The sequence below is a fragment of the Mesorhizobium sp. B3-1-9 genome, from assembly GCF_006439595.1.
Classification (GTDB): domain Bacteria; phylum Pseudomonadota; class Alphaproteobacteria; order Rhizobiales; family Rhizobiaceae; genus Mesorhizobium.
In genome coordinates, this window is record NZ_VFTJ01000011.1 from 110,730 (window position 1) to 153,070 (window position 42,341).

Below are 42,341 nucleotides of genomic sequence, written 5' to 3' on the forward strand. Positions count from 1 at the left end.
GTCCTTGAAGGAGAACGACATGGCGTTCCGTCCATTGCATGACCGTATCCTGGTCCGCCGCATCGAAGCCGACGAAAAAACGGCGGGTGGCATCATCATCCCCGATACCGCCAAAGAAAAGCCGAGCGAAGGCGAAGTCATCGCCGTCGGCTCTGGCGTTCGTGACGACGGCGGCAAGCTGGTCGAACTCGACGTGAAGGTCGGCGACCGAATCCTGTTCGGAAAATGGTCCGGCACCGAGATCAAGCTGAACGGTGAGGACCTGCTCATCATGAAGGAGAGCGACGTGATGGGCGTGATCGAGCAGACTGCCACAATGAAGAAGGCCGCCTGAGGGCTATTTCAAACAGTCAACCAGTCAATGAAAGCTGCCTAAAGAGGAGTTATCCAATGGCTGCCAAAGAGGTGAAATTCCATACCGAAGCCCGCGAGAAGATGTTGCGGGGCGTCGACATTCTCGCCAACGCCGTGAAAGTGACGCTGGGACCAAAGGGCCGCAACGTCGTCATCGATAAATCGTTCGGCGCGCCGCGCATCACCAAGGACGGCGTCACCGTCGCCAAGGAGATCGAGCTCGAGGACAAGTTCGAGAATATGGGCGCGCAGATGGTGCGCGAAGTGGCATCGAAGACCAACGACATCGCCGGCGACGGCACGACCACGGCAACGGTTCTTGCGCAAGCGATCGTCAAGGAGGGGGCCAAAGCCGTGGCCTCGGGCATGAATCCCATGGACCTGAAGCGCGGCATCGACAAGGCCGTCGACGCAGTGGTCGCGGAGCTGAAGGCCAACGCCCGTAAGGTGACGAAGAACGACGAAATCGCGCAGGTCGGCACCATATCGGCCAATGGCGATGCCGAGATCGGCCGCTTCCTGGCTGAGGCCATGGAGAAGGTCGGCAATGAAGGCGTCATCACGGTCGAGGAAGCCAAGACCGCCGAGACCGAGCTCGAAGTCGTCGAAGGCATGCAGTTCGACCGCGGCTATCTCAGCCCCTACTTCATCAACAACCAGGACAAGATGCGCGTCGAGCTCGAGGAGCCCTACGTGCTCATTCATGAGAAGAAGCTCTCCAACCTGCAGGCCATGCTCCCGGTGCTTGAAGCGGTGGTGCAGTCAGGCAAGCCGCTGCTGATCATCGCCGAGGACGTCGAGGGCGAAGCGCTGGCCACGCTGGTCGTCAACAAGCTGCGCGGCGGTCTGAAGGTCGCGGCCGTCAAGGCTCCGGGCTTCGGCGACCGTCGCAAGGCCATGCTCGAGGACATCGCCATCCTCACCGGCGGCACCGCGATTTCGGAAGACCTCGGCATCAAGCTGGAGAATGTTACGATCCAGATGCTGGGCCGCGCCAAGAAGGTAGCGATCGAGAAGGAAAACACCACGATCGTCGACGGCGTCGGCCGCAAGGAAGAGATCCAGGGCCGCATCGCCCAGATCAAGGCGCAGATCGAGGAGACCACCTCGGACTACGACCGCGAGAAGCTGCAGGAGCGGTTGGCTAAGCTCGCCGGCGGCGTCGCGGTGATCCGCGTCGGCGGCTCGACCGAGGTCGAGGTCAAGGAACGCAAGGACCGTGTCGACGACGCGCTTCATGCGACCCGCGCGGCTGTCGAGGAAGGCGTGCTGCCCGGCGGCGGCGTCGCACTGCTCAGGGCTGCAAAGGCGCTCGATAACGTCCCTGTCGACAATGCCGACCAGAAGACCGGGGTCGAAATCGTTCGCCGCGCGATCGAAACCCCGGTGCGCCAGATCGCCGAGAACGCGGGAGCCGAGGGGTCGATCATCGTCGGCAAGCTGCGCGAGAAGGCGGAGTTCGGCTGGGGCTGGAATGCCCAGACCAACGAGTTCGGCGATCTCTATACGCAGGGCGTTATCGACCCGGCGAAGGTCGTGCGCACCGCACTGCAGGACGCCGCCTCGGTCGCGGGCCTGCTCGTCACCACGGAAGCCATGGTGGCCGAAAAGCCTAAGAAGGAAGCACCGGTCCCGGCGATGCCGGGCGGCGGCGGAATGGATTTCTGAGCGCCGGCGATGCTCGCTCCCCACGTGGGGAGCGAGCATCGCCAGATCGATTGGGGAGAATATCATGAATGTGATGACCGGCGAGGGAACCGTTCCGGCCCCGGCATGCTCGCCGAGCGAATTCCTTGCCTACGAAGAGGAATGCCGAACGGCGCTCAAGCCGCTGCTGACGGGCTTGCTGGACATGGCCGAATCTGCGGGCTGGAACCGGCGCACGGTGACGTCGACGCTGATCCTGTCGGCGCACGTGGCGCGGCATCGGGAGTGTCTGCGGAGAGCCGAACCTGATGCTCGGATCTCGCGTCTTGGCAGAATCCGGGCAGGGCGTCGAGTTGTCCTTGCGGACAGGCCCGTTGCTCGGCACGCCGCAGTCGCAACGCTATCGATAGAGGCTCAAGTCATGACAAACACGCGCTTTGAACAACCTGTCACAATCCTGGTCGGAATGGGTTTTCCGGTGACAATCGAGAACGCGATGGAAGCATGTTCCCTGCTTCAGGACTGGCCCGCCCCCGGCCGTAACGGGGCTCATGCGGTCGCGCTCAACGCCTGCAAAGCCGGCATTGCCGGTGAGGTCGATCCGGAGATCGTGCGGGCAACCCTGGTCGCCTTCGCACGTCGCAATGACATACTGGTGCCGAACACGCTGGTAGCGAAAACGATCTCACGGACCGCATCCACGGATCGGACCGCGTAGTCCACCAGCCGTCACGCAAAATCGCGCCTCGGGGGGCGCCGGCGAGCGCCACCGTCTTGCCGCCCCGCGAGGAAGAGAACCCCGCAATCCAATTTAAAGCGTCGACCAGTGGCGACGGCCTCGATTGGGCCACTCAAGTAGGTTCTCGACGGCTGCCTGGACTTTGTTGACCTCTTAGCAGACGCCATGCTGCCGGTCTTAACCGAGACCGGCGGCGAGAACCAAGGACGCCGTGGGTGCGCATCACTCATGCAAATCGAAGGCGACGAACCGGCCGAGCAAAACCGCCTCGAATATGATGAGTTCGGTGAGTTCGCAATCCTTCGAGGCCAAGTTCACGGGCTGCCGCGATAGTTGCTTTAATGGAAACCGTTTCGTCCAGAGGCGCGCTTAGGAGCGCTGCATGGACAAGCTCTTTAGCGGTGCTCGCCGGCCTATGAGCGATTTAACGTCCACCAGCCCAACTCCACTGTACCCCGAATGCTCAATCGTTGTGGCAAGGCTCGCGGGAAATCAACCAAAATCTGTGTGAAAAAGAGATGAGGGGCCAGTCTACCCGGCTGGCCCTCTAAGTCCGCAGCCTTTTCCAAGGAGGGGGACTCCCAGGCTGGCGGGCTGGTGGAGAGGATAGCGGCATTAGGCGGACGGTTATTGATTTATGATAAAATTGGTTGCGAGGAGACGTAACCACTGACCCTGACATCTGCTGATTGTGACGATTTGACAAGAGTGCGCCGGATCGAGATTGGCAATAGCTAAAACAGAAAATTCACATCTTGCAAAGGAACAGGGCCTGCACCGGCTAACACCGGCGCTATGCAGCTTGGGCACAGACGGTCCGGTTCATCCAGAAAGGTACCACTCTGCTGGCGATCCCCATCTTGGCGCAACGTCGTCGCTGGCCGTTACGAGAAGGTGGACGGCGAGGGCACCATCTAGCCGCCCTCGCCTATTGGAAGAGCAGTGATCGGGATCCGCGCAGCTCACCTCACGTTGCTCAGTTGGAATTCTTCGGTAAGCATTCGCTGGTTGGGATCGATCGGACCCAGGTTCTTCACGACCCTGAATCGACCGCTCTGTGCCTGTGCGATGTACATGTTCATCCGCACATGATGCTGGCCGGGAACCATCTCCGCCGGGCCCCCAGGTCCCTCACTGATCCGAGCGTGATCGAGCGCCCGGATAACCGCGTCGCGTTCGACGGTGGCGGCCTCATGAACGGCGGCCTCCCACATCTTGATCGCCCGGTAGTGACCAGTGCACCCGCTGCCCGCAGTCAAGGTAGCGCCACCGGGGAACCGCGCGCTGTAGCGCCGCAACAGTGCGCGACCGAACGGTTCGTCGAGTTCCTGGTAATAGTCGAGGCAGCTGTAGAGGCCCTCGATCTGGTCGGGCGGCACCAGGTTGAAGAAGTTCTCATCGAAGTAGGTACAGACGATCCGGCCGCCGCGTTTGCCGAAGCCGGCCTTGTGCAGTTCTTCGAGGAACGGTGTCAGCCCCGGCGGGACGATGGTGTTGAAAACCACGTCGGTGCCGCTCGCCATGATCTGCTGCACCGTCCGCCGGAAATCGACAGTGTCCAGCGGAAAATACTCCTCGCCGACGATCTCGCCGCCATTGGCGCGCACCACCTGGCTCGCGGCCTTGTTCAGCAAATGAGGCCAGATGTAATCGGCCGATGGCAGGTAGAATTTCCTGGCTCCCGTGGACTCCATGAGCCATGGGATCAGCGGCTCGACCTGCTGCGCGGGCACCGGGCCCGTGCAGAAGATCAAGGGATCGTTCTCCTGTCCCTCATACTGCTCGGTATAGATGTAAAGCGTCCTGCCCCGGGTGACCGCCTCGCTTTTGATGGCCAAGCGGGTCGAGCTGTATATGCCGCCGACGACCACATCGATCTTGTCGACGTCGATCAGCTTTGCGGTCCTTGCCTTGGCGGCGCCGTCGTTCGTCTCGCCATCCTCAATGACGAGCTCCACCGGCCGGCCGAGGAGGCCGCCCTTGGCGTTGATGTCGTCGACGAGCATGGTGGTGAGGTTCGCATTGGCGACGCCCATGAAAGACAACGGGCCGGTGAGTTCGGCGATAAGGCCGATCTTGATGGGTTTCGGATTCATGTCATTTCTCCGATTCTGGGTGTTGCGAGTTTTGGGGAATTCGGCTTCCGAGGTGTTTGCCGGGCGCGCCGCCGCCAGCCAGCAGGCGGCGCGCAGCGTGGACGTCAGGCCTCGTAGTGACCGAGCAGCAATGCCGCCTGCGGCTTGCCCACATGGCCGGCTTCCTGCAGGATCGCAGGCACCTCCGGATCCGACACGAAATTCTTCCAACCCTCGGCGTCCCAGTCGAAGATCGCCCAGACGCGGTCAGGTTCGCTCGGGTCGCGGAACACGGTTGCGCCGTTCGAGCCGTGCAGCCGGCGCTTGTCGGCGCCCTTGGTCGAAAAGATCCGGATGAAGTGGTCGACGTCCGCCACCTTGGTCGTTGCGAGAAGCATCTGATTTCCTCCTGTCGGTCGCGGCCACCATTGGTCCATCGACAGGATCACGATGCGCGCGCCGAAGCGGGCGCACATGGGGTGGATTCCCTATGCCCGCATTTCGCCCGGTCGGACAAGGCCGTGCTCGACCGCATAGAGCGCGGCACCGGCGCGGGTGGTCACGCCGACCTTGGAGTAGACGCTCTGGATGTGGTGGTCGGCGGTCTTGGGCGAGATATCGAGCTTGCGAGCCGTCTCCTTCGCCGTAAGGCCGGCGGCGATCAGGCGCAGCACCTCGATTTCGCGCCGCGTCATGCCGGCTAGCGCCTGCGGTAAGGCCCGGCGCGACCGCTGCCCGGCGAAGGACAACACCGCCTCGGCGGCGTCGGGGCAGATACAGCCGTCACGAACAGCTGCACGCAACTGCGTCGCCGCCGCCTCGCTGGACAGCGCCTTGCGGTGCGGACGTTCCTCCCGCGACGTCTGAAAGGCCTCGGCGGCGGCCAGGATCCTGGCCGCCGGAGACAGATCGGAGCCGCTGACCTTGCGGTGATATCCCGAACCGTCCAGGCGCTCGTGATGGCGCAGCACGAGCGCGCCCATCGCATCGCCGCCGTGGCCGAAGGAAGCCAACGCCCGCTCACCGTAATAAGCGTGCAGTTGCGCCGCGTCGCGCTCACGCACCGACAAAGGGCCGTTGCGCATCCAGGTCGCCACCGGCACCACCAGTTCGCCGATGTCATGGATGCAGCCCGACCAGCGCAGGGCGCGGACATCGGCAGTGGGCAACCCGATCCGCTGGCCCGCACCCGCGGCCAGTTCCGACACCATTCGCGAATGGCCCTGCGTAAAGGGCATGCGCATGTCGATCATGTCGGCGATGGCGAGGAACGCCTCGTCACAAGCCGCCTCATCCAGCGTCACCGGCGGATCGGGCTCCAGCGCCAAAATCGTCTCGCGATCGACTGTCGCACCGATATCCTTCATCAGCGCGGTCGCGTTGGCCGAGACGAGCCGGCCTAGACCCGCTTCGTATGGGCCATCGCCGCGACTGGCAACGGTTTCGGCCATCGCGTCGATACCGACAGCATCGCTGAGCGCAATCACATCCTGCGCCAATGTGATCAGGCGGACGGCCGGCAGAACATCCTCGCCGCTCAGCCCGCGCGGCAGGCCCTTGCCGTCCCAGCGTTCGTAGATCTGGCCAAGGTTGCGCCGGATGTCCTCGGACAGGCCAAGCCGCTCGCCGATACGCTGGGCGACCTCGCAATGCGCAGTCAGCACCGGGCGGGCCACGGCCAGCGCCTGCGCCATCGCAGCCTCGATCGCCCTGGCCTGCGCATCAGGCTCGAGATAGTAGTAGAACCGCTTGAAGGCCTGCACGAAGACCCTGCCCAATTCTGCACGGTTGCCCATGTCGAGAGCGACAAGATCCTGGCGCAGTGCGATTTCGTCACCGAAGGTGGCCGCCAGAAGGTCCGTATCCGCATTGCAGCCGACATAGCGCAGCATCGACTGGTGGTAGGCATTGCGCCGGTCCTGCTCGGAAACACCCGCAAGGTCCGCGATCCGCATTGCAAGCACGCAAGATTTCAGCGCGAAGTCGCGGGAATGGCCTGTCGCGAGGTCCGACGCATAAGCGAGGACCATCATGAAGTCCGCTCGGCGTATCGAGACTTCTGTCATCGCACACCCCAACCAGCACATATGCTATCCCGGCGCGCGCCGAATACCTAGGGCAAAAGTCGGAGGCCGGATGTGTATGCTATAAACATCCCGGCGACTCGACGGTAGCTGGTCGCGAATGCCTTGGGCGCCTCACCATTCGCGATGACGAGCGCTACTCCGCGGTATGGTGGCCAGCGCCCTCACAGGTTATGCCGGGCGGCGCTTCAGCATTGGCTTCTGCTCGTGCAGATCAGCGGTGCCGGGTGCATTGGAAGATCAATCATTCGACCTGTTGGTGAGTACAAGTTTTGGCCGTTCAAGCCTCATTGGGCGTAAGCCATCGACAGGCGAGCATCCTATCGACGGCTCGGCTCAAGACGCTCGCCGGTCGTTGGCCACAGGAAAGCTCGGTCTAAGCCTCCTCCTTCTTTGCTTTCGCAAAACCGCGGTCCGTTGCGATGAACCGTTCAAGCATCGGCGTGATCAAGCGCGATGGATCGGCAGACGGCCGCCCGGTCTCGCGCCCAAGGATCTCTGCGTATTTCACCAAATCGCGATGCAGGGGAGCCGGCAGTTCCACCGTAATCTTCACTGGCTTGTCGTCGGCGATCGTTGCGAGTTTCAACTTGGCCATGTCAACCTCCGTATGGTTCAAGGGCAAGGTCGCGGGTGACGAGGACGCGAACGGGAAACCCCGGCCGGATCGTGAGCGTCGGGGCGATAGCGAGTTGCCGCTGAACGACCTGCTGGCCTACCTGGCTGACGCTATCGGAAGCGCCGCTTCGCAGAGCCCGCACAATATCGCTGTCTTGATCAGAAGAACCGGCCTGCGCGCCAACGCTCAGAATGGTCGACAACGCCGCGGCCTTGAACAACTCGCCCCAGTGATAATCGACGTCGTCCTCTATGCCGGCATAGCCCTGTGCGTCCGCGCCAGGCTGCCGCTCCAGCACCATGGAGCGTCCGTCGGGAAAGATCAGCCTGTTCCAGACAAGCAGCACGCGGCGCTGCCCGGAACCAATTCCGCTATCGTACTGCCCAACAATACGAGTGCCTTGCGGGACAAGCAGCGAGCGGCCGGTGGGGCTGTCATAGACATTTTCGGTCACCTGAGCGCTGATCTGCCCGGGAAGGTCCGACCGGATACCCGTAATGAGCGCGGCCGGGATCACGGCACCGGCTTGAAGCACATAGGGTGACGCGGGAGGCGTGATGTGATCCGGGGCCACTGTACGCCGGTCAGCGGCGGCAGACAGGAAGGAAAGCTGGCGATCCTGCGCATTTGGCTGAGCATACTGACTGGCAAGATCGCTAACAGGAGGGACGGACGCTTCGGCGGTCTTGGGATCTCCTTGCGCTGTCTGGAAGAAGACGCGCGAGGTTCTGGCCGCTTCCTCTTCGGCTCGTCGGCGCTGCTCGGCTTCGTCAACCGCAGGGCTCGCGATTGAGGGGGGCACGACGGCCTGCCCCTTCTTCTGGGCATCGAGGATCGGCCTGCCGAGATCGCCAGGCAGCGGCGGCCCAAGGATCGGGCCGGCATAGTCGCGCGGCAGGCTTGCCAGTCCGTCCGCGGGCGGCCGATTGGAGGTAGGGTAGAGCTCCTCGCCCTGCTTGAATGTGTCGGCGTCCTGCAGAGCGTAAATCAGCGCGCCGCCGACACCGAGCGAGGCGACGAAGCCGATGCCTGCGAGCATCTTGCGCGACAGACGCGTCACACGCGGCGGGTCGGCGCGAAGCCGCATGGGTCCGACGTCCTTATCGTCCTCATTCATGGCTGCAGCGCTCCCCTGTGCATTGCGTTCGGCACCTTCGACGCGGCGCTGACGCTTGGCCTCCGCCACAATCCATGGTCTGTTCCTCCATCAATGCGCACGATCCTTACCGTCTGCTGCCGCTTGCCAGCGCCAAGACGCAGTTCGGCCGCACCAAAAAGGCGGTCGACGATCAGGACGTTTCGATAGACGCGGCTGTTGGTGATTTCAGCCTCGCCGTCCGGACCGATGACGAAAATCGGCGGCATCTCGCCTTGCACGATGCCGCGCGGAAACTCGATATAGACCCTGCGCCCATCATCGTAGGCGCTCACCGGCTTCCAGGGCGGGCTGTCCCCGGTGAGGCCGTAGCGATAGTTGCGCACTGTAACGTCCGGTATGACCGGCGTTGTGGCGATCGTCTGCGGGAGGTCCGCTTTCAGAGCCGGATAGGACCACGCAACGGCAGGCATGTAGGGCTTCGCGCCTGAGCGTAGCTCAAGCATATAGCTGCGCCGGTCCGTGGCGATGATAAGGTTCGTAGTGATGTCCGCCCGCGAGGGTTTCACCAGGACGTGGACGCGTCGGGCAATGCCGGACCCGCTTTCGGTGTCGCCGATGATCCAGCGTGCGGTATCACCGGCGGCGATCGGACCGTTTCCGGTCAGGCTCTCGCCCGGCTCGAGCGCGATGTCCGTTATCTGGCCAGGTGAGGCGTAGACCTGGTAGAGCGCTCCCTCGCTCCACGGGTAGATCTGAATCGCGTTGTAATAGCCCTCACGGCGCGGTTCCACGCGCGCCGCGGCGTTTGCGTTTTCGATTCGGGCGGTCGGCGTTTGCCCGACGGCGCCGCCCCGCGCGGGTGCCCAGCCTGGTGGCACGCGAAGAGGCTTCGGCCTTTGGTCGGTCGCGGCGGCCGGAGCCAGCGGCAAGGGTGGAACATAGGTATCGTAGCTGATCGTCGGCGGCTTTTTCGCAGGCGTGGCGCAACCCGCAAGCAGCGTCGTCCCCGACACCAGCATGGCCGACAGCAGATATCTTGGGAAAGTCGTGCCGGCAACAAGACGCGATGTCGGGCTCATTGGCTCATCTCCCGCGACCAGTTGATGGCGTTGACGTAAATACCGAGCGGATTGGCGCGAAGCCGTTCGGCGTCGCTTGGCATCTGAGTCACGATCGTCAGGATCGCGGTCCAGCGCTCGGTGCCTGAAAGCTGACCGTTTTCGTAGTGGTGCTCGATCCAGGCGACACGAAAGGAGCCCGGCGAGGCTCTGATGACCGAAGAAATGTCCACCGCGACCTGCTGCTTGCCGACCTTGGAGAAAGGATCCGCAGCGCGCGCATAGTCGTTGAGCGCCGCAGCACCCAGGTCGGTGGTCCAATCATAGGCGCGCAGCCAGTCCTGGCGCAGGATGATCGGGTCAGCGGGGATGGAGCGTACCTGCTCGATAAAGCGGGCGAGATGCCACGCGATCTGCGGATCGGTCGGCTTATAGTCGGCGGTTGCCGGCTCGATCGCTTGAGCCTGGCCGAGCTTATCGACCTGCACGACCCAGGGCACGACCGTGCCGCGGCCCGACTGCCAGACCAGTGAGGTGGCTAGCCCCGCCGACAGGATGAGCGACCCGAACGCCATGGCGCGCCAGTTGCGAGCCTGCACGCGTGCGGAGCCGATGCGTTCATCCCAGATCTGCTCAGCCTTTTGATAGGGAGTTTCCGGTCGAGGGCTCTTGCCGTAGTGGACGGCGGGGCGCCTAAAGGTGCTCATGGTTCATTCGCCTTCAGAAAGAGAAATCGAGGCTCCGCCGCCATGGCTGTCACCGGCGCGCACCGCGTGGGCGGCGGTCTGGGCGCCGTGGGCGAGGCGCTGGGAGCGATGCAAGCGTCTGGCCCATTCGGGCTGTCCTTGAGTGCTGGATGGCTTGCCCACGCCGGACGCGGTTGGCGCAGCGGCGCCGCCAATCGTTCCCATGGTCGACGAGCCGCCGGTGATTTCAGCGGCCGAACCGACGCCAGAGGCAAAGTTCGACTTAAGAGCTTGATCGGTGTTTGCAGCGGCGCGCTTGAGTGGAGAGATTGCCGCTGAAGCGCCAGCGCGCGCAATGCCGCCCAAGCCGGAGGCGATGCCTGTCACGCCAGACTGGCCGGCGGCGCCAAGCATATAGGCGGCCGAACCGCCGCCAGCGAGTGAGGTCCCGCCACGCACGGTTGAGGCCGCCCCCGCGAATGCGGCTGTTCCGCCTCGCGTCGCGAGGCTGGCTGCTCCGTAGCCTGCAACGGCGATGCCACCCGCGGCCAGGCCAGTCCCGACGGCCGCACCGGCGCCAAGCTGCGGTCCACCCGCGACGAGGCCGTTGGCGATGCCGGGACCGAAGATACCGAGACCAAGCAGCGACAGCGCTGCCAGCACGATCGCCATGGCCTGGTCGATGGTGGGGTTCTCGCCGCCGAAGCCTTGGGTGAATTCGCCGAAGAGCGTGGATCCGATGCCGATGACCACGGCAAGCACCAGAACCTTTATGCCGGACGAGATGACGTTGCCGAGCACGCGTTCGGCCATGAAGGCCGTCTTGCCGAAGAGGCCGAAGGGGATCAGCACGAAGCCGGCCAGCGTTGCCAGCTTGAACTCGATCAGCGTCACAAAGAGCTGCACCGCCAGGATGAAGAAGGCGAGCAGGACGAGCGCCCAGGCAAAGAGCAGGCAAGCGATCTGGATGAAGTTTTCAAAGAAGGAGACGTAGCCCATCAGACCGGAGATCGCCTCAAGCAATGGTCGTCCGGCGTCGAGGCCGGTTTGCGCCACCTTGCCCGGGTGCAGCAGATCCTGTGCCGAGAAGCCGGTTCCACTCGCCTTGAGACCAAGACCGGAGAAACTCTCGAAGATGATTTGGGCGAGGCTGTTCCAATTCGAAATCAGGTCGGCGAAGACACCGACAAAGAGCGTCTTCTTGACGAGCCGCGCGAGGATGTCGTCGTCGGCGCCCCAGCTCCAGAAGAGCGCGGCAAGCGTTACGTCAATAACGATTAGCGTGGTGGCGACGAAGGCGACCTCGCCGCCGAGCAGGCCGAAGCCGCTGTCGATATAACGGGTGAAGGTGGCCAGGAATTGGTCGATGACGCCGGTATTGCCCATGTCTACCGGGCCTCGTGCTGGCCAGCATCCGGCGACCGCGAAGTGGCCGGCTCGACGATCGAATTCCCCGACGGCTTTTCCAGACCGAGGAAGCGATCACGCTGTTCGGCCCACAGCCGCGCACATCCATCATCACGCAGGGCAGCCTCGCCGAGCGCCTGGCAGCGGCGCAGGCCATCGCGATGCGAATTCGGGACCGAGGCCGCCGGTGTGTGCTGACCCTCCCCCACCGGTTTGTGTTCCTTCCGGCTCATCTCGAGCGCCGTCGCCGTCATGGCGACGGCGACCAAGACGACGGCCACGACGCGAGCGAGGGTTTTGCCGTCCATGGCGATCGACCTCAGCGGTTGAACATCTGGACCGAGCCGGCCTGGTAGCCGGAGCCAGGCGCCAGAAAGCGGCGGCGTTGCTCACGCCCCTGATCGACCGCGGCAGCACGCTCGGCCTCGGTCAGCGCCTGGGCGCGACCATTGGCGGCTACCAGGGCGGTCAAGTCCGCAAGCTGCTGGCCCTGAAGCGCAAGCAACTGATTGCTGGCTTGCGTCGCCTGCAGCGCACCGGTCGCCGACTGGCTGGCGCCGACCAGCGCCGACATCTGCGCGCGGCCGGTGTCGATGTTTCCGACGACGCCCGCCTGGACGCGCATTGCGTCCTGGAGAGCTCCCACTGTGTTTTGCCAGCGCGAGCGCGCGTCCGTGACGAGTTGCTGGTCGGAAGCAGAGAGCGAGACGCTGCTGTATTGCTGCTGAAATGCCTTGTCGACCTGCTGGACGTCGAAGGCGATGTTCTGTGCTTCGCCGAGAAGCTGTTGCGTGCGCTGCACCGACTGTTGCAGTTGCTGCAGCGAGGACAAAGGCAGGCTCGCCAGGTTGCGCGCCTGGTTGATCAGCATCTGGGCCTGGTTCTGAAGCGAGGTGATCTGGTTCGTGATCTGCTGCAGCGAGCGCGCAGCCGTCAGGACATTCTGGGAGTAGTTCGATGGATCAAACACGATCAAGGCATGCGCTGGCAAAGTCATCATCGGCGAGATCGCGATCGGCGCGGCGAGCGTCGCCGCGACCAGAAGAAGGACGCGCCGGCGGCTTTGACGAACAGTCATGGTTTGGAATCCTTTTCAGGTTCGGGAACGGAGAGGTTGGGAATGAGGTCGGCGGCCCACCCGACGTCGCGGGCACGCAGCCACGCCGACAGGAAGCCGTCGCGGCCATGCTCGGCGATGATGCTGCCGATCAGGGCCTGATCGCTCTTCGAGGACGCGGCGCAAAGCGCGAGCCCGACCTCGGACAGGCCGAGCTCGAAGAGACGATTGCCGCGACGGGACTGGCAGTAATAATCGCGCTTGGGTGTGGCCCGGGCCAGAATCTCGATCTGGCGGTCGTTCAGGCCGAAGCGGCGATAAATGGCGGTAATTTGCGGCTCAATCGCGCGTTCATTGGGCAACAGCAGCCTGGTTGGACAGCTTTCGATGATCGCCGGCGCGATAGCCGAATTGTCGATGTCGGAGAGTGACTGGGTGGCGAAGACGACGCTGGCATTCTTCTTGCGGAGCGTCTTCAGCCACTCGCGCAACTGCCCGGCGAACGCGTCATCATCGAGGGCAAGCCAGCCCTCGTCGATGATGAGCAGTGTCGGACGACCGTCGAGCCGGTCGCCGATGCGATGAAACAGATAGGACAGGACGGCCGGCGCGGCCTGCGTGCCCACCAGACCTTCGATTTCGAACGCCTGCACGGATGCCTGGCCAAGGTGTTCGGCCTCTGCGTCGAGCAGCCGGCCGTTCGGGCCACCAACACAGTAGGGACGAAGCGCCTGTTTCAGGTCATTGGCTTGCAGAAGCACGCTGAGCCCGGTGATGGTGCGCTCCTCGACCGGAGCCGAGGCGAGCGAGGTCAGCGCCGCCCAGATATGCTCCTTTGCGTCCGGCGTGATCTGGATATCCTCGCGCGTCAGGATCGCGACGATCCAGTCAGCCGCCCAGGCGCGCTCGTACGTGTCATGAATGCGGGCGAGCGGCTGCAGCGAAACGGAAGCGTCCATGCCTTCGGTGAGATGACCCCCGAGATCGTGCCAGTCGCCGCCCATGGCGAGCGTCGCCGCGCGGATCGAGCCGCCGAAGTCGAAGGCGAAGACCTGAGCGTTGCGGTAGCGGCAGAATTGCAGCGCCATCAACGCCAGCAGCACCGACTTGCCGGCGCCGGTCGGGCCGACGACCAGCGTGTGACCGACGTCGCCGACATGAAGAACCAACCGGAACGGGGTCGAGCCTTCGGTCTTGCCGTAAAGCAAGGGAGGACTGACCAGATGCTCATCCCGTTCCGGCCCCGCCCACACGGCAGAGAGGGGGATCATGTGGGCGAGATTGAGCGTCGAGATAGGCGGCTGACGGACGTTGGCATAAGCATGCCCGGGTAACGAGCCGAGCCAGGCGTCGACGGCGTTGACGGTCTCGACGATCGCCGTGAAGTCGCGGCCCTGGATGATTTTCTCGACGAGCCGTAGTTTCTCGTCCGCGACGCGCGAATCGGAATCCCATATGGCGACGGTCGCGGTGACATAGGCCATGCCTGCCATGTCGGCGCCGAGCTCCTGCAACGCCGTGTCGGCGTCGGCCGCCTTGTTGGCGGCGTCGGTGTCGAGGAGTGCTGATGCCTCGTTGGTCATCACCTCCTTCAGGATCGAGGCGATGCTCTTGCGCTTGGCGAACCATTGCCGCCGTATCCTGGTCAAAAGGCGGACAGCGTCGACCTTGTCGAGCAGGATCGCGCGGGTCGACCAGCGGTACGGGAAGGCCAACTTATTGAGGTCATCAAGCAGGCCAGGTGTCGTGGCGGTCGGGAAGCCGACAATGGTGAGCACGCGAAGATGCTTGTCGCCGAGCCGCGGTTCGAGCCCACCGGCGAGCGGCTCGTCGGCTAGCAGCGCATCGAGATAGATTGGGGTCTCGGGGACGCGCACCGGATGGCGCTTGGTCGAAATGGTCGAATGCAGGTAGGTCAGCGTTTGGCCGTCATCGAGCCAGTGGCATTCAGGCATGAACCCGTCGACCAGGGACAGCACGCGCTCAGTCCGGTCGACGAAAGCGCGGACGATTTCGCCCGGATCCGCGCCGGCCTGGTCGCGACCCTCATAAAGCCAGCTCTCGGCGCGCTTGGCGTCTTCGGGCGGCGGCAGGAACAGGAATGTGAGAAAGTAGCTCGATACGAAGTGAACCCCTTCCTCGTCGAAGTCGGCTTTGCGCTCGGCATCGAGCAAGCCGGAGGCCGCATTGGGAAACTGGCTCTCGGGATAAGAAGCCGCTTCGTGCCGCTGCGCTTCGACGAAGATGCTCCAGCCCGAGCCGAGACGACGAAAGGCATTGTTGATGCGCGATGCCACCGCGACAAGTTCCGCCGCTACGGCGGAGTCGAGATCGGGTCCGCGAAACCTCGCGGTGCGCTGAAAGCTGCCATCCTTGTTGAGCACGACCCCGGGGGCGACGAGTGCCGCCCAAGGCAGAAAGTCGGCAAGGCGAGCAGCAGTCCGGCGGTATTCGGCAAGGCTCATCATAGCGGCGCCCTCAAACCGACAGATGCCCGGGCAGCCGCATGTGCCGGCGCCCGACTTCGAAAAAAAGCGGATCGCGCCTGGCAGCCCATGCCGCCGTAAAATGTCCGATTGCCCATATCAGAAGACCGGCCAGCCAGAGCCGCAGCCCAAGACCGACAGCGCCCGCCAGCGTGCCATTCAGGATCGCGATTGCGCGCGGCGCGCCCCCGAGCAGGATCTGCTCGGTCAGCGCCCGGTGCACGGGCACGGTCCACCCCGGCACTGTGTCGAGCTGTTCGAAAGTGGTTGTCATCAGATCAACGCTCCGCCGCCGAACGAGAAGAACGAAAGGAAAAAGCTTGACGCCGCGAACGCGATCGAAAGGCCGAAAACGATCTGGATCAGCCGCCTGAAGCCACCCGAACTGTCGCCGAAGGCCAGCGTCAGGCCGGTGACGATGATGATGATGACGGCGACGATCTTGGACACCGGTCCTTCGACCGACTGCAGGATCTTCTCGAGCGGCTGTTCCCACGGCATCGAGGAGCCCGACGCAAAGGCGCCCGGCGCGACCATGAGGTTGAGGGCAATGGCGGCACTGGCCGCCGCCAGGCTGGCGTGGCAGCGCGAAGAAAGGCGGATCATGAAATTTCTCCTGTGTTGATCGGTGTGGCTTCAGCAATGCGATAATCGCCATCGGGGCCCAGGCCCTCGACCCTGACCAGTTCGACAAGCCGTCGCGCGGCGCCGCGTCCGGCGAGCACGGCGACAAGGCCGATCGTGTCGGCGATCAGCGCACGCGGGACAGTGACGACGGCCTCCTGAATCAGCTGCTCAAGTCGGCGCAGAGCGCCAATACCGGAGCCGGCATGAAGGGTGCCGATGCCACCGGGATGCCCGGTGCCCCATGCCTTCAAGAGGTCCAGCGCTTCGGCGCCGCGCACCTCGCCAATGGGAATGCGATCGGGCCGCAGGCGCAGCGAGGAACGAACCAGGTCGGAAAGCGTGGCGACGCCATCCTTGGTGCGCATCGCGACGAGGTTGGGGGCCGCGCACTGCAGTTCGCGGGTGTCCTCGATGATGACGACCCGGTCCGTCCCTTTCGCCACTTCGGCGAGCAGCGCGTTGGTGAGGGTCGTCTTGCCCGTCGACGTGCCGCCGGCAACGAGGATGTTTGCGCGGCCAGCAACCGCGGCGCGCAACATAGCGGCGTGGGCAGAAGTCATGATGCCCGCCGCGACATAGTCATCGAGCGTGAACACGGCGACCGCGGGCTTGCGGATCGCGAAAGCCGGCGCGGCGACCACGGGCGGCAGCAGGCCTTCGAAACGCTCACCGGTTTGCGGCAACTCGGCCGAGACGCGCGGGGAACGGGAATGGACCTCGGCGCCGACATGATGGGCGACCAGGCGCACAATCCGCTCGCCAGCGGCAGGCGCGAGCATTTCCCCCGTATCGGCCAAACCTTCCGAAAGCCGATCCACCCAGATCCGGCCGTCCGGGTTCAGCATGACCTCGACGATCGCGGGATCGTCTAGGAACCGGGCGATGGCGGGTCCGAGCGCGGTGCGCAGCATACGCGAGCTGCGCGCGCGTCCTTCGGTATCGTTGTGCGAGATAGCCATCCTGTCCCCGTTGGATCGGGAACTCGTCAAGCAGTTCCCGGTCGGGGATGAGCAAGAGAGGCCTGGAGCGGCCCGGTTCAACAGCTTTCGACTGCCGTCGTAGCGCAGCGAGCAAAAACCGGCGAACGGCGGCGCCGAGGTCAGGAATCTTTATGGCGGCGTATCGAGGCGTTCCAAGATCGGCAGAATATAAACTTTCGCAATACTATGTACATGTTTATTGACACATGACTCCCGCCGGGTTTATGAGAGGGCATCGATGACCTGGCCGAACGGGCGATCGTTCCTTTCAGGGCGCGGAGGATTGTCATGCGGTTCGGATTGGAGGGCTCGGTTTCGCGGCGCCAAACAGGCTTTTCCAAATATGCTCGAGGCGCCCCGACCGTCGCAACGCCGCGCCCCTTGACGGCAAAGGGCGGCGAAGCTTCATGAGCATGCTCGACATCTGGCTTGGGATCCTGCAAGGGCTGCGCATAACGGCAGCGGTCACAGCTTATGGCTTGGTCTTCGCAGTGCCCTTCGCGCTTATTTTCGGGGTCGCGCAGTTTCTGACCACCGGCTTGACGCGCTTTCTGGTCACGGCAGTAATCGAATTCTGGCGCAGTTCGGCGGTCGTCGTCCTGCTCTTCGTCTTTTACTACGTTCTGCCGGTCATGGGGGTCACTCTATCGGCAATGTCCGTCAGTGCATTGGTGCTCGGCCTCAATAGCGGCGGCTACGCCAGCCAAGCGGTGCGGGCCGGGCTCCAATCTCTTCCTGCCGGCCAACGCGAGGCTGGCATGGCGCTCGGCCTCTCGCGCCCGGCGATCCTGCTTCTGATCGAGCTGCCCCAGGCGTTGGTCGCCATGAGCCCCACATTCGTCAACAACCTCATTCAGCTCGTCAAGGCGACTTCCCTTGTCTCGTTGGTCACGTTGACGGACATGACCTTCCGCGCCAAGGAAATCTCGCAGACCGAGTACGACCCGGTCGCGATCTATTCGGCGCTGCTGCTAGCCTTCTTCGTCGTCTGTTATCCGATCGCGCTCGCCGGCCGCTGGCTCGAGGCACGGGTCAGTCCCGAAAGAGGAACGTCTCGTGGGATTTAACTTCGGCTTCGCGCTCGCCACCATCCCGACCATTATCGGTGCGATCGGGGCCACCCTGCTCGCCACGGTCTTGAGTTGCCTCGGTGCGTCGGCGCTTGGCTTCACTTTCGAAATGATCCGCCGCGGCGGGGGTGCGCCTGGCCTCGCCGTGCGCTTCCTGATCGACTTCATCCGCTCGACGCCGGTTCTGGCCTGGCTCTATTTCCTGTATTTCGTCATGCCCTTCTACGGGATCCGGCTTGGCGCCATGACGGTGGGCATATTGGGGCTCAGCCTATACTACAGCGGTTATCTGGCCGAGGTGTTCAAGGCGGGCATCGACGCTATTCCGAGGGGCCAGCAGGAAGCAGCCAGAGCCTTGTCGCTCACGCGCCGCGACACGGTCATCTTCGTCATCGCACCCCAAATGCTGCGCAACATCGCCGCGCCCCTGGGCAATTATCTGGTTTCGATCCTTAAGGCGACGCCTTATCTCGCGATCCTGGCGGTGCCGGAAATGCTCGGGCGCGCCTTCGATATCGCTTCCGAAACCTATCGCTACGCTGAGCCGCTGACCGTCGCCGGCGTTCTGTTTCTCGCCCTGGCGCTGATCGTTTCTTATGGAGTGAAGCGCATCGAGAAGTTCCTGCTTGCGAGCGGGCGTCGCTGATGCTCGACCGGCGCGCGCTTCCGACCTCGAGGCATGAATCCCTCCCCCTCGTGCGGATCGACGGCCTCAACAAGTGGTTCGGTGCGCTGCACGTTTTGAAAAACATAGATCTGACCTTACGGCCGGGTGCACGCGTCGTCGTTTGCGGACCGTCCGGGTCCGGCAAGTCGACATTGATTCGCTGCATCAACGGTCTTGAGCGTTTCCAAAAGGGGACGATAGAGTTTGAAGGGAGAAGTCTGGGAAAAAGCGATCGCGATGCCGCGACGGCGCGCCGGCTAACCGGCATGGTGTTCCAAAGCTTCAACCTCTTCCCTCACCTCACCGTGCTTGCGAACTGCACGCTGGCGCTGCGCCGGGTCCTCTTGAAATCGGCGCAGGAGGCCGAAGAGATCGCCATGCGGCATCTGACGGCGGTGCACATTCCCGAAAAGGCGCGGGCCTATCCGGCCCAGCTGTCGGGGGGCCAACAACAGCGGGCGGCGATCGCGCGCGCGCTCTGCCTCGATCCCCGCATCATGCTGTTCGATGAACCCACCTCGGCGCTCGACCCGGAAATGATCAAGGAAGTGCTCGACGTCATGATCGCGCTCGCGAAAACCGGCGTGACCATGGTTTGCGTGACGCATGAAATGGGCTTTGCACGCGAAGTCGCCGATGAGATCATTTTCATGGACGAAGGCAGCATCGTCGAGCATGCCTCTTCCAACGACTTTTTCTCTAGAGCCGCTCACCCGCGCACGCGGCTGTTCCTGGATACTATCCTGAGCCATTGAGAACAGATTGCGTATGCACCGGCGTGCCGGCAATGGACGTGCACGAACGCCAACAGGGCGATCGGCAGGTGCGGAATCCCCGAGCAGGTTACCAGTCCGGCGCGAACGCGTAGCCGGCCGAGCGGACGGTCCGGATCACATCGCTTCCCACGCATGCCCGAAGCCTTTTGCGCAACCTGGCAATATGAACGTCAACACCCCGTATATCGGTTGCGGCGGCGTGTTCAGGCCATGCGGTCGCGACCAGTTCCTCCCGGCTGAAGACCTTGCCAGGTTGCGCCAGAAGGCTGCGCAAAAGCTTGAACTCGATCGGCGGCATAGCGATCTCTTTTTGCTTGAAGAATGTCCGGTGGGTCTGTCGCTCCAGCCGGAAATCGCCCTGCACCAGATCGCCTGTCTTGGTTTCGCGCGCGAGCTTCGCAACACCTGCTTTGCCATGCAGCCAGGCCAGAAGCTGCTCGGGCGCAAAGGGCCGCGAAAATATCTCGTCGACGCCCGCCTTGATAAGGTCCAGGTGCAGTTTGCCGGAACGAGGCGCGACCAAACCTGCAAGAGGCGTTGCCCGTGTCGCTTCGGACGACTTCAGCGACAGGCATTGCTTGGCGATTGCGCGGTCGCCCGGCTGACAGTCCAGGATAACGGCAAGCGGCGTTTCGGCCTTGATGACGCGCGCAATCTCCTTGTCTGCCGTGATCAGGCGAGTTTCGAAGCCGGCTACTGAAAGGATATGCCCGAAAACCAGAAAGAAATCCGGGTCCTTCGAAGAGATCAGGACCAGCGGCGTCATGAGTCCATCAACCGAATGCGGTGCATCATAGGGCTGACTACCGCGCAAATGGGCGCGATGACAATATCCCCTGGCGGGCGACCCTCAGTTGCCGGTAGCAATCAGCCTAGATTTTATCCGCAAGTATGACGCCGGTGATGCCATAAGCGCGGCGCGTCTGCTCGATGGCCTCAGGCGTGACATCGATCAGCAGCGCGATGATATCGCCATCCGGATGCTCGAGCACGTTGCCGAGTTCGAAAAGCGTCCAGCCAAGCGCACGCAGGCGTTTCGGCCAGAATGTTTCGCACACCACGCTGATCTGTCGAATCCCGAGGCTTTGCGCTGTTTCAAGAAGGCCGCACAGCACGACGCCGGCGACTGGAGAAGAAGCTCCCTGAGTGCGAAGCGAAGGAATGATGAAGAAGCGGGTCCATTCGAAAATATCTGCCGCTCTCGGAGGCGTCCCGCCGGCCAGAACCGGGAAGACCTCGCTCATCAGATGCGGCTGCAGCGTCGGAACAAGACGGGAGCCGCCGACGATCTTGCCGTTGGTATCGAGCGCCAGAATATAAAGCGCATGCTCGTTGTCGAAGGCGTCGATCTCAATGTTGATGGGCCGGGCGACGGCGCGCCATCGTCTATGCTTGACGTAAATTTCGTACCGGATACGAAAATAGCGCTCCAGCACTTTTCTATACTGCTTCCTGTTTTCCCAGGTGACCAGATGAATACGGACCATGACGCCTCCAAAAGTGGAGGTCGTAGGAAAACACGCTTCGTGCCCGTATGACGGTATTCAGGTATTGCTAAATCTGGATTTCCTGTCGTCGCAGAGCTTTGACGATGGCATGCGAGACATTGGCTGCATCGAGCTTGCCTCGAATGTTGCGCTGATGGCTTTCGACTGTGTTCCTTGTGACGCCGAGGATGCAGGCGATGTCTTCGTTCGATTTGCCTTCGGCGCTCCACTCCAGGAGTTCGCGCTCACGCGGCGTCAAGGGCACGGCCGCAACGCCCTGGCCGGATTCTTCCAGCCCTGAGAGGCGTCGAAACGTATGTACGCAAAGCGTCTCGATGAATGGCACGACGCTCGGGGCTATTTCAATTCGATCGCCCGCTGCCGTGACGACGCCTGGGCCCGCCAACGGCACGTGGACGGGAACGCAGAGACCTTGGCCCATTCCGAAGTCCGCCGCTTCATCCATCACCAGCTTTGCGCGCGCAAAAAGCTTTGCGGGCGGAAGTTCGTGCCACAGGAATGGCTTCGACGAATGCCGGCACTGCGCGACGCAGGGATCATGCGAAAAGTAATCCTCTGCCATGTAGCGAAGGTACCATTCGGGCGGCCAACCATCGACCAGGATCTCTCGCCTCCAGTCGGTGTCGTGCGGCACGGGCAGGCCGGTGATCAGAAAATAACGCAGGCCATAACGCTCGATGGCAGAGCGGAACTCTTGGAGGATACCATCCACCGAGGACGCGGCATCGATCCTTGAGATCGCTGCAAACAACCCGACAAGACTATCCATCTCCATCGGCAGACCTCGACAAGCGTCAAGCCCCCTCCCAGCCAAGAACTTACGGTCACAAATGCGATATATTCAATGGGACTTGCGCCGAATGTACACTTCAGGAGTCAATTAGCGGTCGCAAAGATAAAGAACCTGAAAGCCGGATCAATATTACGTGAACAGACCGCGCTTCATTCTGCTGACTTTGGCGTCGTTTGCTTTTTCCCCCGGACTGCTCGCCGATTCGATGGAACGGCCGTGATTAACTCTTGCGGCTCGACATCCAAGGCCTTCGCCAGAATCTCGACTGTATCCAGCGTGGCGTTGCGCCGACCGGCCTCGACGCTGCTGATATAGGCTCGCGTGCGGCCCGAAACGAAAGACAACTGCTCCTGAGAAAGTTTTCTTTCTCTCCGAAGCCGCTGCACGTTCAGACCAAAAACGCCGCGAAGTTTCATCAAACAACGGATGCTACGACGCGCATTATGGTGCGACACACTATAGTGCACATTCCGCATTGACAGCGGTGCTGTTGGCTGTTTGAAACAACCAGCGAATTCATCGTTTCCTGACACAGGAATAGCCATGCCGAGCCGGCCGTTTCGCGACCTCGCGCACAACAGTTCCGTGCATTCCTCAGGCGAGATCAGCCGACCCGGAACGGAAGAAAGCCGGGTCCTGGAATTCGTCTGCATCCGCTGCGGTGCCCCCTACCCCGCCGATATCACCATCGACTCCAAGGGGTGCGCGCGGTGTCAGGAGACCGCACCCGCAAATCTTCGGCCGGTCTATACGGATCCTCCCCCTCATCCCTTGGAGGGCGCCACCCCCTCGCGCTCGCTATGGCGTTTTGCGCATATGCTGCCTTGCACAGGCGCGGATGCAGTGAGCCTTGGCGAGGGTTTGACACCGCTGCTTGCGGCGCCGCGCATTGGGGCGGTTCTCGGCGTGCCCAACCTCGCAATCAAGGACGAAGGCCGAAACCCGACCTGGTCGCATAAGGACCGCTTCTCGACCGTCGCGGTCAGCGTGGCGCGCGCACGTGGCGCGAAGTTCGTCGCGACCGCCTCCTCTGGCAACGCCGGCGCTTCGCTGGCGGCCTACGCTTCCAAAGCCGGGCTGAAGTGCGTTGTCACCACGTTCGCCGGGTCGGCCGGCGCGATGCTGGCGCAGATCCGAAAATATGGCGCGACGGTGCTGCCCCTGGTCAACAAAATGGACCGATGGTCCCTGCTGGAACAGGCGGCTGCCCGCTATGACTGGTTCATCGCCTCGCCCTATCACGGTCCGGTGGTGGGCAGCCATCCACTCGGCATCGAGGGCTACAAGACGATCGCCTACGAGATCGTCGAGCAATCGGATGGCAGGGCGCCGGACTGGTGCGTCCTGCCGGTCTGCTATGGCGATGCGTTGTCCGGCGTGTGGGCGGGCTTTTGCGAGTTGTACGCGCAAGGGACGATCACGCAGCTGCCCCGTCTCGTCGCCGCGGAGGTGCATGGGTCGTTGGCGGACGCGCTTGCCAGCGGCGCCGATGCCTTGAGTGAACGCAAGATGCTCTTCGACAGCCTTGCCGTATCGATCGGCACGCCGCGCAGCACCTTTCAGGCTCTGAAGGCTCTGCGCGAATCCGGCGGGCACGCCGTCCCCGTCGACAATCACGGCCTGATCGCGATGCAGGAACGCCTTGCGCGGGATGAAGGGATCTTTGCCGAACTGGCGTCGGTCACGCCGCTCATCGCAATATCGACGTTGAAGGCTCAAGGTATCATCGCAGCCACAGACCGCGTCGTGACCGTTGTGACCGCCAGCGGTCTCAAGGACCTCGATCGGTCCACCGGATCGAACGAACACGATCAGATCTTCCAGACGACGGACGACGCCTGGCACTGGCTGGACAAAGGCGGGCTGGATCTCGTCTCATAGATTCTCAACCGCACCAATAGCCGATGGCACCTCACTTGCTGTCTGCGTTTTCAGCACATCGTCGAGACTACGGCGCAGCCAAAGAAAGCGCGTCCATTGCGCCTCTGCGGCCGGTGCGATTGTCGTCAGCGTCCTCGGCTCGGACAAGTCCTTGCAGGGCCAGCCAGGCAGGGTCGAAAGCCAGTCGTCATTGTAGACAGTCTCGGCATGGCGATGGCCTTCGTCAGGCATGATGACCGCTACTTGCGCGTACGGCAGGGTCGTTGCAACCCATTGCGCCACCAACGCGGCGGCGCCGCTGGTCGGCCCCATGAATATACCGTGCTCGCGCAGCAAACGGTGCGCGCTCAGATACGCCGGATAGGCGCCAACCCAATGGATCTCGTCGACAAGCTCATGCCTGACGTTTTTCGGCAGAACGCTGTTGCCCAAGCCCCGCAGCATGCGTTTGCCGACGGGCTGCCCGAACAGAATGCTGCGATGGGTGTCGACGGCAAACACCGTCAGATGGGGAAAGACCGTTCGCAGAAAGGACGCGGTGCCGCATAGCGAACCGCCAGTGCCGACGCAGCCGACCAGGCAGTCAACCCTGCCCACCGCCCGGATGAACAGTTCAGCCAGCCGCGCGTAGGCGAGCCAATTTCCCGGACCGTCGTATTGGCGGGTCCAGAAGCCGTCCGGCTCCTTGGCCAGGATTTCCTGCAGGCGCTCAAGCCGGCCAGGCTGATTGCCGTCACCGCGCGGATCGTCAAGTGCAATGACCGTGGCGCCGATGCGCTCCAGCCGGGCTTTGTATTTGGCATCGATAAGCGTTGAAGCGGTGACGAGGGTAAGGCGATAGTCACGCGCCGCCGCGAGCAGCGCCACCGCCATGCCGAAGGTGCCGGACGTCGTCTCGACAATGTGGGACCCCGCCTTCAGTTCGCCATTCGACGCTGCCCTATCCAGGATGTAGCGGGCCGGCATCAGCTTCATCAATGGAAAAGCCGCCGCCACCAAATTTGGCGCCAGGCGAGCAAGGCGTGGGGTCTCAAGATCCCTGAAATAGTCAACTGCGAGGGTCACCATGTCCAGCCCTCCGCATTGACCAGATGGACCTCGACTTCCTTGAAGCCGGCGCGCCTTATCTGTTGCGCGACCAAAGCTGCCCGTCGCTTCAGATTCAATGCGAAAAGATCGAAAATCAGACCAAACAACGAGCCGCTATGGGCGACTTGCACCCCGCACGCTCCAGCCCGCCTGGCGATTTCGGCGATCTCGTCGAAACCCTCTTTCGGCAAGTGCCGTTGACTGATCAAGGCGCTGGCCGAGGCGGCACGTCCAAGAAGATTCGGATCCTGAAGGTAGACCGCCCGCGCCACCAGCGCCCGAAGCACGCCGAATTCCTGGATTTCGGCGCTGTCGTAACGCGCCGGCGGCAGCTGCAATGTGTCGACCGGGACGCCGCCACTCGCCTTGAACCCGACCAGTAGCAGCGGCGGCAGCGAGCCGCCGAAATTCTCGATCACCGTGCCCTCGCGTTGCGCGAACAGGACCGCATGCTCATCGAATGCGATCGCGTCGCTGGCGCGCTCGGCGGCAACGGCGAGACGCCCGATGCTCGAGGGGCGTAACTGGACCTTGTGGGCCGCGGCTACGGCGCGAATGGAAGCGACGACGTCCGCGGTCGATGAGCCGTAGCCGTGCCCCACGGGAATCGAGCTTTGAAGTGTCAGCACGCCACCGCCGGTTACCTTCAAGAAATCGAGCGTGAGCCGCGCGGCTGACGACGCCTTGACCTTATGATCAGGGTGGACAATGACCGCATCGCCGTCTGTTCTGGCAAAGGTGGCCTCGGACCTCAAACCGGCGACCGGCAGCGTGACGAGCCCGCGATGAAGGCGCCCGCCATCATCCTTGAAGACGCCCTGGATGAGTTCGCCGTGATGCGCTATCGCCGCTCCCGTCCCGATCGAAGACCGCAGCGTTTCACGGCTCATAAAATCGCCGGCGCCAGCCATTTTCAGTTCTCCCCCACGCTCTCTCGCAGCGGAGGAGGATGGCGCCGACGGCTGACACCCGCCCTCAAGGAATTCCGGTATTGACGACTTCCTGTCGAACGAGCCAGCCGGAGACGATGTGGGATCGATCGTCAGGCGGCGGAGCCGAGGTGCCTCAGCGGCCGGCCAACCGAAACCGCTTGCGCCGCGGCCATAATACCTTGCGCGTCGATCCCGTAATGCCGGTAGAGATCCGCGATCGTGCCGGTCTGGCCGAAATGCTCGACGCCCAAAGCGCGCGTACGGTGGCCATGGACCGACCCCAGCCAAGCGAGCGTCGCGGGGTGCCCGTCCAAGACCGTAACGATGGCGCAGGAAGCAGGAAGGCCGGCCAGAAGGCGCTCGACATGACTTGAGGCGCGCGGATGGCCGTATTGGCGCGCCCGGGCCGCGGCTGACCAGCCGGCGTTCAGCCGATCAGCCGAGGTCACGGCCAGAAGCCCGACATCGCGCCGATCGCCGGCCATCAAGCCCAGCGCCTGTACCGCTTCCGGCGCGACTGCCCCGGAGTAAGCTATCACCAGGTCGGCGTTCGGGCCGGGCGGGCGCAGCCAGTAGGCGCCATCGACGATGTCGCGCGCCAGCTTGCTTTCCATCGGGCGTGTCGGCTGCTCGATCGAGCGCGTCGAGAGCCTCAGGTAGACCGAACCCCCGGTTTGATCACGCAGCCAGGTATGGTCGTCAGGCTCGGCTTCGCCGGTACGCTGCATATACTCGAATGCCCAACGCAGGATGATTGCCAGTTCATCGACATAGGCCGGCTCGAACGTCGCGAGACCGTCCTGCGCCATGCCGATCAGCGGCGTGGCGACCGACTGATGCGCTCCGCCTTCGGGAGCCAGCGTCACGCCGGAGGGCGTCGCGGCCAGGATAAAGCGGGCGTCCTGGTAACAGGCATAATTGAGCGCATCGAGGCCCCGCTCGATGAAGGGGTCATAGAGGGTTCCGACCGGAAGCAGTCGCTCGCCGTGAAGCGAGTGCGACAGGCCGAGCGCCGAAAGCATCGTGAAAAGGTTCATCTCGGAGATGCCCAGCTCGATATGCTGCCCCGACGGCGCAAACGTCCAGTTGAAGGTGGAGGGGATGCGCTCCTCGCGGAAAATGTCCGCCTGATCGCCGCGCGCGAACAGACCCCGCTTGTTTACCCAGGCGCCGAGATTGGTCGAGACGGTGACGTCGGGGGATGTCGTGACGACACGGCTTGCAAAATCGCTGTCCGACTTTGCGATCTCGTGCATCAAAAGCCCGAAACCTTGTTGTGTCGACATGGACGGCTGAGCGCCGAAGCTGATGCGCGCTGGCACCGGAATAGCTGTGGCATTGTGACGACGCGGGGCTGCCTGCGCGAAAGGCGACGACGCGAGGAAGGATCGTATCGCAGCCTCGTCGTAGGCGAGGCCCTCGAACATGTCCCATTCGCGGCCCTCGCCCACTCCCATACCTTGGCGCAGGGCTTCGACTTGCGCCGGTGTCATCAATCCGGCGTGGTTGTCTTTGTGGCCGGCGAGCGGCAGGCCGAAGCCCTTGATCGTATAGGCGATGAAGCAGGTCGGGCGATCATGCCCGCGCGCTTCTTCGAAGGCATCGATGATGGTCTCAAGATCGTGGCCGCCGAGGTTTGCCATCAATACGGCAAGCTCATCGTCGCTGCGCTTCTCGATCAGGCGGCTGACCGGTCCCTGATCGCCCAGATCGTCCAGCAGGCGCCTGCGCCATGCAGCGCCGCCCTGGAAGGTCAGCGCGGAATAGAGCTGATTGGGACATGCGTCGATCCAGGCCCGCAGCTTTTCGCCGCCCTCCTCCTCGAAGGCGGCCTGTTGCAATGTCCCGTGTTTAAGGATCACCACATCCCAGCCGAAGTTGCGAAAGATGGTTTCGAAACGCTGCCACAGGCCTTCGCGCACCACCGCGTCCAGGCTCTGCCTGTTGTAGTCGACGATCCACCAGGTGTTGCGCAGGCCGTGCTTCCAGCCCTCGAGAAGCGCCTCGAAGATATTGCCTTCATCCATTTCGGCGTCGCCGAGCAGAGCGACCATCCGGCCTTCCGGCTGATCGGTCTTCCACCCTTTTGCGCTGACATAATCTTGGACCAGGGAGGAGAACAGGCTCTGCGCGACTCCCAGTCCAACCGACCCGGTCGAGAAATCGACATCGTCGATATCCTTGGTTCGGGACGGATAGGACTGCGCGCCGCGATAGCCACGAAAATTCTGCAGCTGCTCGAGCGTCTGCTTGCCGAACAAATACTGGATGGCATGGAAAACCGGGCTGGCATGCGGCTTGACGGCGACGCGGTCCTGCGGCCTCAGGATCTTGAAGTAGAGCGCCGTCATCAAGGTCGAGGCGGACGCCGAAGACGCCTGGTGGCCGCCGACCTTGAGGCCGTCCGTCGACTCGCGAAGATGGTTGGCGTGATGGATCATCCAGACGGCCAGCCAGAGGACCTTGCGCTCAAGCTCGGAAAGGATCGTCATCGTCGGCTCCTGTGAAATCGCGCCTCAACGATACCTGCGTCGATCTTCCGAATGTGGCTATTCTTGTACAAAGCGATCGATGATATTGGCTGATCCAGCCAATTACGGCCCACGGATGAGGGAAACATGCCAAATCCGGCGCTTGACGCAATCGACCTGAAGATCATCGCCGCGCTGCAGAAGAACGCCAAGGCGACTTCGAACGACCTCGCCGAAGCCGTCGGACTTTCGCCCTCCCCTTGCGCGCGGCGCGTCAGGCTCCTGGAGAACGCCGGCGTCATCAAGGGCTACACCGTGGTCGTCGACCAGAAGAAGCTCGGCCTGCCGATCAGCGCTTTCGCATCGATCAAGCTTGAAAGGCAACGCGAGGACGATCTGGACCGGTTCTCGCAAGCCGTGCTTCGCTGGCCGGAGGTGGTCGACTGTTATCTGATGACCGGCCAGCGCGACTACCTGATGCGCATCGTGGTGCGCGACCTCGAGGCCTATGAACGGTTCATCAAGGACAAGCTGACGCGGCTGGACAATATCGCTTCGATCGAAAGCAGTTTCGCCCTGGGCCAGGTCAAGCGCTCGGAAGTGCTGCCAATCTGATCGAGCGAGTATTCCGCGACGGCCATCGCGGCAGCAGCCGGTCTGCGTGGCCTTGCGCTGATCGAGGGCGGATGCGCCTCAAGATCGGCGGTCCCTGGCCGCATCCTCGATCAATCTCGCCAGCAACTGGCGGAATCGTTGGTCAGACTTATCGCCAATGCTTCCTATATCTTCCGCCACCATACCGGGCGCAGAAACCGACGCCTCCCCACTTATCGAAACGCTGACCTTGAAGGCCCTTGCGTGGTTTTTCTCCACTGCTCCACTCCCGTAGATTCGGAATTCAACAGACGGCGCAATGGCGCTATCCTCGGGGCGTGGGATGGGTTCTATATCGATGGTCACCTCTCCCGCCACGTCTGCCTTGGCCGCTTCCAACGACGCAACGACGACCTCCGTTAGCCAAGCTCTGGCTTGGGCGCCAAAGTCCACCTTTGGAGTATGCCCATCCGCGCTCTCGTCCTGCCGACGGTGAGCTTTCTTGCCCCGCTCAAGGGCCTCTTTGAACTTGGACATTTCTGGCCGCCTCCGACCTGTCATCGCATGAGATACGGCAGATCGGCCGCAGCTCTCCAATTTAAAGAACGCACACGATCCTCGGATGTTGCGCCTAGACGAAATTGGTGCTTTGGGCACGCATACCTGATGGCGCTCGTCAGGCTAGCTTACTGAGTGCAAGGCTGGACCCGGGTTCTGATGGCCTTTCGCAAGCGCACGTCGGCATCGAAGTGGGCGGAGGTCTTAAATGTGATTTGGGCCCCGTGGTTACTCGCCTTCGCTTCCAAGAAGGATGAACTAAGCGCCGCAAGTTAAGCGGCTTCTCACTACGCTGCCTTTCGAACAGCAGCCCTGAATGGATGGTCGATGGTGAAGGCGTCCGGCCGGATTCCCCGCTCGATCTGCGTCCATGTGACAGGATGGGCAATAGGAAAGCCGGGCCGCGCTCGTGGCGAGAACGTACCGACTGCAGTATTGCCGCGCCCGTTGCGAAGATAGTCGAGGAAGATGCGACCCCGTCGGGCTGCTGGATCGGCTGACAAGAGGTAACGGTCCGGCTTAGCATCGATGAGGCACTGGGCGAGCGATTTGGCCAGTTGCCGCGCCGTGTCGTGGGTCACACCCGAAGCCAGCGAAGCCGTCAGGTGAATGCCTTTGCCCCCGGTGACCTTCGGCCAGCTCCGCAACCCAGCCGCTTCCATGATGTCACGTAGCGACAGCGACGCCTCGATCACAGCATTCCATGGCACGCCTTCGCCAGGATCGAGGTCGAGCACGAGCTGGTCAGCATGCTCGATATCGTCAACCGTAGCGTTCCAAGGATGTAGCTCGACGGCATCCATTTCGACCAACCCAAGCAGCCCGTCGAGACCATCTACCCAGACCCGGACACCTTCGCCGCCTTCGCGTTTTTGCACCCGCAGCTGGTGCACCGACGCTGGTATGGGAGGCAGCGGTCCCTTGTGATAGAATGTGGCACCGAAGGCATGACGGACCAGCTTTAGCGGTCGTCGGCCCAGATGAACCAGCGCTCGGTCGGCCACTCGCCGCCAGTAGCCCGCAATCTCTTCCTTGGAAGGTGCAACAGCATCGGGTAACAGCTGGAGAATGTTCTCGCGAGGAACGCCATGTTGGCTCTCCAACCTGCGCTTGGAGGGCGACGGCGGCTTCGCCGGGATCACATGGAGATCCTCGCGCAACCCCTTGAACACCGCCTCGCGCAAGATGCCCCGGTCGGTCACGCCATTGAATTGCACCTCAGCTAGCATCTCCGGCCGCACCCAAGTTGCCTTGGGCTTTTTGATCGGTTCCGAAAGAGGCGATTTGCTGATGATTAGCGGATCAAGCCGCTCACGAACCCGCCGGGCTGCCTCCAGCGTATAGCCGCTCTGCGCCTTTCCCGCGTAAAGCAGCCGATCGCCCTCCCATCTGCCGATATACAAAGAAGCAATGCGGCGCGGCTGGGCTCCGAGCTTTTCAACGAATGCTACAATCGGGAACGTGTCGCTCTTTACGCACTTCACTTTGAGCCAGCTCGCTTGGACACCGGATCGGTAAGGAGAGTAAGCCTGCTTTGAGACGTTGCCCTCCAAGCCCATACGGCAGGCATGGTCGAACACGTCATTACCGCCAATTTCCAGATGTTCGGCATAGGTCAGCGTTGGAGCCGTTTCCTGCAAGAGTCTATGCAGAGCAGCTTTCCGCTCAATTAGCGGCTGCTGTCGAAGGTCTCGGCCGTTAAGGTGCAAAAGATCGAACGCAAAGAACATGAGCTTCGGCGAGTCCGGATTCCCCAGCTCTCGCTCGAGAGCTTGGAAATCCGGTAAGCCAGTCTTACCAAGGACGACTACTTCGCCATCGAGGATTGCGGATTTGACCGATAGATTCGCCGCCGCTTGGACGATACGCTTATATCGGTGTGACCAGTCATAGCCGCGGCGCGTGAAAGCACGTGCCGCGCCACCTTGGACGATAAGCTCAGTCCGGTAGCCATCGTATTTGATTTCGTGCAGCCAGTCCGTGTCGGCAGGAGCGTTCTCGACCAGCGTCGGTGACTGAAATTCGATGAAGGCGAGGTGACCGATCGATTTACGCATGCACTCGAACTCCTGAACCGGGATTCAAACCGGGCGGAGCAATCGGTTCCGAAGAGTTTAGCAAAATTGAATATGATCGCGGCCGCCGGCGCGGTCGGCTGCTTGCCTCTGAAGCTTTTAGAAACCTTGTAGCAATGATCGTGCGCTGAGCCTTATTCGCTCAAAGGTCAATCCAGCGGTGAGCCGCCAAAGAGGGCTCGAGTAGGAAGACCGAACGGTGAAAAGCGCGCCTGACCGAGAGTCTGCTGATCTGCATCGTCTGCGGGGTTGGGGCCCGGAAAATTGAAGACTCCAAATATTCGGCCCGGTCACCTCGCCTCCCATTGTTTGAGGGGCGGCAATATTTTGTACATATTTTGTATATCTATATTGACGCATTGGCTGCCCTCAACGTAGCGTTGAACGGCTGGGGCCGAACCCCTGCGCGCAACTCAATCTCATGGGAGGACTGCACGATGAAATTTCGAGCCCGATCGGCCGCCATTGGCCTGGCCTGCATCGTCTATGCCGCGATTGTTGGATCCGTGCTGCCGGCCACGGCGGAAACGACAAAGGAACGCATCTTGAGAGAGGGCAGGATTGTGATCGGTATCCACAACCGTTCGCCATGGGGCTACAAGAAGGAAGGAACCGGCGAGTTGCTCGGCTGGCATCCGGACCTGCTCAGAGCAGCGTTCGCCGATCTCGGCGTCAAGCAGATCGACTTCGAGGTCACCGAGTTCGGTGCGTTGATCCCTGGCTTGATGGCCGGGCGTTTCGATGCCGTGGCGTCCGGCTTGTCGATAACGCCGCCGCGATGCCAGCAGGTCGCCTTCGGCGCTCCCGATCTGAGGCAGGACGACGCGGCGATCGTACTCGCCGGCAACCCCAAGGCGATCCATAGCTATGCGGATCTTGCCAAGAAATCCGACACCATCATGGGCGGCGGCCGCGGCAGCAATGTCATCCAGAACGCCATCGCCGAGGGCGTCCCTCAGGATCGGATCCTGCAGTTTCCCGATGTCGAGACCAACATCGCGGCACTGCGCGCCGGCCGTATCGACGCCGCGGTATTTTCTTCCCCGACGGCAATCGGGCTGCTGGCCGGCAAAAAGAGCCCCGATCTGGAGCGCGCCAACCCATTCACGACCGACGAGAAGTCGATCAGCTACGTCGCGATCGCGTTCAGGAAGGATGATGGTGACCTGCGCGACCTTTACAACCAAGGGCTGGCCAAGGTGATGTCGAACGGCACGATTGCCACCATCATGGCGAAGTACGGATTTGGCCCTACCGAAAACGTGCCGCCAGGCTTGACGACCTCGCAATTATGCGGAGCCGCCAACTGACCGGGTCAGCAACGGGAAGCCCGGCCGATGCCCTCCTCGAACTAGTCAATCAACAGGACCTGGTGGCGCCGCGCGAGCTCGGGCGGCGCCTCCGCCCGCAGGCCGCCACATCACTATCGCTCAGGATCGCTGGATGGCGCGATGTCTTCGGGGATTTCTTGCCGCAAGCTCTGCCCCTTGGCCAGGCGCCTGCCAAGCGCGGAAAGGAAAGCTTCATAGCGCTCGCTTGCCTTGGCGCGCGCTGCCTGGGCCATCGGCTCAGGCAAGGCCGGAGTGGTGGCAAGCCAGAAGCGGACGAATACCGCATGGGTTTCAACTGAGATGCCGACGTCGCGCTCCAACCGCGCGATCCGGCGATCGATCCGGTCGAGACGTTTGGAGATCGCCGCCTCGCGTTGCGCTTCGGCATCCGGAGAGAGGAATGAGGCGATCGCCGCCTCAGCAATGAGCGACTGCGAGCGATCGCGCCGGGCGGCATACTCGACCAGCAAGGCCATCACGGCAGGATCGAGATAGACGGAAATCTGGACCTTTTTCTTTCTTGCCGTCACAACCTTCACAGCTCCATGCCGTCGTCCCGATCGAGCGCGATCTGACGCGCCACGCCCCGAACAAGGCGAGCCATGCGGCTGCTGCTCGCGGCGAGATCATCCGCCTCGTCAGGCGCTTCGATCTCGAATTCGTTGACGGGCGGCAGCTCCGCCGCAGCCGGCAGAAGTGGATCGAGCTCGGGCTGACGTCGCAATTCGGACTCGGTCGATTCGCCATGGACTTTCGCCACGGCAGTTGCGGCTGCCGCACCCGGTTGAGGAAGCGGCAACGGAATCGTCGTCCAATCGTCAGGCTCCGCCACGGCTCGACCCGTGATAGCCGGTGGCGGCATGATGCGCTCCCGCAACCGCGGGTCTTCGAAATAGCGCGCCTTCTTCGCCCGGATCGGCGGCGTCCCCGCCAGCATGACGATCTCGTCGCCTGCCGGCAGTTGCATGATCTCGCCGGGTGTCAGCAATGGCCGCGCCGTCTCCGAGCGCGAGACCATGAGATGACCGAGCCATGGCGAGAGCCGGTGACCGGCATAGTTCTTCATCGCCTTCAGCTCGGTTGCCGTACCAAGGGCGTCCGAGACGCGCTTGGCGGTGCGCTCGTCATTGGTCGCGAAGCTGACCCTTACATGACAGTTGTCCAGAATAGAGTTGTTCGGGCCGTAGGCCTTCTCGATCTGGTTGAGGGACTGCGCGATCAGGAAGCTTTTCAACCCATAGCCGGCCATGAAAGCGAGCGCGGATTCGAAGAAGTCGAGCCGTCCGAGCGCCGGGAACTCGTCCAGCATCAGAAGCAATCGATGCCGATCCGCCCTCGCCTGCAGATCCTCGGTCAGACGGCGGCCGATCTGGTTGAGGATGAGACGGATCAGCGGCTTGGTGCGGCTGATGTCGGAGGGTGGAACGACGAGATAGAGCGTCGCCGGACGAGGATCGGCGACCAGGTCGGCGATGCGCCAGCCGCATGCGCGCGTCACCTCCGCCACCACCGGATCGCGATAGAGCCCAAGGAAGGACATGGCGGTCGAGAGCACGCCGGAGCGTTCATTGTCCGACTTGTTCAACAACTCACGGGCTGCGCTGGCGATGACCGGGTGCGGACCACCCTCCCCAAGATGCGGAGTCGTCATCATCGCGGCCAGGGTTGATTCGATCGGCCGCTTCGGATCGGACAGGAATGCCGCGACGCCAGCAAGCGTCTTGTCCGGTCCGGCATAGAGCACATGCAGGATCGCGCCGACCAGCAGCGCGTGGCTCGTCTTTTCCCAATGATTGCGCCTTTCGAGTGAGCCTTCGGGGTCGACCAGGATGTCGGCGATGTTTTGCACATCGCGGACTTCCCATTCACCGCGGCGAACCTCGAGCAAAGGGTTGTATGCATCCGATCTTGCATTGGTCGGATCAAACAGCAGAACCCGGCCGTGGCGGGCGCGGAAGCCGGCGGTCAGACCCCAGTTCTCGCCCTTGATGTCATGGACGATTGCCGAGCCAGGCCAGGTCAGCAGCGACGGCACAACAAGCCCGACACCCTTTCCCGAACGCGTCGGCGCAAAGCAAAGCACATGCTCGGGCCCGTCGTGGCGCAGATAATGAGTTCCATAGCGCCCCAGCACCACGCCGTCGGGGGCAAGCAGGCCTGCCGCCTGCACCTCGCTTCTTTCGGCCCAGCGCGCGGAGCCATAGGTCGCGACCTCCCTCGCCTCGCGGGCACGCCATAGCGACATGCCGATCGCTACGGCGATCGCGATGAAGCCGCCCGAGGCGGCAATCAGACCGCCGCGCGCGAAGATGGCTGGTGCGTAGGCGTCGTAGAAATACCACCACCAGAAGATGGCGGGCGGATAATAGACTGGCATGCCGCCAATGACGAACCAAGGCGCTCCCAGCCGTTCCTGATAGCCCAGCTGCCAGGCGGACCATTGCGTCGAGGCCCAGATCGTGAAGAGCACGATCAAGATGACCACGACAATCTGTCCCCAAAGGACTTTCGTTCCCGACATTCGCTTCTCCTTGTGGCGAGAGGTCAGCAAGGTTGGCGCGAGATTCAACAGCGGGCTCACGCCGATCGCGTCGCGTCGTACTGTCGGCAAGGAAGACAGGGAATCGGGAAGCCCAAGAGCCCGGGGCGCGAGCGAGGGCGCCGTCCTCCTGGATTGCGGGATTTGAGCAGCAAACATCATACGCGATTGCGTATATCCGATCTCTATACGCATTTGCGTATACGGTAGATTTATACGCGATCACGTATATTGCCAAGTCATACGCGATCGCGTATATATGCTCAGGAGACTATCATGACCGAACAGATCGCTCGTAACGAAAAGCAACTCGGCGCCATTCTGCGTCGCGCCCGCAGGCAAGCCGACCTCACGCAAGAGACGCTTGGCAGCCGGATCCACCTGCGTCAGGCCACCGTGTCTCGCCTTGAAGCCGGCGAGCCGGCAGTGCAGCTCAGTACGTTGATGGCTGCGCTCTCCGCCCTCGACCTTGAACTCGTCGTTCGCCCGCGCAGCAAAAGCAGCGCGACCGAGATCGCGGACCTGTTCTGATGGCGCGGCGACCGGCTCACACGCCGCTCAATGTCTTCGTGAACGGTCGGCTGGTGGGCGTGCTGCGCAGGCAATCCACCGGCGCCGTGGACTTTCAATATGCCCGCGAATGGCTGGACTGGCACGGTACCTTCCCTGTCTCGCTTTCGCTTCCCTTGCGGGAGGACCGCTATATCGGCGCGCCTGTAGTCAATGTCTTCGACAACCTGCTTCCCGACAATGACGCCATCCGCAAGCGTATTGCTGAACGCGTCGGGGCGGATGGCACCGACGCCTACAGCATGCTTGCCGCCCTGGGCCATGACTGCGTCGGCGCATTGCAATTCCTGCCTGATGGCGTCGATCCCGGCAGTCCTGGTAGCAGCGACGGCAAGCCGGCCAGCAAAAAGGATATCGCCGGGATAATCGCAAACCTCGCGGTCGCCCCACTTGGCCTCGGCGAGGATGAAGATTTCCGCATCTCGATCGCGGGCGCCCAGGAAAAGACGGCGCTGCTACGCAAGGACGGACGCTGGTACAAGCCGGTCGGCACGGCGGCGACCACCCACATCCTGAAACCGCAGATCGGCAGGTTGCCGAATGGCATCGATCTCTCCAACAGCGTTGAGAACGAATATCTGTGCCTTAAGCTGATCGACGCGTTCGGCGTTCCCGCCGCCAGAACTGAGATCGCCGACTTCGGGGAGCGCCGTACGCTGATCGTCGAGCGGTTCGATCGGTTGTGGGCCAGGGATGGCCGTCTCATGCGCCTACCACAGGAGGATATGTGTCAAGCACTGTCGGTCCCGCCGACACGCAAGTACCAGTCAGAGGGCGGTCCCCGCATGCCGTCGATTATCGAGCTTCTTAAGGGCAGTGACCGGCCCGAAGACGACATCTCGCTGTTTTTGCGTGCTTGCATAATATTCTGGCTCATTGGCGCGACCGACGGCCACGCCAAGAATTTCAGCATTTTTCTCGGGCCCGGCGGGCGGTTTCGGATGACGCCGCTCTATGACGTGCTGACCGCGCAGCCCAGCCTTGATGCTGGCCAGATCCCTCGCAAGAAATTCAAGCTGGCGATGTCTGCCGGCAAAGGCCGGCATTATTCCATACATGAAATTGTGCCCCGCCATTTCATGCAGACCGCCGACGTTTCCGGCGTGGGGACGTCCCTGATGCGCAAGGTCCTCGAAGACATCTCCGAAAATGCCGAGAGGCGGACCGAGGCCGTGATTTCTTCGTTGCCACGTCACTTTCCCGCGCAGCTCGTCGAGTCGGTCAGATCGGCGATAATCAGGCGCGCGATCATCCTCGCCGAGACACGCTGATCAAGCTCAGAGGGCGGCCGGACAAGAATTCTGGGCTGCCCGACCGCACATTCGATATCGACATCCCCTGCGGCGCAGCTAAGACTGCCTCTTCTCGGACCCACGGCATCGCTAACTTCCGAAATCTTGGCGCAGCTTCGCCCCTTTCGCCAGGCCGTCTCGCACCGTCATGAAGGCCTGGTAGCGTTCGCCCGCCTCCTGCGCGCGCAGGCGCATAAGTGGACGGGCAAGCCGGCGCGATCGACCAGCGCGGCCCGAGGTGCGGCCGAACGCCAAGTCTCCATGCCGCGATTGTGTCGCCGTCGAAGTCGTCAACACCACGCTCAGGAAAACCGTGGGGATCTGCTGCCGACGGATTTGGCGGCCGACATGGCAGGATCCATTCTTTCAGCTGCTAGAGACCTAGCCCGCGCTTGCGGGCAAAGCTCCAATCGACACCGCCGTCGCCGCGAGTGCTGCCGCTGACATGCTGGCCAAGATGCTTTTCGAGCGAAGGCGTCCAGGGCACGAGCTGGAACCCGAGGCCATCATCGATCATCGCGAATCGGCCGGACGCAACCGCTAAGCGCTGGCTGTAGGTGCCGGACACGGATTCGCCGGTTGCCGCACGGTTGAACGAGCGGCCGGTCTGGGTCGCGATCCTGCCGCCCAGCGCCTCGAGCTCCCTTCGGCGCAGCGTGTCGATCAAGTTTCCGGCAAAAACGGTCCCGCCCGGCCGCCGCTCAGCCAGCCCTAGTCCGATCAGATGCTCGACGCGCCGATCGAGCGCCTGGCGCACCTCGGCGCCGAAGCCGCCGTCGGAAAGAGCCGCCGCAGGACGGGCAAGCGCCTGCCGGTCGAGCCAGGTTGCCCCCTCAGCAACCACCTGTCTGTCGACATCGAGGTCGGAGCGCACGGGAAGCGCCAGCCGCGGGCGTCCCTGAGCGTCCTCGAATTTGCGCAGTTCGACGATCGCACCCGGCGCACCGTCGCCCGCCGCCTCGAGATCGGCGAGCCGCACGTGATGGCAACGACCGTCGACGCCATCGATGATTGCATAGGCACTGCCGCTCAGTTCGTCATCCAGTCCGCGCTCGATCAGACGGCCGCTAATCGTCTCGCCGATGGTCTCTGCGGCCAGCACATAGCTGGCGCTCGCGCGTTCGATGCCGCGGGCTGAGAATGCGTGATGCAGGCGTTTGATGATATCGGCGCGCTCACCCATCTGGCGCAGCGTCGCCTCGGCTCTCTCGCTGAGGATCCATTGGCCAGGACCGAGTTGCTCGGCCAGGCCGAGCGTTTCCAGCCTGCGCAGCCGCCCGATCTTTGGCGCGATGAATTCGTCAGGCTGGCGATCGGCACGCGGTGCTAGATCGATGACGCCGTTGTCGCGTGCGTCGCGGAGCAACTGGCGGTCCAGCCCGGTCCACCGCTCGGCCTCGACCTGGCGCTCGACATGCCGGCGGACCTCAAGATCCGACCGGGGGCCAAGGTCCTGCGTGACGAGCTCGCTGGCGCGATCGCGCATGCCACGGCTGATGTAGTCGCGCGAGATCACGAGGTCCTGGCCGTCGTCGGCCCGGCCGCGCAGGATGACGTGGACATGCGGATTGTCGGTGTTCCAATGATCGACCGCGATCCAGTCGAGCGTCGGGCCGAGATCCTTCTGCATGCGCCACATGAGATCACGGGTGAAGGATTTCAGGTCGGCCATCTCGACGGCATCCTCGGGCGAAACGATGAAGCGGAAATGATGCCGGTCGTCCTTGCAGCGATCGACGAAATCCGAGGTCGACGCATCGTCGACCTCCGGTCCGAACATGCGGGCTCTCGCGTCGTCGCGTGTGACCCCCTCGCGCCGCAGATAATTGAGGTGGGTCGCCAGCGGCGCGCCGCGTTTCGAATGGCGAACCACGCGGGTTTTGATCATGCAGATGCGGGAGCGGGCGGTGAGGAAGCGATTGGCTTGAAGGCTCGCTGCCCTGCCCCGCCCGAACCGCGAACTGTTGCCTGTCCCGATCCGGCCTGAGCGCGATACGCCGCCGCCAGCCTTTTGCGCCGCCGCAAGCGCCTGGGCGATGAAGGGCCGCGACGATTGGGCTCGCGTCGAGCGAATGCGGCCTGGACGGATGCGGAACTCGTGCTCATCGGACACGGCACCGGCCCTCACCTTGCCATAAGTACGGCAAATACAATGATTTGCCTGTTCTCAGCACATTGCGCCGTGGCGCTGCAATGTGCGGGAAGCGGCAAAACACCCAGCAAATGCAACCAACCGACCGCAGCACAATGTGCGCCCTTTTATCTTGCCATCCGTCGGTTGTTGCCTCGTGCCCTATGTGCCTCAAAGGCCGCGACGTCCAAAGAGATGCCGCGGGGCGATTTGACGGACACTTCGTCATCGCTGCGATGTCCGGACGTCGGACCCAGTGAACAGTTGCCGCGGCTGCGAACTGGCCGCGAAGAGTTCGCGCACCAACGGAGACGATGCGACCTCGACGGAAGCGTGTTCTCCGGACGAAAGACCGGAACCGGCCAGGGACCCGGACCGCACTATGAACAGCGGCGCGGCCTTCCACGTGACGGCCTTGCTATGGCTGGCGGTGAGCGCGCCGGTCGCATCACCGCCGCCCGACAAAGGGCGAAGCTTTGCAACATAGGCGCGGGTTTCGGCCGGCAGCGGCCGGCCCCTCAAGGAGGCTTCGTAGCGCCCCGGTCCCGCATTGTAGGCGGCGAGAAAACCCGGTGAACCGTATCGATCATAGAGCTCGCGAAGATAGGCGGTGCCGGCAAGGATGTTGTCGTGCGGATCATAGGGATCGCTGCCCAGTTGGTGACGAAGGCGCAGCTCGGCCCAGGTTTCGGGCATGATCTGCATCAGACCCACCGCACCCTTTCGCGAAACGGCACGTGGGTCGCGGGCGCTCTCGAGGTGCATGACTGCCCGTATCCAGAGCTGAGGAACGCGGAAGCGATGCGACGCCTCGGCGATGTGGGCGGCATATGCATCGTCGGCGGATTTGTGGGAGACCGGCGCGGATTGTGCGGCCGCCCCCGTGATCGCGTGGCAGAGGATCAGCGTGCCAGCGACAAGCCAACGTGCTTGCCTCCGACCAGGCAAGCAACTGACGGGTCGGCTTTCGTCCGCATATCTCGGCGCCGATAGCCCACTCATCGAGCACGCTCCGGCCGCCATTTCGGCCGGATCCAGCGCAGCGACCAGGAACCGTCGTCGGATCGGAAGAGACCGGCGCGAAAGCGTCGACCAAACAGCGGATCCTCCAGTCGACAAGACAGATAGTCGCCAGCCGTCTGCCCGGTTTCCTTCCAGGCCGCGCCGACCTCGGGGCCGCTGCCATCGCCGATGTGGATGCGAAAATCCGGCGCATTGCCGTTCGACGTCCTGATCGGGACAAGCACAAGCTCGGCATCCACGAGCAGTGTTCGAATGCGTCCGGAGTAACCGGATTCTGTTTCCTGGAAGACGCCGATCTCGGCCATTGGACTATCTCCTTCCTGTTGTTGGATGTGCTGAATTTCAGTTCGCGGGAGCGAGCCAGGTGTAGTGGCCATCGCCCCTCTCGTCTGTCCAAAGCGGCAGCGCGCGTCCGACGATCGAGCTCGCCGGGAACGCGCCGAAATAGCGGCCGTCGAGACTGTCCTGGACCTTCCGGTTCATGACGAAGATTTCGGCGGCGGCGATAGTGCGGCAGCCCTGCCAGTCAGGCAGCGCGCGTCCGTTACGATCGCGCTCCAGTGCGGTGCCGATCGCGATCCCGTCGACCATGATGACGCCGGCAACGCGACAAACTTCCTGTCCAGGAAGCCCTTCAATGCGCTTCAGCATTGGCACACCAAGCGGAAGGTAGCCGCGCTCGGCGGCGAACCGAGCGACGGTCTCTGGCGGTTCGATGACGGCGAGCGCGCCAGCCGCCGGAGCGGCCATTTTCCGGATCGCATAGAGCCCGAGGGGCGCGCTGGCCGACGCGTTCCATAGCAGCAGCGGCGGCATTTCCACGGCAGCCGGAGCGGCCGTCGCGACGACGGCCGCAAGCGTCGCGGCCATGCAAGCGGCGCGGCTCATGATGTCGCTCGCTTGCGCAACAGAAAGGCCCGGTGCTGCTCGAGCGAATAGGCACACGGCGTTCCGCCGGCAACCATTCGGTTGTGGGTCTGACGCCAGTACTCAGGGGCGGCGTCGACCGGATCGAGGCCGATCGCCTCGATCGCATCGATAAGTTGGAGAACCCGCTCAACCTTGTCCCAGCCTGCAATCTTGAGCAGGATCTCGCCGCCTGGCCGGATGTAAGGCAGCGTCTGGTAAGGTTCAGCGGGCAAGACGGCGCGCACGACGTCTATCCTCGAAACGATGGTGCCAAAGTCACTTGCCGCCCAGCGGAGGAACGCAAAGACACTGCCCGGCGCAAATCCGACGACGCGGCGCCGCTTGTCGATGATCGTCTCGTGCGCAGGGCATCCGAAGCGGATGCGGTGCTCGATCCGCTTCTCGATCCAGATCAGCTCGACCGTCGTGAGGCCGCCACGCGGCGTCGGTTGGGAAGACGGCATCATGTGTCGTCTCCCTCGCGCCGGCCAACGCACCTCCGCTTCTGCTCCCCGCCGCCAGTCCGTGGCTTCTCCGCAAGACTGTTAGATTGGGAGTTAGACTCTAAGTTAGGAGCGCGATTTCCCGTTTCGGGCCCGTCGCTTAGAGCCGATCGCGGTTCCCGAAAGCACGAGGAGGCGGTTCCCGATGGCACGATGGTTCGGGTTCCTGATGGCACGACGCTGTCCACAGGCCCCGGCGCCGGTTCGAAAGCCAACAACACGCGGCCGCTGGCTTCGACCTCCGTGAACAGAAGATACCCGGGGAGCGGTTGGCGCCGCACGATGTCACGCAGTTCGAAGGCGAAGCGCTTGAGCGGCGAGAGGCTGCCGGACTTCCGATGCAGGTGTCGGATGTCGAAACGCCAGCCGGCGCGCTGGCGCCCGCCATGCTTGCGTACCAGCCGATAGAGCCAACGCTCCAGGCCGCCCGTCAGCCCGAAATAGGCGCGGTCGATGGTCAGGATCAGCGCATCCTCCATGACGGCGCGATAGAACCAATCCGGCAGGATCAATTCGACGCCGAGCGGGCGGCCGTTTCGACCGCAGCGCTCCTGCCATTCATTGATCCACGAGAAACGATGGCGCCGGCCCTCCGCGGGTTGGCGGATGGAGGTGACGACGCTTGTCGACTGCAGGCGATCGAGTGCCGCCTTGAGGCGCAGGTAATCTCGCTTCGAGACACCGCGGCCGATGAAGGTAAGCATCTCGTAT

Annotated in this window: 42 protein-coding genes; 11 read left to right on the plus strand and 31 right to left on the minus strand. The window is 62.8% G+C overall.

Annotated features, from left to right (window positions below; genetic code table 11):
- The first annotated feature begins 19 nt into the window (after positions 1 to 19).
- The 3 genes from FJW07_RS20275 to FJW07_RS32115 all read left to right on the plus strand — a co-directional run bounded on the left by FJW07_RS20275 (position 20) and on the right by FJW07_RS32115 (position 2,719).
- Positions 20 to 334 carry a co-chaperone GroES gene (locus FJW07_RS20275; protein ID WP_140645542.1) on the plus strand — a complete coding sequence of 105 codons (315 nt, stop codon included), beginning with the start codon at positions 20 to 22 and terminating at the stop codon, positions 332 to 334.
- A 56-nt stretch (positions 335 to 390) separates the two neighbouring features.
- A complete protein-coding gene (groL, locus tag FJW07_RS20280; protein ID WP_140858440.1) occupies positions 391 to 2,022 on the plus strand; it encodes a chaperonin GroEL in 1,632 nt (543 codons plus the stop codon).
- A 64-nt stretch (positions 2,023 to 2,086) separates the two neighbouring features.
- Positions 2,087 to 2,719: a DUF982 domain-containing protein gene (locus FJW07_RS32115; protein ID WP_246680821.1), complete on the plus strand. Its 633-nt coding sequence runs from the start codon at positions 2,087 to 2,089 to the stop codon at positions 2,717 to 2,719.
- Positions 2,720 to 3,702: 983 nt separating this feature from the next.
- On the opposite strand, the gene FJW07_RS20295 is transcribed toward FJW07_RS32115, so the two are convergent.
- From FJW07_RS20295 to trbB, 14 genes are all read right to left on the minus strand, one after another.
- Positions 3,703 to 4,836, minus strand: a complete 1,134-nt coding sequence (locus tag FJW07_RS20295) for a substrate-binding protein (protein ID WP_140708180.1) — start codon at positions 4,834 to 4,836, stop codon at positions 3,703 to 3,705.
- A gap of 104 nt (positions 4,837 to 4,940) precedes the next feature.
- Positions 4,941 to 5,213: a hypothetical protein gene (locus FJW07_RS20300; protein WP_027024197.1), complete on the minus strand. Its 273-nt coding sequence runs from the start codon at positions 5,211 to 5,213 to the stop codon at positions 4,941 to 4,943.
- Positions 5,214 to 5,303: 90 nt separating this feature from the next.
- Positions 5,304 to 6,848: an HD domain-containing phosphohydrolase gene (locus FJW07_RS20305; RefSeq protein ID WP_246680822.1), complete on the minus strand. Its 1,545-nt coding sequence runs from the start codon at positions 6,846 to 6,848 to the stop codon at positions 5,304 to 5,306.
- 427 nt (positions 6,849 to 7,275) lie between these two features.
- Positions 7,276 to 7,497 (minus strand): DUF2274 domain-containing protein, encoded by a 222-nt coding sequence (locus FJW07_RS20310; protein ID WP_140858445.1) that lies wholly within the window; start codon positions 7,495 to 7,497, stop codon positions 7,276 to 7,278.
- A gap of 1 nt (position 7,498) precedes the next feature.
- Positions 7,499 to 8,635, minus strand: a complete 1,137-nt coding sequence (locus FJW07_RS20315) for a TrbI/VirB10 family protein (RefSeq protein ID WP_140858447.1) — start codon at positions 8,633 to 8,635, stop codon at positions 7,499 to 7,501.
- Positions 8,632 to 9,696 (minus strand): P-type conjugative transfer protein TrbG, encoded by a 1,065-nt coding sequence (gene trbG, locus FJW07_RS20320; RefSeq protein ID WP_140858448.1) that lies wholly within the window; start codon positions 9,694 to 9,696, stop codon positions 8,632 to 8,634. The genes FJW07_RS20315 and trbG overlap by 4 nt, the downstream gene beginning before the upstream one ends.
- Entirely contained in the window at positions 9,693 to 10,382 is a 690-nt protein-coding gene (trbF, locus tag FJW07_RS20325) for a conjugal transfer protein TrbF (RefSeq protein ID WP_140858450.1), read from the minus strand. The genes trbG and trbF overlap by 4 nt, the downstream gene beginning before the upstream one ends.
- Positions 10,383 to 10,385: 3 nt before the next feature.
- Positions 10,386 to 11,747, minus strand: a complete 1,362-nt coding sequence (trbL, locus tag FJW07_RS20330; RefSeq protein WP_140858452.1) for a P-type conjugative transfer protein TrbL — start codon at positions 11,745 to 11,747, stop codon at positions 10,386 to 10,388.
- A 2-nt stretch (positions 11,748 to 11,749) separates the two neighbouring features.
- Positions 11,750 to 12,076, minus strand: coding sequence for a putative entry exclusion protein TrbK-alt (gene trbK-alt, locus FJW07_RS20335; RefSeq protein ID WP_140858453.1), 327 nt, complete (start codon positions 12,074 to 12,076; stop codon positions 11,750 to 11,752).
- An 11-nt stretch (positions 12,077 to 12,087) separates the two neighbouring features.
- Positions 12,088 to 12,846, minus strand: a complete 759-nt coding sequence (trbJ, locus tag FJW07_RS20340; protein ID WP_140708190.1) for a P-type conjugative transfer protein TrbJ — start codon at positions 12,844 to 12,846, stop codon at positions 12,088 to 12,090.
- On the minus strand, positions 12,843 to 15,293 hold the full coding sequence (trbE, locus tag FJW07_RS20345) for a conjugal transfer protein TrbE (RefSeq protein ID WP_140858455.1): 2,451 nt from the start codon (positions 15,291 to 15,293) through the stop codon (positions 12,843 to 12,845). Before trbE ends, trbJ begins: the two co-directional genes overlap by 4 nt.
- A gap of 10 nt (positions 15,294 to 15,303) precedes the next feature.
- Complete coding sequence (locus FJW07_RS20350; protein ID WP_140858457.1) at positions 15,304 to 15,585, minus strand: VirB3 family type IV secretion system protein; 282 nt, start codon at positions 15,583 to 15,585, stop codon at positions 15,304 to 15,306.
- Positions 15,585 to 15,917, minus strand: coding sequence for a TrbC/VirB2 family protein (locus FJW07_RS20355; RefSeq protein WP_140858458.1), 333 nt, complete (start codon positions 15,915 to 15,917; stop codon positions 15,585 to 15,587). Before FJW07_RS20355 ends, FJW07_RS20350 begins: the two co-directional genes overlap by 1 nt.
- Entirely contained in the window at positions 15,914 to 16,897 is a 984-nt protein-coding gene (gene trbB, locus FJW07_RS20360; protein ID WP_140858460.1) for a P-type conjugative transfer ATPase TrbB, read from the minus strand. Before trbB ends, FJW07_RS20355 begins: the two co-directional genes overlap by 4 nt.
- 428 nt (positions 16,898 to 17,325) lie before the next feature.
- Between trbB and FJW07_RS20365 the strand changes: the two genes are divergently transcribed.
- From FJW07_RS20365 to FJW07_RS20375, 3 genes are read left to right on the plus strand one after another with little or no spacing between them, the layout of a single operon-like run.
- Positions 17,326 to 17,985: an amino acid ABC transporter permease gene (locus tag FJW07_RS20365; protein ID WP_140858462.1), complete on the plus strand. Its 660-nt coding sequence runs from the start codon at positions 17,326 to 17,328 to the stop codon at positions 17,983 to 17,985.
- On the plus strand, positions 17,975 to 18,634 hold the full coding sequence (locus FJW07_RS20370) for an ABC transporter permease subunit (RefSeq protein WP_140858464.1): 660 nt from the start codon (positions 17,975 to 17,977) through the stop codon (positions 18,632 to 18,634). The genes FJW07_RS20365 and FJW07_RS20370 overlap by 11 nt, the downstream gene beginning before the upstream one ends.
- Positions 18,634 to 19,410: an amino acid ABC transporter ATP-binding protein gene (locus tag FJW07_RS20375; protein WP_140858465.1), complete on the plus strand. Its 777-nt coding sequence runs from the start codon at positions 18,634 to 18,636 to the stop codon at positions 19,408 to 19,410. The genes FJW07_RS20370 and FJW07_RS20375 overlap by 1 nt, the downstream gene beginning before the upstream one ends.
- Before the next feature lie 88 nt (positions 19,411 to 19,498).
- Here FJW07_RS20375 and FJW07_RS20380 read toward each other — a convergent pair whose 3' ends face one another.
- The 4 genes from FJW07_RS20380 to FJW07_RS20395 all read right to left on the minus strand — a co-directional run bounded on the left by FJW07_RS20380 (position 19,499) and on the right by FJW07_RS20395 (position 22,148).
- Positions 19,499 to 20,197, minus strand: a complete 699-nt coding sequence (locus FJW07_RS20380) for a response regulator transcription factor (RefSeq protein ID WP_140858467.1) — start codon at positions 20,195 to 20,197, stop codon at positions 19,499 to 19,501.
- A gap of 106 nt (positions 20,198 to 20,303) precedes the next feature.
- Positions 20,304 to 20,918, minus strand: coding sequence for an acyl-homoserine-lactone synthase (locus FJW07_RS20385; protein ID WP_140858468.1), 615 nt, complete (start codon positions 20,916 to 20,918; stop codon positions 20,304 to 20,306).
- Positions 20,919 to 20,985: 67 nt separating this feature from the next.
- A complete protein-coding gene (locus FJW07_RS20390; protein ID WP_140858470.1) occupies positions 20,986 to 21,714 on the minus strand; it encodes a LuxR family transcriptional regulator in 729 nt (242 codons plus the stop codon).
- A gap of 167 nt (positions 21,715 to 21,881) precedes the next feature.
- On the minus strand, positions 21,882 to 22,148 hold the full coding sequence (locus FJW07_RS20395; RefSeq protein ID WP_140655658.1) for a helix-turn-helix transcriptional regulator: 267 nt from the start codon (positions 22,146 to 22,148) through the stop codon (positions 21,882 to 21,884).
- A 127-nt stretch (positions 22,149 to 22,275) separates the two neighbouring features.
- On the opposite strand from FJW07_RS20395, the gene FJW07_RS20400 reads away from it, so the two are divergent.
- Positions 22,276 to 23,613, plus strand: a complete 1,338-nt coding sequence (locus tag FJW07_RS20400; protein ID WP_246680823.1) for a threonine synthase — start codon at positions 22,276 to 22,278, stop codon at positions 23,611 to 23,613.
- On the opposite strand, the gene FJW07_RS20405 is transcribed toward FJW07_RS20400, so the two are convergent.
- From FJW07_RS20405 to FJW07_RS20415, 3 genes are all read right to left on the minus strand, one after another.
- The gene (locus FJW07_RS20405; RefSeq protein ID WP_140858471.1) at positions 23,608 to 24,681 is read right to left on the minus strand and encodes a PLP-dependent cysteine synthase family protein; all 1,074 of its coding nucleotides are present in this window, start codon (positions 24,679 to 24,681) and stop codon (positions 23,608 to 23,610) included. The two genes, FJW07_RS20400 and FJW07_RS20405, sit on opposite strands and share 6 nt — an antisense overlap.
- Positions 24,675 to 25,613, minus strand: a complete 939-nt coding sequence (locus FJW07_RS20410; protein WP_140858473.1) for a kinase — start codon at positions 25,611 to 25,613, stop codon at positions 24,675 to 24,677. Before FJW07_RS20410 ends, FJW07_RS20405 begins: the two co-directional genes overlap by 7 nt.
- A gap of 131 nt (positions 25,614 to 25,744) precedes the next feature.
- Positions 25,745 to 28,126: a transketolase gene (locus tag FJW07_RS20415; protein ID WP_140858475.1), complete on the minus strand. Its 2,382-nt coding sequence runs from the start codon at positions 28,124 to 28,126 to the stop codon at positions 25,745 to 25,747.
- Positions 28,127 to 28,252: 126 nt separating this feature from the next.
- Between FJW07_RS20415 and FJW07_RS20420 the strand changes: the two genes are divergently transcribed.
- Positions 28,253 to 28,720, plus strand: a complete 468-nt coding sequence (locus FJW07_RS20420; protein ID WP_041002492.1) for an Lrp/AsnC family transcriptional regulator — start codon at positions 28,253 to 28,255, stop codon at positions 28,718 to 28,720.
- A 78-nt stretch (positions 28,721 to 28,798) separates the two neighbouring features.
- Here FJW07_RS20420 and FJW07_RS20425 read toward each other — a convergent pair whose 3' ends face one another.
- Together FJW07_RS20425 and ligD are read right to left on the minus strand one after the other, a co-directional pair.
- Positions 28,799 to 29,236 carry a hypothetical protein gene (locus tag FJW07_RS20425; protein WP_140655650.1) on the minus strand — a complete coding sequence of 146 codons (438 nt, stop codon included), beginning with the start codon at positions 29,234 to 29,236 and terminating at the stop codon, positions 28,799 to 28,801.
- 308 nt (positions 29,237 to 29,544) lie between these two features.
- The gene (gene ligD / locus FJW07_RS20430; protein ID WP_140858476.1) at positions 29,545 to 31,314 is read right to left on the minus strand and encodes a DNA ligase D; all 1,770 of its coding nucleotides are present in this window, start codon (positions 31,312 to 31,314) and stop codon (positions 29,545 to 29,547) included.
- 323 nt (positions 31,315 to 31,637) lie between these two features.
- On the opposite strand from ligD, the gene ehuB reads away from it, so the two are divergent.
- Positions 31,638 to 32,642 carry an ectoine/hydroxyectoine ABC transporter substrate-binding protein EhuB gene (gene ehuB, locus FJW07_RS20435; RefSeq protein WP_246680824.1) on the plus strand — a complete coding sequence of 335 codons (1,005 nt, stop codon included), beginning with the start codon at positions 31,638 to 31,640 and terminating at the stop codon, positions 32,640 to 32,642.
- A gap of 113 nt (positions 32,643 to 32,755) precedes the next feature.
- Here ehuB and FJW07_RS20440 read toward each other — a convergent pair whose 3' ends face one another.
- Together FJW07_RS20440 and FJW07_RS20445 are read right to left on the minus strand one after the other, a co-directional pair.
- Positions 32,756 to 33,193, minus strand: coding sequence for a CopG family transcriptional regulator (locus FJW07_RS20440; RefSeq protein WP_140858478.1), 438 nt, complete (start codon positions 33,191 to 33,193; stop codon positions 32,756 to 32,758).
- Positions 33,194 to 33,198: 5 nt separating this feature from the next.
- Positions 33,199 to 35,184 (minus strand): conjugal transfer protein TraG, encoded by a 1,986-nt coding sequence (locus tag FJW07_RS20445; protein WP_140858479.1) that lies wholly within the window; start codon positions 35,182 to 35,184, stop codon positions 33,199 to 33,201.
- A gap of 294 nt (positions 35,185 to 35,478) precedes the next feature.
- On the opposite strand from FJW07_RS20445, the gene FJW07_RS20450 reads away from it, so the two are divergent.
- Both FJW07_RS20450 and FJW07_RS20455 read left to right on the plus strand, forming a co-directional pair.
- Entirely contained in the window at positions 35,479 to 35,733 is a 255-nt protein-coding gene (locus tag FJW07_RS20450) for a helix-turn-helix transcriptional regulator (RefSeq protein WP_140645573.1), read from the plus strand.
- Complete coding sequence (locus tag FJW07_RS20455; protein ID WP_140858481.1) at positions 35,733 to 37,043, plus strand: type II toxin-antitoxin system HipA family toxin; 1,311 nt, start codon at positions 35,733 to 35,735, stop codon at positions 37,041 to 37,043. Before FJW07_RS20450 ends, FJW07_RS20455 begins: the two co-directional genes overlap by 1 nt.
- A 394-nt stretch (positions 37,044 to 37,437) precedes the next feature.
- Here FJW07_RS20455 and FJW07_RS20460 read toward each other — a convergent pair whose 3' ends face one another.
- The 6 genes from FJW07_RS20460 to FJW07_RS20485 all read right to left on the minus strand — a co-directional run.
- Positions 37,438 to 39,177, minus strand: a complete 1,740-nt coding sequence (locus FJW07_RS20460) for a VirD2 family relaxase/mobilization nuclease (RefSeq protein ID WP_140858483.1) — start codon at positions 39,175 to 39,177, stop codon at positions 37,438 to 37,440.
- A gap of 243 nt (positions 39,178 to 39,420) precedes the next feature.
- Complete coding sequence (locus FJW07_RS20465; protein ID WP_140858484.1) at positions 39,421 to 40,197, minus strand: lytic transglycosylase domain-containing protein; 777 nt, start codon at positions 40,195 to 40,197, stop codon at positions 39,421 to 39,423.
- Positions 40,194 to 40,523: a DUF736 family protein gene (locus FJW07_RS20470; protein ID WP_140655627.1), complete on the minus strand. Its 330-nt coding sequence runs from the start codon at positions 40,521 to 40,523 to the stop codon at positions 40,194 to 40,196. The genes FJW07_RS20465 and FJW07_RS20470 overlap by 4 nt, the downstream gene beginning before the upstream one ends.
- A gap of 37 nt (positions 40,524 to 40,560) precedes the next feature.
- The gene (locus FJW07_RS20475; protein WP_140858486.1) at positions 40,561 to 41,106 is read right to left on the minus strand and encodes a S26 family signal peptidase; all 546 of its coding nucleotides are present in this window, start codon (positions 41,104 to 41,106) and stop codon (positions 40,561 to 40,563) included.
- Entirely contained in the window at positions 41,103 to 41,594 is a 492-nt protein-coding gene (locus FJW07_RS20480; RefSeq protein ID WP_140858487.1) for a DUF2840 domain-containing protein, read from the minus strand. The genes FJW07_RS20475 and FJW07_RS20480 overlap by 4 nt, the downstream gene beginning before the upstream one ends.
- A partial coding sequence (locus FJW07_RS20485) for a replication initiator protein A (RefSeq protein ID WP_140858489.1) occupies positions 41,591 to 42,341 on the minus strand: 751 nt, incomplete at its 5' end. The genes FJW07_RS20480 and FJW07_RS20485, both read right to left, overlap by 4 nt.

Excerpts from the sequence above, each read along its gene's own strand:
- FJW07_RS20275 (WP_140645542.1), top strand. The coding sequence starts at position 20 with ATGGCGTTCCGTCCATTGCATGACCGTATCCTGGTCCGCCGCATCGAA.
- groL (WP_140858440.1), top strand. The coding sequence starts at position 391 with ATGGCTGCCAAAGAGGTGAAATTCCATACCGAAGCCCGCGAGAAGATG.
- FJW07_RS32115 (WP_246680821.1), top strand. The coding sequence starts at position 2,087 with ATGAATGTGATGACCGGCGAGGGAACCGTTCCGGCCCCGGCATGCTCG.
- FJW07_RS20295 (WP_140708180.1), bottom strand. The coding sequence starts at position 4,836 with ATGAATCCGAAACCCATCAAGATCGGCCTTATCGCCGAACTCACCGGC.
- FJW07_RS20300 (WP_027024197.1), bottom strand. The coding sequence starts at position 5,213 with ATGCTTCTCGCAACGACCAAGGTGGCGGACGTCGACCACTTCATCCGG.
- FJW07_RS20305 (WP_246680822.1), bottom strand. The coding sequence starts at position 6,848 with ATGATGGTCCTCGCTTATGCGTCGGACCTCGCGACAGGCCATTCCCGC.
- FJW07_RS20310 (WP_140858445.1), bottom strand. The coding sequence starts at position 7,497 with ATGGCCAAGTTGAAACTCGCAACGATCGCCGACGACAAGCCAGTGAAG.
- FJW07_RS20315 (WP_140858447.1), bottom strand. The coding sequence starts at position 8,635 with ATGAATGAGGACGATAAGGACGTCGGACCCATGCGGCTTCGCGCCGAC.
- trbG (WP_140858448.1), bottom strand. The coding sequence starts at position 9,696 with ATGAGCCCGACATCGCGTCTTGTTGCCGGCACGACTTTCCCAAGATAT.
- trbF (WP_140858450.1), bottom strand. The coding sequence starts at position 10,382 with ATGAGCACCTTTAGGCGCCCCGCCGTCCACTACGGCAAGAGCCCTCGA.
- trbL (WP_140858452.1), bottom strand. The coding sequence starts at position 11,747 with ATGGGCAATACCGGCGTCATCGACCAATTCCTGGCCACCTTCACCCGT.
- trbK-alt (WP_140858453.1), bottom strand. The coding sequence starts at position 12,076 with ATGGACGGCAAAACCCTCGCTCGCGTCGTGGCCGTCGTCTTGGTCGCC.
- trbJ (WP_140708190.1), bottom strand. The coding sequence starts at position 12,846 with ATGACTGTTCGTCAAAGCCGCCGGCGCGTCCTTCTTCTGGTCGCGGCG.
- trbE (WP_140858455.1), bottom strand. The coding sequence starts at position 15,293 with ATGATGAGCCTTGCCGAATACCGCCGGACTGCTGCTCGCCTTGCCGAC.
- FJW07_RS20350 (WP_140858457.1), bottom strand. The coding sequence starts at position 15,585 with ATGACAACCACTTTCGAACAGCTCGACACAGTGCCGGGGTGGACCGTG.
- FJW07_RS20355 (WP_140858458.1), bottom strand. The coding sequence starts at position 15,917 with ATGATCCGCCTTTCTTCGCGCTGCCACGCCAGCCTGGCGGCGGCCAGT.
- trbB (WP_140858460.1), bottom strand. The coding sequence starts at position 16,897 with ATGGCTATCTCGCACAACGATACCGAAGGACGCGCGCGCAGCTCGCGT.
- FJW07_RS20365 (WP_140858462.1), top strand. The coding sequence starts at position 17,326 with ATGAGCATGCTCGACATCTGGCTTGGGATCCTGCAAGGGCTGCGCATA.
- FJW07_RS20375 (WP_140858465.1), top strand. The coding sequence starts at position 18,634 with ATGCTCGACCGGCGCGCGCTTCCGACCTCGAGGCATGAATCCCTCCCC.
- FJW07_RS20380 (WP_140858467.1), bottom strand. The coding sequence starts at position 20,197 with ATGACGCCGCTGGTCCTGATCTCTTCGAAGGACCCGGATTTCTTTCTG.
- FJW07_RS20385 (WP_140858468.1), bottom strand. The coding sequence starts at position 20,918 with ATGGTCCGTATTCATCTGGTCACCTGGGAAAACAGGAAGCAGTATAGA.
- FJW07_RS20390 (WP_140858470.1), bottom strand. The coding sequence starts at position 21,714 with ATGGAGATGGATAGTCTTGTCGGGTTGTTTGCAGCGATCTCAAGGATC.
- FJW07_RS20395 (WP_140655658.1), bottom strand. The coding sequence starts at position 22,148 with ATGAAACTTCGCGGCGTTTTTGGTCTGAACGTGCAGCGGCTTCGGAGA.
- FJW07_RS20400 (WP_246680823.1), top strand. The coding sequence starts at position 22,276 with ATGCCGAGCCGGCCGTTTCGCGACCTCGCGCACAACAGTTCCGTGCAT.
- FJW07_RS20405 (WP_140858471.1), bottom strand. The coding sequence starts at position 24,681 with ATGGTGACCCTCGCAGTTGACTATTTCAGGGATCTTGAGACCCCACGC.
- FJW07_RS20410 (WP_140858473.1), bottom strand. The coding sequence starts at position 25,613 with ATGGCTGGCGCCGGCGATTTTATGAGCCGTGAAACGCTGCGGTCTTCG.
- FJW07_RS20415 (WP_140858475.1), bottom strand. The coding sequence starts at position 28,126 with ATGACGATCCTTTCCGAGCTTGAGCGCAAGGTCCTCTGGCTGGCCGTC.
- FJW07_RS20420 (WP_041002492.1), top strand. The coding sequence starts at position 28,253 with ATGCCAAATCCGGCGCTTGACGCAATCGACCTGAAGATCATCGCCGCG.
- FJW07_RS20425 (WP_140655650.1), bottom strand. The coding sequence starts at position 29,236 with ATGTCCAAGTTCAAAGAGGCCCTTGAGCGGGGCAAGAAAGCTCACCGT.
- ligD (WP_140858476.1), bottom strand. The coding sequence starts at position 31,314 with ATGCGTAAATCGATCGGTCACCTCGCCTTCATCGAATTTCAGTCACCG.
- FJW07_RS20445 (WP_140858479.1), bottom strand. The coding sequence starts at position 35,184 with ATGTCGGGAACGAAAGTCCTTTGGGGACAGATTGTCGTGGTCATCTTG.
- FJW07_RS20450 (WP_140645573.1), top strand. The coding sequence starts at position 35,479 with ATGACCGAACAGATCGCTCGTAACGAAAAGCAACTCGGCGCCATTCTG.
- FJW07_RS20455 (WP_140858481.1), top strand. The coding sequence starts at position 35,733 with ATGGCGCGGCGACCGGCTCACACGCCGCTCAATGTCTTCGTGAACGGT.
- FJW07_RS20465 (WP_140858484.1), bottom strand. The coding sequence starts at position 40,197 with ATGAGTGGGCTATCGGCGCCGAGATATGCGGACGAAAGCCGACCCGTC.
- FJW07_RS20470 (WP_140655627.1), bottom strand. The coding sequence starts at position 40,523 with ATGGCCGAGATCGGCGTCTTCCAGGAAACAGAATCCGGTTACTCCGGA.
- FJW07_RS20475 (WP_140858486.1), bottom strand. The coding sequence starts at position 41,106 with ATGAGCCGCGCCGCTTGCATGGCCGCGACGCTTGCGGCCGTCGTCGCG.
- FJW07_RS20480 (WP_140858487.1), bottom strand. The coding sequence starts at position 41,594 with ATGATGCCGTCTTCCCAACCGACGCCGCGTGGCGGCCTCACGACGGTC.